Consider the following 54585-nt stretch of genomic DNA (forward strand, 5'->3'; position numbering starts at 1 on the left):
CTGGCTCGGCGCGCCGCTCGGCGCGCGGCTGTGGCGCCGGCACGGTGCGCTGCCCGGCGCGGCGCTGGCGGGCGCGGCCTGCGCGGTTGCCGCGCATGTGCTGGCCTGACGCGATGCTGACTTGACGTAGGCCCTTGCCGCCCCACCGGGGCTGCGCCTAGTTACTCTTCATGACGTCCAGCGCGCGCGCGCTTCTCGCCGTCGTCGTCGTCGCTGGCGGGCTCGGGGCTTTCCTGGCCGGCCAGTTCCTCGGCGATGCGCGCCCCGTGACGGTGACGGCGCTCGCGCCGCCGCCGCCCGCGCCGCCGGTCGCTGCCCCGCCCGCGCAGCCCCCCGCGCCTGTCGCCCAGGCCCCGGCGCCCGAGCCGCCGCGCTTCGACGTGGTGCGCGTCGGCGCGCGCGGCGTCGCCGTCATCGCCGGCCGCGCCGCTCCGGGGGCCGAGGTCGTGCTGATGGAGGACGGCCGCGAACTCGGCCGCGCGCGCGCCGATGCCCGCGGCGAATGGGTCATCCTGCCGTCCGACCCGCTCCGTCCCGGCACGCGCCAGTTCACCCTGCTCGCCCGGCTCGGCGGGCAGGACGTTCCCGGCCCCGACACCGTCGTCGTGGTGGTGCCCGAGGCCGCCATCGCGGATGCCCGCCCCGAGGACAGCCGCGCCGAGGCGATCCGCCGCGCCGAGGCCGATGCCCGCGCCCATGCCGACGTCCTCAGCCGTGCCGAGCAGCAGCGGCGCGATGCCGAGGCGGTGCTGCAGGCCGCCCACGACGAGACCGCCCGCAGGGTCGCCGCGCGCGCCGAGGAACAGGCCCGCGCCACCGAACGCGCCGCCGCCGAGCAGGCCCGCCGCGCCGAGGCCGCCGCCGAGCAGGCGCGCCGCGCCGATGGCCCCGCGCCGCAGCCCCTCGTCGTGCTGCTGCCGCCCGCCCAGGCCGCGGCGCCGCGCCTGCTGCAGGGCCCGGCGCCGGCGTCTCAGCAATCCCTCGCCCTCGGCCTGGTGGACTACGACGAGGGCGGCTTGATCCGCTTCGCCGGCACCGCCGCCCCCGGCAGCACGGTGCGCGTCTACGTCAACAACCAGCATGCCGGCGACGCCGCCGTGGATGCGCAGGGCCGCTGGGCGCTCGCGCCGGGCGAGCGCGTCTCGGTCGGGCGGCACACGCTGCGCCTCGACCAGGTCGCCGCCGCTGGCGCCGTCGCGGCGCGCATCGAGGTGCCCTTCCAGCGCGACGCGGTGGCGGAAGGCGCGGCGGATGGCCGCGTCGTGGTGCAGCCCGGCAACAATCTCTGGCGCCTGGCGCGCGCGAGCTATGGGCGCGGCACGCAGTTCACCGTGATCTATGACGCGAACCGCGAGCAGATACGCAACCCCAACCGGATCTTCCCCGGTCAGGTCTTCTCGGTGCCCGGCGCGCCGCTCGCGGCGTCGCCCGGCGCGCCGCTCGCGGCGTCGGCCGGTGCGACCCCCGCGGATTCCAGCCGGTCGAGATAGGGATCGAGCGCCAGCGCGAAGCCGACCAGGGCCGAGACCAGCGCCACGGCACGGCCGGGTTCGGGCAGGTCGCATTCCGCTTCCAGCCGCAGCGCATGATCCGGCAGCAGCCGCAGCCGCCAGCCCGTGGGCAGGTCGCGGCGCAGGGACCGGATCAGGGCGAAGGCGCCGGGCCGGGCCTCGGGCCGCTCGGCGGTATAGGGCACGGCGCCGGCCGCCGCGGACAGCCGCACCCGCCGCGGCGTCACCACGGCCTCGCAGCCGCGGCCCCGCCAGGCGAAGCGCAGCGCGGGCCGGCCGCGCGGATGCAGCCCGCCATCGGGCTCGACGAGGAAGGCGCCGTGCGGGAAGGGGCCGAGCAGCGCGGGGGCAGCGTCCATGCCGGCCTTGTTGTCCGGGAGAGGTGAAGGGACCATAAGCGCGGCCATGAGCCTCGCCTCCACGATCCGCATGGTCCTGGCCCCCCCGCATCCCGCAGGCCGGCCCTTCATCTGGGGCGGCGCCGCCCTCGCCCTGGTCGGTCTGTTCCTGACGAAGTGGCTGTTCTGGCCGGCGCTGCTCTTCACGCTGTTCTGCCTCTATTTCTTCCGCGACCCCGAGCGGGTGACGCCGACCCGACACCAAGTCGTGGTCTCGCCGGCCGATGGGCGCGTGGTGCTGGTCGGGTCCGCCGTGCCGCCGCCGGAACTCGGCCTGGGCGACCAGCCGCTGCCCCGCATCGCGGTCTTCCTCTCGGTCCTCGACGTGCATGTGAACCGCATCCCGGTGGCGGGGGTGGTGACGAGGATCGCCTATCGCGCGGGCCTGTTCCTGAACGCTGCCCTCGACAAGGCCAGCGAGGATAACGAGCGCAACGCGCTGGTCGTGCGCATGACGGACGGCCGCGACGTCGCGGTGGTGCAGATCGCCGGCCTGATCGCGCGCCGCATCGTCTGCACCGTCAGGGAAGGCGACCGGCTCGAGGCCGGCGAGCGCTTCGGCATCATCCGCTTCGGCAGCCGCACCGATGTCTACCTGCCGCCGGGGACGAAGCTGCTGGCGCTGCCTGGCCAGATCATGACTGGCGGCGAGACCGTCATCGCGGAGCTTCCGGCGTTGGTGACGACATGAGCGAACCCGTCAGGAAACCCCAGCCCCTCCACCGCTTCGGCCGGCGCTTCCGGCCGCGCACCCGGCCGCGCTTCGAGGGGCTAAGCTTCAACCGGCTGATCCCCAACCTGATGACGCTGCTCGGCCTCTGCGGGGGCCTGGTCGCGATCCGCTTCGCGATCGACGGGCGCTGGGCGCCGGCGGCGATCTGCATCGTTGTCGCCGGCGTGATCGACGGGCTGGACGGCCGCCTCGCGCGGCTGCTGAAGGCGACCAGCCGCTTCGGCGCGGAATTCGACAGCCTGGCGGATTTCCTGTCCTTCGGCGTCGCGCCGGCGCTCGTGCTCTACCTCTGGACGCTGCACGAGGTGGGGCCGATCGGCTTCGTGCCCTGCCTGCTTTTCGCGGTCTGCTCCTCGCTTCGGCTGGCGCGGTTCAACGCCTCGCTCGATGTCGGCGTGAGCAAGCCCAAGCCGGCCTATGCCTACAACTTCTTCACCGGCGTCCCGGCCCCGGCCGGGGCGGGCTGCGCGCTGTTCCCGCTGTTCGGCGCGCTCGCCTTCTCGGAATGGGGGTGGGAGGGCTTCGCGCATGCCATCCGCCATCCCGTGCTGGTCGGCATCGTGCTGGTGATCGTGGGTGGGCTGATGGTCAGCACCCTGCCGACCTGGTCCTTCAAGAACTTCAAGGTGCCGCGAGCGGCGATCCTGCCGCTGCTGCTCGGCACCGGCGCCTATGTCGCGCTGCTGGTCGCCGAGCCCTGGGCGGCGCTGGCCGCGGCGGGAATCATCTATCTCGGCATGCTGCCCTTCTCCGTCCGTTCCTACCTCGGCCTGAAGGCCGAGGCCGAGGCGCTGATCGAGACCGTGGCCGACCCTGGCGCGAGGCCGCCGGCCAACCTTCCCTGACCCGCCGGTCCCGATTGCGGCCAGCCCCTGGCCGGCGCAGGATCATTGCGTCGGGACAGAAAGCGCAGGGCCGCTTGCCGGCGCCACGGGTTGGGGAAGGAACGAGATGAGGATCCTGCTGTGCGCGGCGGTCGCCGCGCTGTGCGTGTCGGCGCCTGCCTACGCGCAGGACGCGGCGCTGCTGGAGCGCGGGCGCTACCTGGTGGAGGTCACCGGGGCCTGCGGCAACTGCCACACGCCGATGGGCCCGAACGGCCCGGACATGAGCCGCAACCTCGCCGGTGGCAGCGTCTTCGACGAGCAGCCCTTCCGCGCGGTCTCCGCGAACATCACGCCGGACCCCGAGACCGGCATCGGCCGCTGGACCGACGCGCAGATCATGCGCGCGATCCGCGAGGGCATCCGCCCCGACGGCAGCCTGATCGGCCCGCCCATGCCCTTCGGCATGTATCGCGGCCTGTCCGACGGCGACCTGCAGGCCATGGTCGCTTATCTCCGCACCGTGCCTCCGGTGCGCAACGCCGTGGAGAAGAGCGTCTACCGCATGCCGCTGCCGCCGGCCTACGGCCCGCCCGTCGTCTCGGTCCCGCCGCCGGCGGACAACGCGGTGGCGCGCGGTGCGTATCTCGCCGGGCCGACGGCCCATTGCATGGAATGCCACACGCCGATGCTGCCGACCGGCCAGAACGACATGTCGCGCCTCGGCGCGGGCGGGATGCAGTTCAACGGACCCTGGGGCATCTCCGTCGCCGCGAACCTGACGCCGAACGGGCTGCGCGAATGGTCGGACGCCGAGATCGAGCGCGCGGTCCGCACCGGCGTGTCGCGCAACGGCCGGCAGTTGAATCCGCCGATGGCCTTCTGGGCCTATCGCAGCATGAGCGCGCAGGACATGTCGGACCTGATCGCCTATCTGCGCTCGCTGCCGCCGCACTGATCGCGTGACGCGCATTCGCGGCAGGCTGCCGCTGGTGATCGGGGGCCGCGCGGTGGAGATCACCGGCGGCCCCTTCGATGCCATCCCCGACGGCGCCTTCGGCGTGTGCCTCGAGCCTCACGCCGTGAAGGCGTGGCTGGCCGATGTCACGCTGCCGATGCCCGATTTCGGCCTGCCGGATCCGGTTGCGCTGAAGCAGGCGGTCGGCGCGGTGCTGGCGCAGCTTGCCGCGCATCCGGAGCGCCCCGTGCATGTCGGCTGCCGCGCGGGGATCGGGCGCACCGGGCTGTTCCTGGCCTGCCTGGCGCGCGCCGCCGGCGTGCAGGGCGATGCGCTGGACCATGTCCGCCGGCACTACTGCGCCGAGGCCGCGGAGACGGAGGCCCAGCAGGCGATGGCGCGCCGCTTCACCTGGCCCTGATCCAGCGGGCGATGCGCCCGTCGATCAGCAGCAGCCCGATCCCGATCACCGCCATTCCCGCGACATGCCGCGGCAGCAGCTGCTCGCCGAGCGCAAGCGTGCCGAGGATCAGCGCGGTCACCGGCACCAGCAGCGTCACCAGCATCGCATTCGTCGCGCCGGCGCGGGCCATGATCGCGTAGAACAGCGCATAGGCGACCCCGGTCGAGACCAGCCCGAAGGCCACCAGCGCCGCGACGGCCTGCGCGGGCGGCGCCGGCATCGCCCAGGGCTGGTCGAAGACGAGCACCAGCGGCAGCATCATCAACGTCGAACTGATGCACTGCCCCGCCGCGACCGAAAGCGGCGGCAGCGCCGCGCTCCGCAGCCGCCGCGCCCAGACTGCCGAGATCCCGTAGCTCAGGCAGGCGCCGAGGCAGAGCAGGATGCCGAGAAGCTCGCCAGGCCGCCCGCCCGCGAAGGCCGCTGGCCCTGCCAGGACCGCGACACCCGCCAGCCCCGTCAGCGCGCCCGCCAGCGTGTTCGCGCGCAGCCGGTCGTCCGCCGTTGCGACATGCAGGCAGAGCACCGCGAAGACCGGCGTCGCCGCATTCAGCACGCCCGCGAGCGAGGAGGGGATGAAGGTCTGCCCTGTCACGATCAGCGTGAAGGGCAGGGCGTTGTTGAACATGCCCATCCCCGCCACCGCCATCCATTGCGCGCGGCTGCGCGGCAGGGGCAGCCCGGCGATCGGGCAGGCCACGACCAGCGCGACGGCCGCGATCGCCACGCGGCCGAGCACGATGGTGAAGGGCCGAAAACCCGTCAGCGACACCGCAGCGAAGAAGAAGGACGCCCCCCAGATCACGGAGAGCAGCAGCAGCAGCCCCCAGAGCTTCCGCGTCATCGGCCCGGCCATGCCGCGCTTGTCGCCGGGATCGGGCGTCCGGCGCCATCCGCCCGTTGCGCGCAGCCGCCATGCGCCCTGAAACCCTCTCCCGCCACAGGGGGGAAAGGGAAGGGTGAGGGGAGCGACCCCGTTGCGCGTCCCCGCCCTTCTCGCGCAGCATCGCGCAGACCGGAGATCCCGCATGACCGACACCATCGCCGTGCCCGAGGGCGGCTACCGCTTCATCCCCGGCGTGTACCAGTACAGCGCCGGCGTCGCTGCCGAGCCCGGCTTCACCCTGGAACGCGTGCGCTTCGCCAACCCCGTCCCGCTGACGGAGGGCTTCCGGCGCATCGCCGCTGCGCTGGACGCCGCCCGCCGCCCGAAAACCGCCTTCTGCGCCTGTGAGCTGCGCTCCCCCGCGCCCTTCACCGAGCGGGGCTTCGCCGCCTTCAACCGGATCTATGGCGGCGTTCTGCAGGAATGGGGACTGTTCCGCGACGGCAGGAACCCGGTCGCGCGATCCAATGTCTGCCCCGAGATCGCCCCGCCCGCCGAGCCGTCCTTCCACGCCTTCGTCTACACCGTGCCCGACGCTGCGCCGCCCTCCTTTGCGGTGGCCGGCAGTGGCGAGGCGCCGGAGGGCAGGTCCAACTACCGCGACCACATCATCGCCCGCGGCGACACGACGCCCGAGGGCCTGGTGACCAAGGCGCGCTGGGTGCTGGGCGAGATGGAGCGCCGCATGGGGCTGCTCGGCGCCGCGTGGAAGGACACCACGGCGGTGCAGGTCTACTGCGTGCGCGACATCCATCCCTTCCTGGCGGACGAGCTCGTCGCGCGCGGCGCCGCGCGGCACGGCGTGACCTGGCAGTTCTGCCGCCCGCCGGTGGTCGAGCTGGACTACGAGATGGATTGCCGCGGCCTGTTCCGCGAGCGCGTGCTGGCCTGATCAGGGGGACACCGACAATGCTGAAACGCAGGACGCTTGCCGCCGCGCTGCTCGCGACGCCGACGCTGGCTCGTGCGCAGAACTGGGCACCGACCCAGCCGGTGCGCGTGATCATCCCCTTCCCGCCGGGCGGCACGATGGATCCCGTCGTGCGCATCGTGCAGGAGATCATGACGCGCGAGCTCGGCCAGCCCATCGTCGTGGACCACAAGCCCGGCGGGGCGACGGTGGTCGGCACCACCGAGGCATTTCGGGCGCCCGCCGACGGCCACACCACGATCATGGTCGCCAACAGCTTCGCGGCCAACGTCACCCTGCGACCGACCACGCCGTACAGCGGGCTGCGCGACTTCGCGCCGGTCGTGATGGCGACCGTCGTGCCGCATGTGCTGGCCGTGCATCCTTCCGTCGCGCGCGACTTCAACGGCTTCCTGGAAGCCGGCCGCCGGCCCGGCGCGGGGCTGTCCTTCGGCAGCTACGGGATCGGTACGTCCAACCACCTCGGCGGCGAGCAGCTGCGCGAGACCGCGCGGCTCAATGCGACGCATGTGCCCTATCTCAATCCCGCGCAGGCCCATAACGACCTCATCGGCGGGCGGCTGCAGTTCATGCTGGCCAACCTGCCCGACATGATCCAGCCTGCGCAGATTGGCCAGGTGCGCCCGGTCGCGATCTCCGCCCCGGCGCGGGTGCGCGAGCTGCCGGACACGCCGACCATGGCGGAGCTCGGCTTTCCCGTGGTGCTGTCCGACAGCTGGTTCGGCCTGGTCGCGCGCAGCAACGTCCCCGCGCCGGCGCGCGCGCGGCTCGAGGCCGCCTGGGTCGCCGCGCTGAACCGGCCCGAGGTGAGGGGAAGGCTCGAGGAGATGGGCTTCACCGTCCTGGCCTATGGGTCCGACCGCTTCGGCCAGGAAATCGCCCGCTACACCGAGACCTACGCCGAGGTGATCAGGGCGAACAACATCAGGGTGGAGTAGCGCTACCTCGCCTCCATCAACTGCGCCGTCACCAACCGCCGGACGGGGCCGAGCGCCGCGCCCAGCCGCAGCACCGCCCCGCGCAGCGCTCGCGCCGGCGCGCGGTCATCGGTGTAGAGGCTCGCGATGGTGTTCGTCGCGGCGTAGAGCGGCGCCGTCGCGATCCAATGCGCGCGCTCATAACGGAGCAGCCCGCCGGGATCGGCTATGTCGCGCTTGCGTTCCAGCGCGTGACGGATCTGTGTCGCCAGCCGCTCCGCGCCGGCCAGCCCGAAGTTGAAGCCATGCGCGGTGACGGGATGCATGCCGACCGCCGCATCGCCGATCAGCGCGAAGCGCGTGGCCACGAAGCGCATGGCGTAGGTCGTGACCAGGGGATAGGCGTGCCGCGTGCCGACCAGCCGCATCGCGCCCCAGCGGGACTTCGTGCGCTGCGTGGAATCCGCGCCGAATTCCTCCGGCGTCATCTTCATGAGCTCGTCGATCCTTCGCGCCGACAGCGTCAGCACGATGGAGGAGACGTCGCCATTCAGCGGCAGCATCGCCACGGTCTGGCCGTGGCCGAACCACTCCGTCGCGATGCCGCCATGCGGTTTCTCATGCGCAACCCGCGCGACGAGCATGGATTTCCCGAAGTCGCGCATGCGCGTCGCTATGCCCATCTGGCGCCGCGCCTCCGACATCCGCGTATCGGCGGCGACCACCAGCCGCGCGCGGATCTCCCGCCCGTTGGCCAGGGTAAGCCTGCCGCCCTTCGGCGCCGTCTCCACCGCCGTGACAGCGACGCCCGTCACCAGTTCCGCGCAATCCGCTGACTTCACCGCGTCGTAGAGCGCGCGCCGGATCAGGTGGTTCGGCACCAGCATCCCGAGCGGCGTCTCGCCCGGCGGCGCGAAATCCAGCACGAAGGGCGAGGCGCCGTCCTGCACGCGCGCCTGGCGCAGCGGCGACATCTCATCCCCGGGGATGCGGTCCCAGGCCTCGATGTCCTGCAGGATGTCCTGCGATCGGTGCGTCAGCGCGATCTCCCGCCCGTCGAAGGCCGGGTCGGCGATGGCGGATTCCGGCGCGCGCTCCACCAGCACCAGCTTCAGCCCGCTGCCGGCCAACAGCCGCGCGAAGGACAGGCCCGCCGGGCCGGCGCCGATCACGGCGATGTCGCATTTCATGCGATCCACCTGGATCAGCTCCTGCGCTTGTCAACCACGATGCCGGTCGCGGCGAGTTCCGCGATCTGCTCTTCCGTGAAGCCGTGCTGCGCCAGGATCGCCGCGCCATGCTCGTTGAAGCGCGGCGGCGCGGCCCGCGTGCCGCCCGGCGTGCGGCTCATCTTGATCGGCGTGCCGAGGCCGCGGTACCAGCCGAGCTCCGTCACCATCTGCCGATGCGCGGTATGCGCGGCCTGAATCGTCTCGTCTACGTGCAGGACGGGGCCGGCGGGCACGCCACTGCGCAGCAGCCGGTCCGTCAACTCGTGCCCGTCCTCCTCGGCCAGCCGCGCATCGAGGATCGCGTCCAGCTCCGCGCGGTTCGTCACGCGCAGCGCGTTGGTCAGGAAGCGCGGGTCCCCAGGCAGGTCGTCCAGCCCCAGGAAGGCGCAGAACCGGCGGAAAGTCGGGTCGTTGCCGATGGCGCAGAAGATCTCGCAGGTCTTCGTGCGGTATTTCGAATAGGGGCTGATGTTGGGATGCGGATTCCCCGTTGCCTTGGGTCGCCTGCCATTGAGGAAATGGTTCGCGGCCTGGGGATGCAGCAGCGCCATGCCGCAATCATGCAGCGTCATGTCCAGGAACTGGCCCTTGCCGCTGCGGGTGCGCTCCTGCAGTGCCATCAGGATGCCGATGCAGGAATAGAGGCCCGTCGCGATGTCCACGATCGGCGTGCCCATGCGCAAGGGGCCCGTGCCGTCATTGCCGTTGATGGACATCAGCCCGACCATCGCCTGGATCACGGCGTCGTAGCCCGGCAGCGCGCCAAGCGGCCCGTCCGCGCCGAAGCCCGAGACGCGGCAATGCACCAGGCCGGGGAAGCGCCGCGACAGCGTGTCGTAACCGATGCCCCATTTCTCCATGCTGCCTGGCTTGTAGTTCTCGACCAGCACATCGGCGCCCTCGAGCAGCGTCAGCAGCACCGCGCGGCCCTCGGGCTTCGACAGGTCCAGCGCGAGCGAGCGCTTGTTGCGGTTCACGCCGATGAAGTAGCTGGCGTCGGACTCGTGGAAGGGCGGGCCCCAGTCCCGGACCTCGTCGCCCTGCGGCGGCTCGATCTTGATGACCTCGGCGCCGTGGTCGGACAGGATCATCGTGCAATACGGACCGCCGAGGACACGCGTCAGGTCGATCACCTTCAGTCCCGCCAGCGCGCCCGGCGACAGCGCGAGCCCCTTGCCTTCGGTGGTGGGCACCGCGTCGGTCATGCCGCCTGCTTCCTTCCAAAAACGCGCGCGCAGAATTCCGGGTAGGTTTCCAGCATCTCGTCGCAGACGGGCCCGCGCAGCAGCGCGAGCTCGGCCTCCGTCGGATCGGGCGTGAGCGGGACGGCGTCCGCGACGTCGAAATCGAAGCCGGTTGCGGCGCGGATGCTCTCCACGCTCTCGCCGGGATGCAGGCTCTCCAGCGAGAACCGCGCGCGTGCGGGATCGAAGCGGAAGACGCAGCGCCCGGTCACCAGCGCCTGCGCGGTGCCACGGCGGAACACGCCGGGCGGCGACACGCCGGGGGCGGAGACGTTGTCCACGCGCTTGACCAGCACGCGCGGCGAATGCTCCTCGCGGAAGAGGATGGTGCGCGGCGTCATGAAATACATGAAGGCCGACCCGAACGACCCGGGGAACCGCACGCCCGTCCCCGGCCAGCCGCCGGTGCCGACGAGGTTGATGTTCGCCTCGCCGTCGATCTGGCCGCCGCCCAGGAAGAACAGGTCGATCCGCCCCTGGCCCGTCAGGTCGAAGAGCTCGCGCGACCCCTCGGTGAAGGGATTTCCCGACCGCTTGTGCAGCAGCGACAGCCGCACCGTATGGCCCTGCTTCTTCACCAGCCAGCACGCCGCCGCGGGGATGGGCGAGGCCGCACCGACCGCGATGTGGCGCGCCGGCGGTGCGCGGGGGTCCAGGATCAGCCGCGCCAGCGCCGCGGCAAGCCGCTCCTCCGGCCTGATGCTCATGCCGCGGCCTGTGCGCGCTCGGCGAACACGTAGCGGTCGAGATATTCCCGGAACCCGGCCTCGGTCTTCGCCATCCGCGCATACTCCGCGACATGGGCGGCGTCGAAGCCGTAGAGATCGAGCAGCGCCACCGGCCAGGCCCCGCGCTCGGCCACCGCGATCGCCTCGACATAGGTCGCGCTGATGCATCCCGGCGCGAGCCGCTCATCCTCCAGCATGTTGCCCTCGTGCAGCCTCTCGACCGTCGCGAGCACCCGCTGCGACGCATGCGCCAGCGTCGCCAGTTCGCGCCGCCGCCCGACCCAGATGTTGCCTTCCTCGTCCGCCATCGCGCCATGGATCGCCGCGACGTCGGGCGACCGGGCGGGCAGCAGGACGATGCGGTCCTCCGCCTCGGCGAACGGGTTCTGGATCACCGTCCAGTCCGGCCGGTTCGCCAGGATGTCGCTGCCGATGATCCCGCGCAGCGGCATGAAGGGCACGCCCTTCTCGGCGGCCTGCAGCATGGTGTGGATCGCCGGGCAGGTCGCGTCCCGCACCGTGATCGCGCCGGCCTTCAGCGCGGCCGCGAATCGCGGCGCGAATCCCGCCTCGCCCAGGCTGACGGCCGAGGTCTCGACCTCCGCCACGCAGCCCGCGCCGATCAGCAGGTCGGTCGCGAAGCCCGAGACCGGCACGCCCAGCAGCCGCAGCCCCTTCGCCCCTCGCCGCACCAGCGCGCGCGCCAGCGCCACTGACGGCAGCGAGTTGTCCGGCGGCAGCGCGACCAGGGCGCCATCCGGCACGATCTCGGCCATCGCCTCCAAGGTGATCGGGGTCATGCGGGTGGGGCTCCTCGTGCCGCGAAACTAGTCCCCGCGACCCACGGGGCCAAGCATGGCAGGATGACGCCATGCCCGACCCCGTCACGCTGCGCGGCCCCCGCGTCACGCTGCGCCCCTGGCGCCTGCCCGAGGATCTCGACCCGCTCTTCGCCATCAACGGCGACGCGCAGGCGATGCGTCATTTCCTGAACGTGATGGATCGCGCGGAATCCGACGCCTGGGCCGCCCGCATCGCCGGGCTCTTCGGCGACCACGGGTACGGCTTCTGGCCCGTGGACCTCCCGGGCGAGGGCCTGGTCGGCGTCGTCGGCATCCAGCCCATCATGTTCGAGGCCGCCTTCGCGCCGGGCCACGAGATCGGCTGGCGCATCGCCACCCGCGCCCAGCGCCGGGGCCTGGCCGAGGAAGCCGCCCGCCTCGCGCTGGCCCATGCCTTCGGCCCCGCCGGCCTGCCGCGCATCCACGCCTGGACGCCGCCGGGCAACGAGCCCTCCTGGCGCCTCATGGAGAAGCTCGGCATGCGGCGCGTCGGGATCTTCGATCACCCGCGGATCCCGGAGGGCCATCCGATCCGCCCGCACCTATTGTATGTCATCGAGCGCGAGGATTGGATCGCCGACCGCCTCGGGACTTGAACCGTCTTCGCGCAAGGGCGAGGCTTCCCCGGACGGACAGGGACGGAAACGCCATGCGGAAACTCGCCATCCTGGCCGGCGCGCTCGCGCTCGCGCAGCCCGCCAGGGCCGAACTCCTTCGCTTCGAGCTCACCCAGCCGCCGCGACCCGCGCTGGAGGGCCGCGCCTTCGGCAATGTTGGCCCTTATGTCGAGATCCGCGCCCGCGCCACGATCGCGCTCGACCCCGCTGATCCCCGCAACGCCGTCATCGCCGACCTCGACCGCGCGCCGCGCAACGCGCAGGGCAGGGTGGAGGCGACCGCGGACGTCATTCTCTTCCGCCCCGCCGACCTCTCCCGCGGCAACGGCACGCTGCTGGTCGAACCGCCCAACCGCGGCCGCCGCATCATCACGCAGCTGTTGAACGACACCTCGGCCGGCGCCACCCCGCGCCAGGAACAGGCGGCCGATGCCGGCAACGGCTGGACGTTCCGCCAGGGCTACGCCCTCGCCTGGATCGGCTGGCAGGGCGACTGGACGCCGAGCCCGGGGATGCGCGTGGACGTTCCCCGCGTGTCGGGCATCACGGGCCCCGCGCGCGAGGAGTTCGTCTTCGACAACACCCAGAACCCCGCCGTCGCGCAGCTCACCTATCCCGTTGCCGACCCGGTTTCCGTCGTGCTGACGGTGCGCGCGCGCCAGGAAGACCCGCGCCAGCAGCCGCAGGGAATGTCGTTCCGCCTGCTCGACGGCGACCGCGTGGAGATCACGCGCCCGGCCGGCTTTGACGCCGGCGCGGTCTACGAGATGACCTACACCGCGCGCGATCCGCTGGTGCTGGGGATGGGCTTCGCGGGCTTCCGCGACGTCACCGCGTTCCTCCGCCGCGACGGCAGCGATGCCAACCCGCTGGCGCAGAACGGGCGCAGCACGGTGCAGGTCGCGACCTCGCTCGGCGTCTCGCAATCCGGCCGCTTCCTGCGCGACTTCCTGTATCTCGGCTTCAACGAGGACACGCGCGGCCGCCAGGTCTTCGACGCGCTGGTTCCGCACATCCCCGGCGCGCGTCGCACCTTCATGAACGCCCGCTTCGCGCAGCCCGGCCGCAACCCGTCCGACCACACGGATCGGCTCTATCCCGCCGACCAGTTCCCCTTCGCCTATGCGATGTCGGCGGACCCCCTGACCGGCGCGCGGGACGGGCTGCTCAGGCGCTGCCGTATCTCCGGCACCTGCCCCCGCATCTTCCAGACCGACAGCGAGTTCGAGTTCTGGGGCGCGCGGGGCAGCCTCACCTACACCGACGCGGCCGGCCGGCATCTCGACCTGCCGCCCGAGGTGCGTGGCTTCATGATGACGGGCCATCCGCACTACGCCGCCGCCGAGGCCGTGATGGCGCGCAACCCGATGTGTCAGATGCCGGTCAACCCGCTGCAGGCCGGCGCGCCGATGCGCGCGCTGATGGTCGCGCTCGAGGCCTGGGTGCGCGAGGGCGTTGAGCCGCCTTCGTCGCGCGTTCCGATGCTCTCCCAGGGCACGCTGGTCGCGGCGGCCGCCTATCCCGCCATCCCGGGCCTGTCGCGGCTGACCTCCTGGACGCCGGCGCCGCTGCTCGATCTCTCGAAGAACCCGCCGGAGGTTGTCGGCCGCTACCCCATCCTCTTCCCGCGCGTCGACGCCGACGGCAACGCGGTCGCCGGCATCCGCCTGCCTGTCATCGAGGCTCCGCGCGCGAGCTATACCGGCTGGAACCCCCGCAGCGCCGGGTTCGGGGAGGGCGCGCTCTGCACCAACACAGGAAGCATGATCCCCTTCGCCGCGACGCGCGCCGAGCGGCTGGCCGCCAGCGACCCGCGCCCCTCCATCGAGGAACGCTGGCCCGACCAGGCCACCTATGTGGCCGCGGTCAGGGCCAGCGCCGATCGTCTTGTCGCCGAGCGGCTGCTGCTCGCCGAGGACGCGGCCGCCATGGTCGCCGCGGCAGAGGCCAACACCCTCGCGCGGCTGCCCCGCTGAGGGCGCTTCGGCACGCGCCCTGCCCGCGGCCCGGGCAGGTGCGCAGCGCCACGCCGCCTCACGTGAAGCTTACGCGCGAATCATGCTGGACTTGCGGGCCAGCTTTGCGTCATGAGCGCGCCATGCGACGAGTCCCCCCGGCCCTCGCCGTCCTTGCCGCCGCCCCCTTGCTGGGCGGCGCGGCATCTCCTGGCCAGACCCCGCCCGACATCGCCGCCCAGGGCTGGCGCAAGGTCGATTGGCACGGCATCCGTCCCGCCGATTTCAGCGCCACGCAGTCCGGCGGCGTGCGCATCCGCGGGCAGGGGCAGGGCGCCTTCATCTCCCGCCCCCTGTCCGGCGAGGCGAGCTGCCTCGCCTGGCGCTGGCGCGTGGATGCCGGGCCGCCAGCGACCGACCTCAGCCGCAAGGGCGGCGACGACCGCGCCATCGCGATCACCATCGGCTTCGCCGATTTCGGCCCGCAGGCCGGCTTCGTGCTGCGCACCCAGCACGCCGTCGCGCAGGCCTCGGCCGGTCCGCTCAACCTGCCGCGCAGCGCGCTGAGCTATGTCTATGGCGGCACCGGGCGCGAGGGGCAGGGGCGGCCGCAGGGTTTCTTCCCCAGCCCCTGGACCAGCGGCCTGACGCAGCTGCGCGTCCTGCGCCCCGCGGAAGCGCCGCGCGGGCAATGGGTGGAGGAGAGGGTGGACCTTGGCGCCGACTGGCGTGCCGCCTTCGGCGGTGACCGCGTCCCCGCGCTGCAGGACCTCACGATCTCCGCGGATGTCGAGGACACCGGCGCCCGCCTCGACGCCCAGGTCGAGAACATCCGCCTCGTGCCGTGTAGGTAATTCGCTCTCTCTCCGCCCCTCCGACCCCCTCCCCGCGCGCTACGCCGCTGCCCGCATCCCCGCATTCGCCTCCGCCAGCAGCCGGAAGCTCGCCTGCCGCGCGACCGGGTCGTGGCAGGGCGTCAGCACCGCTACCTCCGCCGCGCCATGCGCCGCCGCGACGTCGCGCAGCTTCGCCACCACCTGCTCCGGCGCGCCGACGATCGCGCGCCGGCGCATGGCCTCGAGCCGCAGTTTCTCCTCCTCGGAGTAGGCGTAGGCCTCGGCCTCCTCCACGCTCGGCAGCGGCGGGAAGATCCCGCGGTCGCGCGACAGCCGCCAGAGCTCGCGCGAGCGGAACAGGCGGAACGCCTCGGCCTCGGTCCCCGCTGTCAGCGCGAAGACCGCGACCGCCCCATGCGGTCCCTGCAGCCGTCCGGGATGCGGTCGGAACCCGTCACGGTACATCGCCATTGCCTCCTCGCTGCCGCGCCCCTCGGTAATGAAATGCGCGAAGCAGTAGGGCAGGCCGAAATACGCCGCGAGCTGCGCGCCGAAATCGGAGCTGCCCAGCACCCAGACCTCCGGCGTCGTCGGCCCCTCAGGCTGCGCCGCGACGCGGGCGAAGGGATGGTTCGCCGGCAGCCCCTCGCCGAGCCAGCCCAGCAGCTCCTGCAGCTGCTGCGGGAAGCGGTCCGCGGCCTCGTTGGCATTGGGATTGAGCGCGAAGGCCGTCCGCCCGTCCGACCCCGGCGCGCGCCCGACGCCGAGGTCGATGCGCCCCGGCGCGATCGCCTCCAGCACCTTGAACTGCTCCGCGACCTTCAGCGCGGAATAGTGCGGCAGCATCACGCCCGCGGACCCCACGCGGATGCGCTGCGTCGTCGCGGCGATCGCCGAGATCAGGATCTCCGGCGCCGTGCCGGCATGCGACGCGCTGTTGTGGTGCTCGGCCAGCCAGTAGCGCCGGTAGCCCCACTGGTCCGCGAGCCTGGCCAGCGCCAGCGTCTCCCGTATCGCCTCGGCCGGCGTGCGGCCCGACGCGACGGTGGACTGGTCCAGGATGGACAGGGCCAGGGTCATGCAGATACCTCCGGACCGGAATGTGGGGCGGTCCGCGCCCCCCGTGAAGCCGGGAAGCAGCGATGCCGAGCCACGACGACTTCATGCGCCAGGCCATCGCGCTGTCGCGCCAGGGCATGGAGGACAACAGGGGCGGCCCCTTCGGCGCCGTCGTCGTGCAGGACGGACGGGTGATCGCCGAGGGCTGGAACCAGGTCACCTCCACCAATGACCCGACCGCGCATGCGGAGATCGTGGCGATCCGCCGCGCCTGCATCGCGGCGGGATCGCGCGAGCTCCGGGGCGCCGTGCTCTACACGAGCTGCGAGCCCTGCCCGATGTGCCTGGCGGCCGCCTACTGGGCGCGGCTGGACGCGGTGTTCTACGCCAATGCGCGCGACGACGCCGCGGCGATCGGCTTCGACGACCAGTGGATCTACGACGAGGTGCCGAAGCCCATCGAGGCGCGCAGCCTGGCGATGCGCCGCCTGCTCGCCGCCGAGGCGCTGGAGGTCTTCCAGGCCTGGACGGCGAAGCAGGACAGGACGCCGTACTGACGCGCCCCGGGCGCGCTATCCCAGCAGCGCGTCGTGGTGGCCGTGCTGCGGCGTGACAGCCGCGGCGTGGTCGTCCAGCGCCGCGACGTCCAGCTTCGCGGCGAGGCCGGGCGGCAGGTCGCCGCCCTGCTCGTAGCGCGCGGCCAGCACGCGGAACAGCCCCGTCGGCGCCGGATCCGGCGCGAAGCCGAGCACCGCGACGGGGTCCTCCGGCATCGGCGCGGCCACGATCGCCGGTTCGACGGCCGCGATCTCCACCGGCCTGTCCAGGGTCGCCGCGGTGGCGACGGGCGACGCGGTAGCGATCGCCGCGCCGCCGGCTGCCGCATCGGTGGCCGCCAGCGAGACGCCGGGCGTCGCATCCGCCTTGTCATGGCCGAGCGCGAGGCCGAGCCCGTTCGACGCGTCATTCGCCTGCGCGACCGCGACCACCGCCGGTCCGGACGGCGTCGCATCCGCCTTGTCATGGCCGAGCGCCAGGCCGAGCACGCCATCCGACTGCGCGACCGTGACCACCGCCGGTCCGGACGGCGTCGCATCCGCCTTGTCATGCCCGAGCGCCAGGCCGAGCCCATGCGACCCGTCATCCGCCTGCGCCGCCGCGGCAACGGCCTGACCCGGCGGCGTCGCCGCCTTGTCATGCCCGAGCGCGAGGCCGAGCCCATGCGACCCGTCATCCGCCTGCGCCGCCGCGGCAACGGCCTGACCCGGCGGCGTCGCCGCCGCCGCCACGGCAACGGCCTGTCCCGGCGGCGTCGCATCCGTCTTGTCATGCCCGGGCGCGAGGCCGGGACCGTGCGACGAATCCTCCGCCTGCTGGCCCGATGCGACAGCGGGCGCGGGCGACGCCTCCGCCCTGGCCTGCCCGTGTGCGGGACCGGTCCCCGCCGAGGCGACGGCGATGGCCGCGGCCTCCTCGGTATGCTGGGCCGCGGCCACGGCGAGGCCAGGCGCATGGCCTTCGGGCGCGGCATCCCCCGCCCGCTGCGCCGGCGCCGAACTGCCGGCCGTCACGTCCATGACCACGTCCATCGGCGCGCTCGCCGCTGCGACGACGACCGGCGTCACCGGCACGGCCGAGGGCGGCGCGCCCGACGCCGCCTCGACGGGCGGTGTCCAATGAAGCGCGACGCTCGCCATGCTCGGCGCGGGCGCGGCCTCGGCGGCAAGGACCGGCGTGACCGGCGGCAACTCCACCACGGCGAGCGCGGGCAAGGCGGCGGCCAGCGTTTCCGGCGTGGCCGCGCCGAGCGGCGCGACTGCCATGTCGGCAGCCGCCGCAATCGGCAGCACGATCGCATGACCGTTGGCGGCGAGGGGCATGATCGGCTCGGCACCGCTCGCCGCTGTCAGGATGGGCAGCGCGCCGGTCACGCCGGCTTCCGCGATCCCGCCATCGCCACGCGTCGCCGCGGCTTCGCGGATCGCGACGTCGTCGGTCAGGCCGGGCTCGAAATCCCAGCCAAAGGGGCGCGAAGCGGACGCCGCGTCGCCCGCCCGCCAGGACGTCTCGACATGGCCGAGGCCGAGCAGCGCCGCGGCGAGCAGGCCGAACCCCGCGAGGTCGCGTGGCGCGGGCCCGATCTGTTCCTGCCGGCGCTTCGCGCTCTCCCACCGCAGGCGGCTCTCGGCCTCTTCATGCGCGGTGAAGACCGGCCCCTTCGGCTGCTCGAAGAAGGGCGCGTCCACTTCCGCCCGACCACGTCCGTCCGCCATGCGCCGTCTCCCGTGCTGGATCGCGCCCACCCAACGCGGCGGCGCGACGAAGGGGAAGCGGTTCGGGACGGTCGTTGCGATGCGTATGGCCACGCCTGCGTGAGGAACTTACCTCGCGCGGCCCTCGTTCGCCGGCAGGCCGGCGCGTCACCGCCAGCGATGCGCCGCGGCGGGATGGCCGTCGGGCAGGCGCGCCGCGCCGAACAGCTTCTCGCGGTAGGTGCCCGGCGCGTAGGCCGTCTTGTAGAGGCCCCGCTCCTGCAGCACCGGCACCACAAGGTCCACGAAGGCGTCCAGGCACTCCGGCATGACGGTGCGGGAGAGGTTGAAGCCGTCCACATCGGCTTCCTCCACCCAGCGCTGCAGCGCATCCGCGACCTGGCGGGGATCGCCGACGATCGGCGGCTGGCGGCTGCCGAGGACGGATTGTTCCAGCAGCTTGCGCTTGGTCCAGGCTGGTCCGGCGACCTTGGCCATCGCCTCGACATTCGACCGGATGGCCTGCGTCGGCCCGGCCTGCACGGGTTCGTCCATGCCATATCGGGAGAAATCGATGCCGAGCGAGGCGGAGGCGTGGGCCAGCGTGCCTTCGGCATCGGCGTGCGAGGCGTAGTCCGCCAGTAGGTCGCGCGCTTCCTTTTCGGTCCGTCCCACCACGACGGTCGCGCCGGCGAAGACCTGCACGGGCCGTGGCGCCGCGCGGGCGCGGATGTCGTCCACGATCCGCCGCACCACCGCCGGCGCGGTGCCGTTAGCGAACACGCATTCCGCATGGGTAGCGGCGAAGCGCCGCCCGCGATCGGACGCGCCGGCCTGGTAGAGCACCGGCGTGCGCTGCGGCGAGGGCTCGCAGAGATGCATCGCCTCGATCCTGTATTGCCGGCCGTGATGCGCAATCCGGCGCACCCGCGCGGGATCGGTGAAGAGGTGGCCCGCGGTGTCGCGCTTCACCGCGTCGTCCGCCCAGCTGCCTTCCCACAGCGCATAGACCGCGTCCATGTACTCGTCCGCCAGGTCATAGCGGTCGTCATGCGCCATCTGCTGGTCGTAGCCGAGCGCGCGCGCCGCGCTGTCGAGGTAGCCCGTGACGATGTTCCAGCCGATCCGCCCGTCGGTCAGGTGATCGAGCGTGCTCATCCGGCGGGCAAAGAGATAGGGCGGCTCGTAGGCCGTGTTCGACGTCACGCCGAAGCCGAGATGCGTCGTCACGCCGGCCATCGCCGGGATGGTCAGCATCGGATCGAGCAGCGGCACCTGCGCCGCTGCGCGCAGCGCCGCATCGGGGCTGCCGCCATAGACGTCGTAGATGCCGAGCACATCGGCCAGGAACAGCCCGTCGAAGAGCCCCCGCTCCAGCCGCTTGGCCAGGTCCGTCCAGTGATCGAGCCGGTTGTAGTGGCGCGCATTGTCGCGGAGATGCGTCCACATCCCCTGCTGGATGTGGCCGGGGGTGGCCATGTCGAAGGCGTTCAGCCGGATCTGTCGGGGCATGCACGCGATGCTGCCAAATCCCCGCCTGCTGCACAAACCGCCGCGGCGCGATTATCCTGCGCGCGCAGGAGAGAACCCATGCCCCGCATCCTCACCATTGCCGCCGCGCAGATGGGCCCGATCCAGCGCAGCCGTTCCCGCCGCGACGTGGTGGAGCGGCTCATCGTCCTGATGCGCGACGCCGCCGCCATGGGCTGCCAGCTCATCGTCTACCCCGAGGCGACGCTGACCGCCTTCTTCCCGCATTGGTGGATCGAGGACGAGGCCGAGCTCGATGCCTGGTTCGAGCAGGAGATGCCGTCCAACGAGACCGCGCCGCTCTTCGCGGAGGCGAAGCGTCTCGGCATCGGCTTCCACCTCGGCTATTGCGAGATCGCGCGCGACGCCGGCCGCAAGCGCCGCTTCAACACCGCTGTTCTGGTCGGCCCCGACGGCGCGATGATCGGCAAGTACCGCAAGATCCACCTGCCCGGCCACGCGGACCACGAGCCCTGGCGCCCCTTCCAGAACCTGGAGAAGCGCTACTTCGAGGTCGGCGACCTCGGCTGGCCGGCCTGGCGCGCCTTCGGCGGCGTCGTCGGGATGATGATCTGCAACGATCGCCGCTGGCCGGAGGCTTGGCGCGTGCTCGGGCTGCAGGGCACGGAGCTGGTGCTGCTGGGCTACAACACGCCGCGCCACGATCCCACGACGCCGCAGCACGACCGGCTGGCGGAGTTCCACAACGCGCTCTCCATGCAGGCCGGCGCCTACCAGAACGGGTGCTGGGTGGTCGGCGTCGCCAAGGCCGGCATCGAGGAAGGCATCGGTCAGATCGGCGGTTCCTGCATCATTGCGCCGACGGGCGAGATCGTGGCCCAGGCCCTCACCGAGGCCGACGAGCTGGTCGTCGCGCGCTGCGACCTCGATGCCGCGACGCCGATTAAGCAGGGCATCTTCAACTTCGCCCGGCACCGCCGGCCGGAGCACTACCGCATGATTGTCGAACGCACCGGCGCGACGCCGCCAGCCTGAGGAGGTTTCGTTGGCAAGGCTGCCCTATCGCGACGCCGCCGATCTGCGGCCCGAGGACCGCGACCTGCTGGTCCGTCCCGTCAACATCTACCGCGCCATGGTCAACGCGCCCGGCATCACGCGCGCCTTCCAGGTCCTAGCCAACCAGATCCGGCACGAGAGCAGGCTGGATCCGCGTCTGCGCGAGGTCGCGATCCTGCAGATCGCCTGGTCCGTGCGCTCGGCCTATGAATGGTCGCACCACGTCAAGATCGGCCGCACCTTCGGCGTCACCGAGTCCGATCTTCGCGCGATTTCCACGAACGACGACACCGCGCTGGACCCCCAGACCCGCGCCATCCGCCGCGCCGCGCAGGCAATCGCGGAAGTCGGCGACGTCGCCGACGCCGCGCTGTCGGGGCTGCGCGCTTTCCTCGACGAGGAACGCCTGACCGAACTGCTGCTGACCTGCGGCATCTATGTCGGCCTGGCGCGCTTCCTCCACGTCACGCGGGTGGAGGTGGAGGAGGAGTACGCGAAGGAACTGAAGGAATACCCCCTCCCGCAAAGCTGAATCCCTCTCCCGCTTGCGGGTGAGGGATGGGCCCCGCGCCACGCAGCGGCGCGGGAGGGTGGGGGTGAGCGCCGCCTAAACCACCACGTCGATCCCCACTCCCATCCGCCCCACGATATCCTTCTTATCCAGATCCGGCCCCCGCGCCTCGTTCCCCACCTTCATCGTTAGATCCCGCGCCGTATCTCGCCTGATCAGGATGCAGACATTCGCGACATCCCCCACCGCGAAGGGAAACTCGTGCCAGGTGCCGAGATGCAGCATCAGCCCGGCGCTGCCGTCGAACAGGAACGCCCGCGCCGCCTCCAGATCCGGCAACTCGCCTTCGCCAGGCGGCGCCAGCACCATCGCGAAGGGCGTCCCCAGCGGAAAGAAGCTCTGCGTGTGCAGGAAGTGCCTCTCCATCCACGACACGCGCATCGCCCGCCGCTCGATGGTCGCGACCGAGATCTCCAGCGTGTCGTCGCCGACAAAGCGCCCTGGCTTCCTGATCGCGACCGTGTCTCCGTAGAACGGGCTCCGGATCACCGGCGCCTCCGCCTCCGGCGACAGCAGCGTCCCGAAGGGCGCGATAGTTGCGACTGTCGCCGGTTCCGCCTTCAGCCTCAGCGTCCTCACGCCGGCCTCCAGAACGGCGCGCGTTTCCGCTGAGTCTCCAGCAGGCTTTCGTCGAAGGGCGGCAACTCATAACCCAGCGGCTGCGGCGGCCGCGCCTCGTAGCCCGTCACGCTTTCCAGCACCGCGCGCACGGCGGGGTGCGTGTAGTAGGCTAGGTAGACGGCGGACACCAACCGCTCGAACGCCGCGGGCTGCGCTGCTTCCACCGCCCGCAGCGTCTCTTCGTCACCAGCGACGAAGCCCGCCGGCAGCGCGGCAATCACCGGCGCCGCCTCTGTCGCCAGGTCGATCCCGTCCAGCGATCCCGCCGACGGCCAGTCCGTGTCCCCCGGCAGCAGCGTGTCGAGCAGTGCCGTCAGCATCACGCCTCTCCCTTCAGCCTGGCCGCGAGCCGCGTCGCAGCCCGCAGCGCGATCGCCTGGATCGTGGGCGTCGGGTTCACCGCGCCGGCCGTCGCGAAGACGCTGCCATCCACCACCACGATGTCCTTCGCGCCGTGCATCCGGCACTCCGCGTCCACGATGCTCGTAGCGGCATCACGGCCCATCCGCGCCGTGCCGAGGAAATGGAATCCCGCCGCCGCGACCAGCGGGTTCACCACGATCTCCGTTGCCCCGGCCTCGCGCAGAACCTCGCTCGCGCGGTCCACGCCATGCGCCAGCATCGCGCGCGCATTGTCGTCCAGCCGGTAATGCAGCCGCGGTGCCGGCAGCCCGTCCGAATCCGTCACGCGATCGTCCAGCGTCACGCGGTTCTCCGGGTCCGGCAGATCCTCGGCGGTGATGGTGACGCTGACGGAATGCCCGAAGGTCGCGACGAAGCGCGCGTGATGCCCGCGCCCCCAGGGCACGCGCGCCATGTAGCCGCCGAGCGCGGTCTGGACGGGGCCCCCGCCGCGAAGCGCCTGCATCTGGTAGCCCCGACGGAATCCGCGCGCGGGATCGTCCTCGATGAATTCCTGGCTGAAGAGCGCGCAGGCGAAGGGCCCCTTGTGGCCGTCGAGCCGATCCGCGAATAGCCCCGTCACGATCGCCGTGGGGTGGTGCATGAGGTGCCGCCCCGTCGCCCATCCCCCGAGCCCGGAGGCCAGCAGAAGCCGCGGCGTGCCGAGCCCGCTCGCGGCCATCACCACCGCGCGCGCGGGCTGCACGCGCTTCTCGCCGTCGCGCACATAGACCACGCGCCCCGGCTCCACCCGCAACACCCGCGCCTGCGCGCGCAAATCAGTGCCAGCGGCCAGCGCGCGCGGCCACCACGTCACATCGGCCGAGGCCCGCGCATGCCGCGGACACCCGACGCCGCAAGGGCCGCAGAGATTGCAGGCCTTGCGTCCCTCGCGCGCTTCCGTCAGCACCGCGGAATCCGACGGCCACCAGTGCCAGCCCAGCCGATCGAACGCCGCTGCCAGGCGCGCCGGTCCCGGCCCCAGCGGCAACGGCGCCTGCCGAGGCGCGCGCCGCGGTGGATTGGCGGGATCGCCCTGCAGCCCCGCGACGCCCGTCACCTCGTCCACCGCGTCGAAATACGGATCGAGATCGTCGTAGGCGATCGGCCATTCCCGGAAATCGCTCGGCCGCATCCGCGGGAAATGCGCGCCCCAGCGCAGCGTGGACCCGCCGACGCCCGTGTAGAGCGCCGGCTTGATCGGCGTGTCGTCCTCGACGACGGGATAGTCCGACGCCAGGCGCCGCACATTCGGATTGATGTGGAAGGTCGTCTGCAGCGCCTCCTCCCAGCGTGGTCCCAATGACGGCGACGCGCGCTGATCGAGCCACCCGCCCTGCTCCAGGCACACCACGCGCAGTCCCGCTTCCGCCAGCACCATCGCCGCCGCTGCGCCGGAAGCCCCGGCGCCGACGATCGCGACGTCGCAGGGCTCGTCCCGGATCAGTCTTCCGCGTCCTTCTGCGGGACCCAGCCCTTGCCTTCGCGCATCTCCTGCATTGCGCGACAAAAACCCTCGAAGGCCGGCATGCCCGCGGGCAGGCCCGCCAGGAACGCGGCCTCCACCACTTCCTCGAAACTCGCGCCGTACTGCATCGCGCGCTTCGACGCCCATTCGATGCCCTCGCGATCGCCCTTCACCGCGGTGGTGATGCCGACCATGACGAGGAAGCGTGTCTTGAGATCGAGCGCGCGCCCTTCTGGCGGCCCGAAGATCACATGGCTCGCCAGCTCGCCATAGCGCCGCAGGAATTCCGGATTGCACTCCGCCAGCATCTCATGCAGCGGCAGCGTATAGCCGCGCACGTCGCGGATCTTCTTCAGCTCGGCTTCGCCTTCGGGCGTCATCGGCATTCGCGTGTTCTCCTGTCTCAGATCGCCCGCGCCGCGATCTCGCCTTCGCGGATCGCGGCATCGGCCCGGCGCGGCGCGAGCGCATCGCCGATCAGCTTAACCTCCATCGTGCCGTTCAGCGCGTGGAACAGCGCATCCTGCGCCTCCGCCCCCAGCACCAGCACGACGTTGTCGATGCCCTCGCGCAGCTCCTCCTCCTTCGTGTAGAGGTCGCGCAACGTGACGGTCCCGCCCTCGATCGCGACCAGTTCCAGGTCCGTCGAGAAGCGCACGCCCATCCGCCGCAGCATGCCGAAGGTCTTGCCCCGGTCGCGGCTGCCCGCGAGGTCCGGCGCCGCCTGGCCGAGCCAGGTCGCGAACTCCACCTTCGCGCCGTTCGCCGCGAGATACTCCGCCGTTACCATGCCCTGCCGCCCGCCCAGCCCGTCATAGACCAGCACGCGCCCGCCCAGCGGCGTGGCCTCGAGCAGCGCCTCGAGGTAGGAATAGACATTCGCCTGGTCCGTCCCCGGCACCACCGCACTGCCGTCCCACTTCTCCGGCCGCAGCGGCGTCCAGCCATGCCGCAGCCCGCGCGCGCCGGTCGCGACGATCACGACGTCATGCCCCGCTGCGCGCAGCATCTCCTCCGTCGCCACGGTCTGCAGCTTCACCGTCACGCCAGCCTTCGCAACCTGCGCCTGCAGCCAGTCCACGATGCCGAGAAGCTCCACGCGGCTTGGCGCCCTCGACCACAGCCGCACCTGCCCGCCGAGTTCCGCCTGGCGTTCGTAGAGCGTCACGCGATGCCCGCGCTTCGCCGCCGTCAGCGCCGCGCGCATTCCCGCGGGCCCGCCGCCCACCACCGCGATGTCCTTCGGCTTCGTGGTCGCCAGCAGCGTCGTCTCCGACAGCTCCGTCTCGTTCCCCGCGGCGGGGTTGTGGATGCAGGCGATCGGGGCCTGGGCGAAGATCGAGGTCATGCACCAGTTGGCTCCCACGCAGGGCCGGATATCCTGCGCTTCCTCGCGTTCCGCCTTCGCCACCCATTGCGGATCGGCGATCAGCGCGCGCGCCATCGCCACCATGTCGCAGTCCCCGGCGGCGAGGTGCCGCTCCGCCTCCTCCGGCGTCACGATGCGGCCGACGCCGACGACCGGAACGCCGCCTACGGCAGCGCGCACCTGGCGCGTCGCCTCCATCTGGAAGCCGTGCCGCTCCGGCGAGGTCGGGTAGATCAGCATCCGGTTGAGATAGGTGCCGTGGCTGCAGGAGACGTAGTCGATCAGCCCGGACGCTGTCATGCGCCCCGCGATCTCCGCCCAATCCGCGGGCCGCAGCCCGCCCTCATGCCCGTCGTCGCTGTTGATGCGCACGCCGACGATCATGTCGCGGCCGCATTCCTCGCGCGTGGCCTGGATGATCTCCATCACCAGGCGCAGCCGGTTCTCCGGGCTGCCGCCGAAGGCGTCGTTGCGGTGGTTCGTGGCGGGGCTCAGGAACTGATTCAGCAGGTAGCCATGCGCCATCGAATGCACCTCGACGCCGTCGAGCCCGCCTTCGCGCGCGTAGCGTGCCGACAGCCGGTAGCCCTCCCGGATCGCGTCGATGTCGGCGGTGGTCATGACATGCGGCATCTCGCGATAGACCGCGCAGGGCACCGCCGACGGCGCCCAGACGGGATGGCCCGAAGCCACGCTGTTCGTCTCCCGCCCGCGATGCCACGGCTGCGCCAGAAGCAGCGTGCCATGCGCCTGCACCGCCGCGGCGATCTTGCGATATTCCGGCACCATCCGCGGGTCGAAGGACAGCGCCTTGCCACGGTAGGGCAGGGATGTCTCGTGCACCGCCATCGCTTCCATCGTGATGACGGCGACGCCGTGCCGCGCGCGTTCCGCGTAATAGGCGACATGCGCGTCGGTGAAGACATGGCCCTTTACCAGCAGCGTGGCATGCGCGCTCATCCAGCTTCGGTTGCGCGCGACCTTCGGGCCGATGCGCAGCGGGCTGAACAGCGTCGGGTATTTCGCGTGCATGCCGTCGTTCCCTCGACCGGAGCCGAGGCTTGCCAGCCACGCCCGCCGCGTCAAGATCGCGGCGAGGAGAAAGGGCGCCCTGCGTGGAGATCGAAACGGACCTTGTGGTCGCTGGCAGCGGCGCCGCGGGCTGCGGCGCGGCGCTGGCGGGCGTGCTGCGCGGCCTCCGCGTGGTCATGGTGGAGAAGTCGCGGAAGCTGGGCGGCGCCACGGCGGCATCGCTCGGCGGGCTCTGGGTGCCTGGCAACCACCTGATGGCGGAGGCCGGCCTGACCGACAGCCTGGACGCCGCGCGGACCTACGCGACCTTCCTCGGTGGCGGCTACGCGCTGCCCGCGATGGTGGACGCCTTCCTGCAGAACTCGCATGTCGCGCTGCGCGACTTCGCGACGCGCGTGCCCTTCCGCCTGTTGCGCGGCCTGCCCGACCACTACTACCCGCAGGCCGAGGGCAGCTCCGCCGATGGCCGCATGGTGGAGGCCATGCCGATCGCGCGCGACGCCATCGCACCTTGGGGCGACCGACTGGAGGAGGGCGTGCACAACGAGGCCGGCGTCAGCTGGGGCGACGCGATCGCCTGGGGCGGGTTGGGCGCGCGACAGCACTGGCCGGAGGAAGAGATCGCCGGCCGCCGCGAGCGCCGCCTGCTCGCCGCCGGCCCCGCGCTGGTAGGGCAGTTCCTGCGCGCGCTGATTGACGCGCAGGTCCCGATCCTCGCGGGCTTTCGGGCCGACGAACTGCTCACCACGGACGGCCGCGTCACCGGGATCCGCGGCACGCAGGACGGCAAGCCCGTGCGGATCGTCGCGCGCCGCGGCGTGGTGCTGGCGACCGGCGGCTATGAGGGCAATCCCGACCTCGTGAACCGCTTCGAGGGCCTGCCGGACTGGATGAACATCTTCCCCCGCTCCGTCGAGGGCGACGGCATGACGATGGGCACCGAGATCGGCGCCGCGACCTGGCGCGTGCCGAACAACCTCGCGATGCTCGTGGGCTACGGCATTCCGTCCCCTGATGACCCGAACGAGCGCGTCTTCTTCAGCGCTGGGCTGCGCGGCCTCTCCTACCCCCACAGCATCGTCGTCAACGACCAGGCGCAGCGCTTCTGCGACGAAAGCCAGTTCCAGCGCGTCGTCGCGGCGCTGACGCGCTTCGACCTCGCGACGCACCGCCACCCCAACCTGCCGGCCTGGATGATCTTCGACGGGCAGTATTGCCGCCGCTACAGCTTCGCCCGCCGCCCGCCCGGCGCGCTGCTGCCGGACTGGGTGACGCGCGCCGACAGCCTGGACGCGCTGGCCGCGGGGATCGGCCTGGATCCCGCGACGCTGGCAGCTTCCGTCGCGCGTTTCAACGATGGCGCGGCGCGCGGCGAGGATCCCGACCACGGCCGCGGCTCCTCCGCCTTCGCGCGCTCCACCGCCGGCGATCCGCACGCCGCGCACCCCAACCTCGGCACCATCGCGGAGCCGCCCTTCTGCGCCGTGCGCCTCAAGCTCGGCGCCATTTCCTCCGCCGGGCTTCTCACCGACACCGACGCCCGCGTGCAGCATGTGCGCGGCCGCCCCATCCCCGGCCTCTATGCCTGCGGCAACACCGCGGCGCCGACCGAATCCGGCGCGGGCTACCAGGCCGGCATGTCGCTGATGCGCGGGCTCACTTTCGGCTGGCTCGCCGCGCGGCACGCTGCCTCGTGAAGCGCCGCTTCGCCGACCTCGACACGGGTCAGGTGCATTACCGCGAGGGCGGCGCGGGCGGGACGCCGCTCGTCATGCTGCATGGCGGCGCGGCCAATGGCGCGTCGCTGCTGCCCATCGCACGCGTGCTGGCAGCAACGCGCGCCATCATCGTGCCAGACATGCCGGGCTGCGGCGACAGCGACGCGCTGCCGATCGCCCGCCCCGAGGTCGAGGACATCGCGGATTGGCTTATCGCCTTCCTCCACGCCCTCGGTATCGAGACCTGCGACCTCCACGGCGCACACTTGGGTGCCCGCGTCGCGATCGAGGCCGCGCTGCGCCATCCCGCGCGCCTGCGCCGTATCATCCTCGACGGCATTGGCTTCTACGACGAGGAAGCGCGCCAGCGCATGCTGGGCAACGTCGCGCCGGAGATCATCCCCGATCCCGACGGCGCGTATCTGGCGGCGGCGCATGCCATGTGCCGCGACTACCACCGCTACTTCCCCTGGTTCGCGCGCGATCCTGCGCACCGCCGCGACGGCCCCGAACCCTCGCCTGCCACCGTCCACGCCAAGCTGGTCGAGGTCATCCGCAACGGCACGACCTATCCGCTGCCCTACCGTGCCGCGCTGCGCCACCCGACGGAGCAGCGCCTGCCCCTGCTGACGCATCCCGTGCTGCTGGCCTTTGCACGCACCGACAACGTATTTCCGCAGCGCGCCCGGGCCGCCGCCCTGCTGCCCGCCGCGACCACGGCGGAGACACCGGGCGCCGCCGACCCCGCCGGCAGCGCCGCCATCTTCGCCGCCTTCCTGGACGCCGAACCCGCCCGCACCTAGTCTCGCCGCAAAGCCCGAGGAGGCACCGATGACCCTCGCCCGCCGCACGCTGCTTGCCGGCGCCGCGCTGCTGCCGCTGCCGGCGCTCTCGCAGACCTGGCCCGCGCGGCCGATCCGCATGATCGTGCCCTTCGCGCCGGGCGGCACCACCGACATCGTCGCGCGCATCCTGTCGCAATCCATGTCCGAACGCCTCGGCCAGGCGGTGGTGGTGGAGAACCGGCCCGGCGCCGGCGCGACGCTCGCGGCGCAGCAGGTCGCGCAGGCCGCGCCGGACGGCTACACGCTGATCATCTCCAACAGCGCCTCGCACGGCATCTCGCCGAGCCTGTTCAAGAACGTCCGCTACGACGCGATGACGGATTTCAGCCACATCGCGCTGGCTGCCACGACCTCCACCGCCGTGCTCGTGAACCCGCGCTATGAGGCGCAGACCATCCAGGCGCTCATCGCGCTCGGCCGGTCGCGCCCGAACGGGCTGGACTACGCGATCTCCGGCCACGGCACCTCGACGCACCTGGCCGGCATCCGCATGGGCATGGTCGGCGGCTTCCGCATGAACCCGATCCCCTATCGCGGCTCCGGCCCCGCGCTGACGGACGTCATCGCCGGCAATGTCGGGCTGATGGTGGATGGGCTGCCGTCCTGCATCGGCTATATCCGCGACGGCTTGCTGAAGGCGCTGGCGGTGGCGGATGCGCAGCGCAACCGCTTCCTGCCGCAACTGCCCACCCTGATCGAGGCCGGGCTGCCCGGCGTCACGTCGTATTCCTGGTTCGGTGTCTCCGGCCCCAAGGACCTGCCCGCGCCGATCGTCTCGACGCTGAACACCGAGATCCGGGCGATCCTGCAGCTTCCCGCCATCCGCCAGCGCTACACCGAACTCACCGCCGACGCGCCCGACCTGACGCCCGCGCAATACGCCGCCTTCATCGAGGAAGAGCTGCGCGTCTGGGGCGAGGTCGTGCGCGCCTCCGGCGCGACGGCGGAGTAGCGACCGGATCCCTCTCCCGCAACGCGGGGGAGGGATGGGCCCCGAGCCGCGCAGCGGCGTGGGAGGGTGGGGGTGAGCGCAACGCCGCAAGCGCCGCGCTACCCGTCGATTCGATTCCCCCCATCCCGCACGCGGATGCACGCCGCGTGATGCCCTGCGGCGACCTCATCCAGCGGCGGCTGCGCGTCCCGGCACGCGGGCAGCGCCACCGGACAGCGGCTCGCGAACCCACACCCCGGCGGCAGGTTGATCGGGCTCGGGATCTCGCCCTTCAGCACGTGCCGCGCCAGCTTCACCGACGGATCCGCCGGCAGATGCGCCGACATCAGCGCCTGGGTATAGGGATGCGCCGGCCGGTCGAAGACCTCCGCCGCCGCGGCCTGCTCCACCACGCGGCCGAGATACATGACCATCACGCGGTCGGCCATCAGCTTCAGCGTGCCGAGGTCATGCGTGATGAACAGCATCGCGGCACCCGTCTCCTCCTTCAGCTCCGCCAGCAGGTCGAGGATCCCCGCGCGCACGGACAGATCGAGCGAGGAGGTCGGCTCGTCCAGCACGATCAGCGCGGGCTTCGTCGCGATGGCGCGCGCGATGCAGACGCGCTGCTGCTGCCCGCCCGAGAGCTCGCTGGGATAGCGGTCGAGCATCGCCGCGGGCAGCCGCACCCGCAGGCCGAGCCGCGTCGCCTCGTCCCGCCGCTCCGCGCGTGACAGCCTGGTGTGGAGCATCAACGGCTCCTCGATCAGGTCGCGCGCGGTCATGCGGGGATTCAGCGCGCTCCACGGATCCTGGAAGACCATCTGCATGTGCTTGCGCATCGCGCGCATGCGCGATTCCGGCGCCGTCGAGATGTCCTGTCCCATGAAGACGACGCGGCCTTCCGTCGGCGCGATCAGCCGCAGCGCGCAGCGCCCGAGCGTGGACTTGCCCGATCCGGATTCCCCGACCAGGCCCAGCGTCTCGCCCGCCGCCAGCGTGAAGGACACGTCGTTCACCGCGCCGATCACGCCGCCGCCCGGTGCGGCGAAGCGCTTCGACAGTCGCTCGACCTCCAGCACCGCCGTCATGCCGCGTCCCGTGCGAAATGGCAGCGCGCGACATGCCCGTCCGCCAGCACGACATCCGGCGGCTCGACCAGGCAGGCGGGCTGCGCCACGGGGCAGCGGTCGCGATAGAGGCACCCCGTCGGCAGCGCATAGAGGTTCGGCGGCGATCCCTGCGGCCGCACCGCGCGCAACTCCAGCCGCTCCGGTGTCGAGGCGATCAGCGCCTGGGTATAGGGATGTGCCGGCCGTGCGAACAACGGCGCGACCGGCCCGGATTCCACGACCTGGCCCGCGAACATCACCGCGGCCTCGTCGCAGTAATGCGCCACCACGCCGAGGTCATGCGTGATGATGACGGCGCCGATCCCGCGCGACAGCGCCAGCGCCCGGAGCAGGTCCAGGATCTGCGCCTGCACCGTGACGTCGAGCCCGGTTGTCGGCTCGTCCGCGATCAGCAGGGACGGCTCGTTCACCAGCGCCATCGCGATCAGCACGCGCTGCGCCATCCCGCCCGAGAGCTCATGCGGCCAGGCGCGCAGGCGCCGCTTCGGGTCGGGGATGCCGACGGAGACGAGCGCTTCGACCGCGCGCGTTTCGGCTTCTGCTTCGGACAGTTGTCGGTGCGCGCGCTGCAGCCGGACCAGCTGCTGGCCGATGCGCGCCAACGGATCGAGCGAGGACTTGGGCGACTGCACCACCAGTCCGATCCGCGCGCCGCGCAGCGCGTTGAGTTCCTCGGCCGGCAGCGCCAGCAGGTCGCGGCCTTCGAACAGCGCCTGGCCTGCGACGACGCGGGCAGGCGGCTTAAGCAGGCCGAGCAGCGACAGCGCCGTCAGCGACTTCCCGGCCCCGGTCTCGCCCACCAGGCCGAGGATGCGGCCGGGCTGCAGGCTGAACGACACGCCATTCAGCGCCCGCGCCGTCCGCAGGTTGTTGTCGAGATCGTAGGCGATGAAGTGCGTGTGGAGGTCACGGACCTCCAGCAGGGCCGTCAACGGGTCGCCGCCTTGCGTCGCGGGTCCAGCAGGTCCGCCAGGCCGTCGCCCAGCATGTTCAGCCCCAGCACCAGCAGGATCAGCGCACAGCCCGGGAAGACCGCGACCCACCATTCGCCCGTTACCATGTATTCCGCGCCCTGGCGGATCATCGCGCCCCATTCCGGTGTCGGCGGCTGGATGCCGACGCCGAGGAACGCCAGCGTCGCGCTGATCCGCACCGCCCAGGCCGCCCGCACCGCGGTCTGCGCCATCGCGCCGCGCAACGCGTTCGGCAGGATGTGGCGGAACAGGATGCGCCGGGTCGGATTGCCCACCGCGACCGCGGCTTCGACGAAGGTGCCGCCGCGCAAGGACAGCACCTCGGCCCGCACCACGCGCGCATAGACCGGCGCGTCCAGCACGCCGAGCACCAGCACCACGTTCAGCAACGACGGCCCCGCCGCAGCGACGACGGCAAGGGCGAGGATGATGGAGGGGAACACGCGCAGCGCGTCGAAGCCGCGCATCACGATCTCGTCGCCCCAGCCGCCGGCCCAGCCCGTCCAGAGCCCGACCGGCACGCCCAAAACCAGCCCCACGATCACCACGGGGACCGCGATGCCGAAGGCGTAAAGCGAGCCGTGGATCACGCGGCTCAGCACGTCCATGCCGTTGCCGTCCGTGCCGAACCAGTTCGCCTCGCTCGGGCCCTGCAGCACGCGCGCGGGGTTCGACGCGATCGGGCTTTCGGGCGCGATCCAGCCCGCGAAGACCGCGAGGACCACGAAGAACAGGATGATCGCGACGCCGACCGCGAGCGTCGGCGACCGCCGCGTCAGCCCCTTCGCCCGCGCGCCGATGCGCGACAGGATCGACGGCGCGCGCGGCGCTTCCAGCGCGAGGCTCATGCCCGCGCCCCCGCCCGCGGTTCCAGCAGCATTACCAGCAGGTCCACCACCAGGAACACCATCACCGAGAACAGCGCGAGCACCAGCACATAGCCCTGCACCACGGCGAAGTCGCCCTGGATGATCGCGTTCAGCCCGAACTGGCCGAGCCCGCCCCAGGCGAAGACGTATTCGATCAGCGCCGTCGTGCCCACCAGCCCCGCGAGCTCCGTCCCCACGAAGGTCACCACCGGCACCATCGCGTTGCGCAGCACCAGCCGCCTGATGTCGCGCGCCGGCAGCCCCTGCGCGCGGGCATAGCGGACATAGTCGCTCGCCAGCACCTCGAGCGCGATGGCTCGCGTCTGCTTCACGATGGGTGCCGCGGAGATCACCGCGACGCAGAGCACGGGCAGCACGAGCTGCGACGCGGCCGAGGCGAAGGCCTCCTGGTTCCCCGTCAGCAGCGCGTCCCACATGTAGCTGCCGGTGATGCGCGGCGGCGGGTCCACCATGAGGTTGATCCGACCCATGCCCGGCGGCGCCCAGCCCAGCAGGTAGAAGAAGACGAACAGCGCCATCAGCCCCAGCCAGTAGGTCGGCGTGGAGAAACCGAGCAGCGAGAGGAACCGGCTGGTCTGGTCGAACATCCCGTCCGCCTTCTGCGCAGCCTTGAGCCCGACGGGAATGCCGACCAGCGCGCCGATCGCGACGCCGTAGATCAGCAGCTCGAAGGTCGCGGGCGCGCGATCCAGCAGCTCCGTCAGCACCGGCCGGTTGCTCACCCAGGACCGTCCGAGATCGCCCTGCGCGACCTTGCCGAGCCAGGTCAGGAACTGCGCCCAGAGCGGCTGGTCCAGCGCGAGGGTGCGGCGGATCGTCTCGATCTCGGCCGCCGTCGCGGTCGGACCCGCGAGCATCGCCACGGGGTCCTGCCCACCCAGCCGCACCAGCATGAAGCAGAGGAAGGAGACCGCGATCAGCAGCGGCACCAGCAGCAGCGCGCGCCGCGCCAGGAAGCTGCCGATCGCGAGCATCAACCCACCTTCAGGTCGACCCAGCGCTCATGCTCGTCGGGGTGCGGCACCCAGCCCGAGATGTTGGGCGCCATCGCCTCGAAGGTCTGGGGATAGAGCGTCAGCACCCAGGGCGCGTCCTCCATCCAGACCTTCTGCGCGTCCTTCACCGCGGCCGCCTGCACGGCGCGGTCGGGGTTGGTGCGCGCACGGTCGATCAGCGCATCCAGCGCGGGGCTGTTGTACTTCGCGCGATTGGACACGCCGTCCGACCGCGCCAGGAGCTGCAGCGTGTAGACGGGATCGAGCACGATCGGCCCGTCCTCGAAGGTGAACAGCGCCATGTCCTGCCGCGCGGGGGCGCCGCGCGCGCGGAGATCCGACCCCGTGATGCGCTGCGCCTTGCAGTTGATGCCGACGGCCTTGAGCTGGTCGGACAACTGAACCGCCATCGCTTCCTCCCACCACCAGATGTTGGAGAAGAGCAGGTCCACCTCGAAGCCGTTGGAGAGGCCGGCCTCGGCCAGCAGGGCGCGGGCGCGGGCGGGGTCGAAGTCGTAGTTGAAGAAGCCGGGGTCGTAGCCGCCGACGATCGGTGGGATGATGGATCTCGCGATGTCGCCGGTGCCGAGGAAGACGCCCTGCTTCAGCGCTTCCTTGTTGGTGGCGTAGTTCATGGCGCGGCGGACGCGCACGTCGTCGAAGGGGCGCATCGCGCAGTTCATGCGCACGCTGGCCATGGCGCGGCCCGCGACGTCCTGCACCTTCACGCGGCGGTCGCGCTGCATGTCCAGCACCTGCTGCACGGTGGGCCGGTCGATCCACTGCACCTGGCCGGACCGCAGCAGCGTGGTGCGCGATGCGCCGGACGGCACGGCGCGGTAGATCACGCGGTCGAAATGCGGCCGCGGGCCGAAGTAGTTGGGGTTTGCCACGAACTCGGCCTGCTCGCCCGCGCGGAGGCTGCGCAGGTGATAGGCGCCGAAGCCCGCGGTGTTGGTCTCCATCCAGCGCAGCGCCCAGGGGTCGTCCGGTGTCGCGTGCTTCTTCACTTCCGCGCTGTCGTAGATGCCCGGGACGTACAGCGTCAGCGCCGATAGGAAGATGGAGGACGGCGCGTTCAGCGTAAACTCGACCTCGCGCTGCGACAGCGCCTTCACCGCGACGACGTTGGACACGCTGGCGATGAAGGCGCCAGTGCGCTTCTGGTCCAGCGACTTGTTCCAGGACCACTCGACATCGGCGGCCGTCAGCTCGTTGCCGAAGGCGCTGCGCACGCCCTGCCGCAGGGTGAAGACATACTTCAGCCCGTCGTCGGACACCCGCCAGCGTTCCGCCAGATGCCCCTCGATCACCGAGGGGTTGAGATAGGTGCGGCCGTCGCGCTCGACGCGGCCGTAGCGGGTCAGGCCCTCATAGGTCTGCACCACGACCTCTTGCGTACCGGGGCGCAGCGCGTCGCCGTCGAACCCCTCGGGCGTGCCGGGCGCGGCGAGCAGCAGCGTACGGCCCTGGCCCTGCGCCAGCGCGCCCTCGCTGGTCAGCGGCAGATAGGCGGGCAGCGCGAAGGCCCCGGCGCCCGCCAGCAGAACGTCCCTGCGCTTCATCACGACCCGTCTCCCGCGGGCAGCCTGGTCGCCGCCTTGTTGTCCGGACATCCACGGTTGCCTTCGCGCGCCCCCGCGTCAAGACTGCGGAGGGAGAGTGATCATGCCCGACGGGACGGCCCGCCATCCCTCAAACTATCCCCATGTCTTCCGCCCGCTGCGGATCGCCGGCGTGGATCTCCGCAACCGCATCCTCGTCCCCGCCCACACCACCAATTTCGGCGAGGACAACCTGCCGTCGGACCGGCACCTCGCCTATCACCGCGAACGCGCGCGCGGCGGCGCCGCGCTGATCGTCTTCGAGGGGATCCGCGTCCACCGCTCCTCCCTCGGCCGGCGCCAGGGCGTGAACGGCTATGATCGCGCGGCCATCCCGCGCTTCGCCGCCATCGCAAGGGCCGTTCAGGCCGAAGGCACGAAACTGTTCGGCCAGGTGATCCATCTCGGACGCCACATAGACGGCAATTTCGCGCGCATGCCGTCCTGGTCGGCCTCCGCCGTGCCCTGGACCGCGACCGCGCCGCCGCCGCACCCCATGACCGAGGACGAGATCGGCCAGGTGATCGAGGCGCATGCCGAGGTCGCGGCCAACCTGGTCGAAGCCGGCCTCGACGGCGTCGAGCTGACCATGGCGCATGGCCATCTGCTGCAGCAGTTCCTCTCCCCCGCGGTGAACCGCCGCAGCGATGCCTGGGGCGGGTCGGAGGAGAGGCGCATGCGCCTGGCGCTGGAATGCCTGCGCGCGGTCCGCGCCCGCGTCGGCGAGGGCGTCGCCGTCGGCCTGCGCGTCTCCGCCGACGAGTTCCTCGAGGGCGGGCTGACGCTGGCCGACATGCGGCGCATCGTCCCCGCGCTCTGCGCCGCGGCGCGGGTGGATTTCGTGAACGTCAGCCACAGCGCCTATCACGGCAGCCGCACCATCTCGACGCAGATGGCGGACATGCATTTCGCCGCCGACGAATTCCACCACCTCCCGCGCGGCATCGCGGCGTCGCTGAGGGATGCGCGGCAGGACATCCCGGTCTTCGCGGTCTGCCGCTTCCGCACCATCGCGGAGGCCGATGCAATGCTCGGCACGGGCGACGTCGCGATGGTCGCGATGGCGCGCGCCCATATCGCGGAACCCGCCCTGGTCCGCCACGCCGCGGAGGGCCGCGAGGCGGAGAGCCGCCCCTGCGTCTCCTGCAACCAGGGCTGCACCGGCTTCCTCGCGCAGTCGCTCGCGATCACCTGCCTGTCGAACCCGCGCGCGGGGCGCGAGTCCGAATGGCCGGAGCCGCCTCCGCCCGCCGCGAAGCCGCAACGCGTCCTGGTCATCGGTGGCGGTCCCGCGGGGATGGAGGCCGCGACCATCGCCGCGCGCCGCGGCCATGACGTCGAGCTCTGGGAGGCGTCGGGCGCGCTCGGCGGCGCGCTCGCCTGGAACGAGCGGCACGCCGTGCGCGCCGACATGGCGCTGCTGCTGCGCTTCCAGCGGGATGCGCTGGCCCGCGCGGGCGTGCGGATCGCGCTGGACCGCCGCGCCGCCGCCGCCGCGATCCTCGCGCATGGTGCCGATGCCGTGATCGTCGCGACCGGCGCCGAGCCCGCCGGCGCGGCCTTTCCCGGCGGCGGCTTGGGCATGACGATGGAGCAGGCGCTCGCGAACGCCGCCACGCTGCCTGGCCGCGTCGCGGTGCAGGACATGCTCGGCAGCTTCGCCGTCGCGGGCTTCGTGGAATGGCTGGCCGGCACGGGCCGACGCGTGACGCTGGTCGCGCCCACCGGCACGCCGGGCTGGCAGGTGAACATCTATTCCTCCTTCGCCTGGCGGCAGCGGCTGCGCGACGCCGGTGTGCGCATCCTCGCGCTGCAGGCGATCCACGCCTTCACGCCGGGCGAGGCCGTGCTGGCCGACCTCTCCACCGGGGAGACGCGCCTGGAGGCTTTCGACGCCGTCATCGCCCCCGCGCATGGCACGCCGCGCGACGCGATCGCGGCCGACCTCCGCGCGCTGGCGGCGACGCGCAGCGACGCACCCGCGATCCACCTGATCGGCGACGCGGCGTCGCCGCGATCGGCGCTGGAAGCGGTGTTCGAGGGACACGAGCTGGGCCGGGCGCTGTGAGGACGGAGGTCCTCGTCATCGGCGCCGGCGCGGGCGGCGCGGCGCTGTCGTGGCGGCTCGCGACGCAGGGCATGCGCGTCACCTGCCTCGAGCAGGGGCCGTGGATGGCGCCGGAGTCAGGCCCTGCGGACCAGGCGGATTGGGAACGCCGCCGGATGCGCGACTGGCATCCCGACCCGAACCGCCGCGCCGCGCCGGCGGACTACCCCGTGGACGACAGCGATTGCCCGATCCGTCCGCTGATGGTCGGCGCCGTCGGCGGCTCCACCGTCTTGTGGTCGGGCCATCTGCCGCGCTTCCATCCCTCCGACTTCCGCATGCGGAGCCTCGACGGCGTCGGCGACGACTGGCCCATCGCCTATGACGATCTCGCGCCCTACTACGCGCTGAACGAGCGGATGTCGGGCTGCGCCGGCGTCGCGGGCAATCCCGCCTATCCAGCCGACCAGGGCGAGCGCCTGCCGCCCGCGCCCCTGCTGCCCTTCGAACGGCGCATCGTCGCGGGATTCGAGACACTCGGCTGGCACTGGTGGCCCGCCGACATCGCGCTGCTGACGCAGCCGCGCGCGGGGCGCGAGGCCTGCAACCATTGCGGCCCCTGCGAGATCGGCTGCCACCGCCGCGCCAAGGCCTCGGCCGACGTGACCTACTGGCCCGGCGCGCTCGCCGCCGGCGCGCGCCTGGTCCCCGGCGCGCGTGTCGAGCGCATCACGCTGGACGCCGACGGATCGCGCGCGACCGGCGCGATCTGGCTCGACGCGACCGGCGCGCGCCATCGCATCGAGGCCGATGCCGTCGTCATCGCCGCCAACGGCATCGGCACGCCGCGCCTGCTGCTGATGTCGCGCAGCCCGCGCTTCCCCGATGGCCTGCTGAACGACAGCGGCCTGGTCGGGAAGCGCCTGATGCTGCATCCCCTCGCGCGCCTGGCCGGCCGCTTCGGCGAGGAGGTCGGCGGCCATCGCGGCATCGCCGCCGGTGCCATCGTCTCGCGCCAGTTCTACGAGACCGATCCCGCGCGCGGCTTCGTGCGGGGCTTCAAGCTTCAGATCCTGCGTGGCACAGGCCCCGCCGGCATCGCGCTGACCGGTGGCGGCTTCGGCCGGCTGCCCTGGGGCGAAGCGCACCGCGCCGCCTTCCGCGACACCTTCGGCCATACGCTCGCCGTCAGCATCTGCGCCGACGACCTGCCGGAGGAAGCGAACCGCGTCGAACTCGCGCCCGATCGCGCCGACGGCCACGGCCTGCCCGGCGCCCGCATGGTCTACCGCGTCGGCGCCAACAGCCGCGCGATCCTCGACCACGGCCTGGATCGCGCACGCGACCTGCTCGATGCCTGCGGCGCCACCGCCACCCATGCCACGCCGCTCGTCGCCGAGGCCGGCTTCCATCTCATGGGCACGGCGCGGATGGGCGAGGATCCCGCGAGCTCGGTCGTGGACCGCTACGGCCGCGCTCATGCCGTGCCGAACCTCTTCATCGCCGATGGCAGCGTTTTCGTTACCGCGGCGGCGGTGAACCCCGCGCACACCATCCAGGCGCTCGCGCTGCGCAGCGCCGACCACATGGTCGCGACGCGCGCCGGCTGAACCCCGCTACTTCCAGCCGAGCATCTGCGGCATGCGGCCGATCGCCTCGGTCGCGCCGGCGCTGATCATCGCGCCCGAGGCCAGCAGCGCGCCGGCCGTGCCGAAGGCCAGCAGCAGCCCCAACACGATCCCGGGCAGCCTTGCCGCCCCGTCGCCGGGCCGCGAGGCTGCGGCGACCTGCCCCATCAGCAGCAGCCCGCCGACCAGCAGGGCGAGCAGCCCCAGGCCGGCGGCGATCATCTCCAGCAGCGCCTGCGGCGCGGGTAACCGAAGCTCCATCCTGGCGCACTCCTCGGGCTGTCTTGGCCTGGGGCGGCAGCCTGCGCAGCAATCCGTTCAGGAACGGTTACGAACCCGCGGCCCGACGCCGGCCCCCTTTTGCCAGCGGCGCGCGGTCGCGCTACGCCTGTCCGGCGACACGGTTCGGAGATGCGCATGCCGCTGAAGATGGACGACCTGGTGCAGGGCGAGGGCACGATGGCGCTCTCCGGCAAGCAGGTCACCGTGCACTACACGGGGTGGTTGTTCGACGCCTCGGCGCCGGAGACCAAGGGCCGCAAGTTCGACAGCTCCCGCGACCGCGGCGATCCCTTTGCCTTCCCGCTCGGCGCGGGCCGCGTGATCCAGGGCTGGGACCGCGGCGTGGCGGGCATGCGCATCGGCGGCCAGCGCCGCCTGACCATCCCGCCGGAGATGGGCTATGGCGCGCGCGGTGCCGGCGGGGTCATCCCGCCCAATGCGACGCTGGTCTTCGACGTGGAGCTGCTCGGCGTCGACTGAGGATCAGTCCTCGTCGAAGCCCGCGCCCCGATGCTGGTCCAGCGTCGGGGCGCCGGCGCGCGGGATTGGCCGCGCATCGTCGAAGCTGATCGGCGTGGCGACGACGCGATAGTCCTCGCCGGGCGGCGTCACCAGCATGCCCATCGCCTGGACCTGGGGCTCTTCCACCAGCTCCTCGATCGTGTTGATCGGCGCGCAGGGCACGCCCGCCGCGACCAGCGCCTGCAGCCAGTGCGCGCGCGGCTTCGCAAGCAGGGCGGCGCGCAGCGGCGCCAGCAGCGCGTCCTTGTTGCCCAGCCGCGCGCGGTTGGTGGCGAAGCGCGGATCGGCGATCCACTCGGCGTGCCCGACCTCGCGCGCGAGCTTCGCGAAGAGCCGGTCGTTCCCGCAGCAGATCAGGAAGGGCCCGTCGGCCGCGTCGAAGGCCTCATAGGGCACGAAGTCTGGATGGCCGGAGGCATGCCGGACCGGCTTCTGCCCCTGGTTGATCCAGGCCGCGATCTTCTGGTTGCCCCAGGCCACCGCGGTTTCCAGCAATGACGTGTTCACCACGCCGCCGCGTCCCGTGACCTCGCGCCGGCGCAGCGCGGCGAGCGCGCCGATCACCGTCCACATCCCCGTGCCCTGGTCCACCACACTCGACCCCATGCGCACGGGCGGCCCGTCCGGCGCGCCGGTGATCGAGCTGAGCCCGCCATAGGCCTGCAGCAGCGGCTCGTAGCCCGGGCGATCCTTCATCGGGCCGCGATGGCCGAAGGCGCCCATCGCGCAGTAGACCAGCTGGGGATGCCGCGCCGTCGTCTCCGCCGGCCCGAGGCCGAGCGCCTCCGGCACGCCGGGCCGCATGTTGTGCACCAGGATGTCGGCGTGCTGCAGCAGCGCGTGCAGCGCATCCACGCCTTCCCTGGACTTCAGGTCCAGCGCGACGGATTTCTTGCCGCGGTTGAACTCCACGAAATTCAGCGCATCGCCGCGCCGGAAGGCCTTGCCCATCTGGCGCGCATCGTCGCCGCCGTCGGGCTTCTCGATCTTGATGACCTCGGCGCCGAGGTCGGCCAGGATCGCGCCGGCATAGGGCCCGGCGAAGACCTGGCCGATCTCCACGACCTTGATGCCGGCGAGTGGGAGCATGGGCGTCAATCCGGCCTGATGTTGGCGCGCTCGATCAGCCCGCGCCATTTCGCGATCTCCTGCGGCAGGCGCGTGGCCAGCGGGCCCGGCCCGTCGAGGCGGATGATGCCGGCGGCCTGCGCCATGCGCTCCTTCAGCGCCGGATCGTCCTTCAGCGCCGCGAGTTCCGCGACAAGCCGGTCGCGCAATGCAGGCGGAAAGCCCCTCGGCGCGTACATCGAGAAGAAGTTCGGCGCGGCATAGCCCGGCACGACCTCGCCGATCGCGGGCACCTCGGGCATCACGGCGATGCGCTCCTCCGTCGTCACGCCGAGCAGCCGCGCGCGGCCCTGGCTCACATGCGGCAGCACCTCGATGGAGCTTCCGAAGACCAGGTCGATCTCGTTGGCGTAGATCGCGTTCACGGCCTGGCTGACCCCGCGATAGGGCACATGCGTCAGCTCGATCCCCGCCATGGAGGCAAACAGCGCCGTCGTCAGGTGGTTCGCCGAGCCCACGCCGCCCGTGCCATAGGTCAGCCGTCCCGGCTCCGCCCGTGCCGCCGCGATCAGCTCCTGCAGAGTGGCAAAGCGGCTGTCCGCGCGCACCATCAGCCCCGCCGGCAGGTCCACCACCGTCGTGAGGGGATCGAGGTCGCGCACGGGATCGAAGTTCAGGCTGGGCTGCAGCGTCGGCAGGATCGAGATCGAGGCCGAGATGAAGAGCAGCGTCGCCCCGTCCGGCGCGCTGCGCGCCACCGCCTGCGCACCGAGGCCCCCGCCCGCGCCGGGCCGGTTCTCCACCACGAAGGCGGCGCCGAGGCGCTGCGACAGCCGGTCCGCGATGATGCGCGCCGGCACGTCCTGCGGCCCGCCGGCGGCGAAGGGGATGACGATCCTCACCTGGCGCACCGGCCAGGCCTCCTGCGCGTCGGCCGTGACCGCGATCCCGGCCAGCGCCGCGCCGATCACGACATCGCGCCGTCGCATGCCTCGCCCCTCTGTCTCGTGGCAACTGCGCGCACCGAAAGGACGAGCTAACGCGGAAACGCCGGGCGCGGGAAGAGGCGGGGAGGATGCCGGGATGGGCTCCGCCGGCCCCGGCCCGTTCAGAACCGCCCGATCAGCGACATCTGGATGCGCTGCTCGATGCCGTAGCCGCCGATCGTGCCGCCAGACGGCGCATTCGCCGCGATCGCGCCGCCCTGCATGTCGCGGCGGTAGTACTGGTACTCGATCCCGACATCGATGCTGCCGGTGGTGATCCGCCCGTTGCGCTCCGTCGCGAAGGGACTCCAGATCAGGTTGGCGACGATCATCTGCATGTTCGCGTTGACGGTCTGCGTGGTCGATCCGCCGGGCGTGAAGCCGCCGACGAAGGCCGGCACGTCCACCACCGCCCAGGCCGCGCCGACATTGCTGCGGAGCTGCGTGGACCAATAGTGGCGATAGCTGCCCGCGACGCCCCAGCTCGGCGTCGGCGTCAACGAGACGTTGACCACCCCGGGCAGGCCGAGGTCGCTGAACGCGGATTGCCCGCTCGTCGTGCTGTCGAAATACCGCCCGATCCCCTGGCCGTAATAGGCGAGCAGCGTCACGTCGTCCGCCCCGAAGGCGCTGGCGAGCGTGCTCATGTTCAGCGTCGTGCTGAGCCGCGCGCCATAGCCCAGCCCGGTCGCGACCCCCTTCGGCGTGGCGTCGGTGCCGTTGGTGTCGATGCGCAGCTCGCGCAGCATGCCGGTCAGCGCGACGTTCCCCCATTCCCCGGCATAGGTCAGCTTACCCAGCAGGTCCGGCCAGTTGCTCGTCGCTGGCGACGCGCCGCCGTTGAGGTTGCTGTCGGGATAGAGCACGGCGGCGTTCTGCGTGTAGTCGGTGTAGGGTGCCTCGATCGAGACAGCGCCGGTCAGCCCCGGCGCCAGGCGCCCGGTCGCGCGCAACTGCGCCTGGCGGACGCTCGATCCGTTCAGGAAGGTCGCGTCGGTCAGCGTCTCCACGGGCGCCAGGTTCCACAGGCTGTCGGCTTGGCCGACGAGCACGCTGAAGACGTCGCCGCCAAGCCTGACATAGGCCTGGCGCAGGCGCGGGTTCCAGCCCTGGTTGGTCGCGGTGGCCGAGGCGCTGGGCGTGTTGCCCGCGAAATCCATCTCGAGCCGCGCGGCGAAGGTGCCCCAGTCGCCGGCGGGGGTGGAGCTCTCGATGCCGATGCGGGTACGGCGCGCGCTGAACTGCAGGTCGCCGCTCTGCTGGTCGGCCGCGCTGCCCGCGAGCGGCGTCGCTTGCACCGAGGGCGCGTCGCTGCGATTGACCATGTTGAGGTCGCCGAACAGGTTCGCCTTCACGAAGCCATAGACGCGCACCGAGGTCTCCGTCCCCGGGATGCGGATCGAATTCGGGAGGTCGCCGCGCAGCGCGTCGATCGCGGCGGCGCGCGTCTCGGCGCGGCGTTCCTCCGGCGTCTGTGCGGGCGGCATGATCGGCGCGGCCTGCGCGGCCTGGACCGGCGCGCGGGGCGCGGCGGCCACTGCGGGCGGCGCCGTGGCGGCGGGCGGGGCCGGGCGTCGCGCGGGGGCTGCGACAGCCGGCGCCGGCGCGGCACCGCGCTGCGCGCGTTCCAGCTGCTCCACCCGGCGCTGCAGCTGGTCGATGATGCGCAGCAGCTCCTCGTTGGTCTGCGCCAGGGCCGGCGAGGCCGTCAGCATCGCGGCGGGGATCAGGAAGCGCGCGCTGCGCAGGGGCAGGGACATGCTGCGTCTCCGAATCGGCGGCCCCAGCCTGCCACAACCCTGCTGCGCCCGTCAGCGCGCCGCCGTATCCGATTCAGCTGTCTTTCCGTCAGAAGCTCATGCCGAGCCCGACCGACCAGCCGCTGACATTCTCGCCGAAGATCACGTTGCCGGTCAGCCGCACGCGGTTGAGGTTCACGCCGAAGGCGCCGAGCTCCCACCGCCCGGTGTCGAACTCGATCCCGCCGCCGACCCGCGTGAGCCGGTCGGCACCCAGCACGTAGCGCTGCGCCGCGGTCAGGAATTCCGAGTGGTACATCTCCGCGACCCAACGCACCGGACGTCCCCAGGCCTCCAGCCCCGGGATCGGCTCGCGGTAGCGCAGCCAGAGGGAGGCGGTGGAGGCGTCAGTGTTGACGCTGATGTTGTTCGAGTAGACCGGCAGTGTCTGCAGCTGCATGCGCGTGAAGCGCAGCTCCGCCTCAAACTCGAAGCTCTCGCGGTAATCGTACCAGGCGAAGACGAGGGACCCGCCATAGCCGCCCGTCGCCGCCTGGCCCTTGCGCAGGAACTGCAGGTCAACGCCGGTGAGGTAGTTCAGCAGCGCCGAGCCGAGCGTCAGGTCGTTCGCGACATAGCCCAGGCTGGCATTGAGGATCGGGCGGATCTGGAAGCGGTCGGTGATGGCGAAGGACCAGCCGACGCCGACGGTGACGCTGGCCGTGTTCCACGCCACCGACAGCCGCCGGCTTTCCTCGCCACGGGTGACCACGAAGCGCGGATCGTAGCGCGCATAGCCGAGGAAGCCCTCGAGGTAGATCGGCAGGTCCTCGGACCAGGTGAAGCCGGCGCCGAGCTGCCCGAGGCCGAGCGCCGTCTTCTCCGTGCTCCCCTGTCCCTGGGAGATCTCGACGCTGCTCGCCGTTCCGTCCGGCACGATCGTCAGGGTCTGCACGCCCAGCGCGACCTTGGCCTGCTGGTCGAGCGTGAGGCGAAGGTCGCCGAGCCGCGTTACCGACCGGTCGGGCTGCTGCTGCGCGAGCGCCGGCGCGGCAAGGACCAGCGCGGCCGCCACGCCCGGCCCGATCCGCGTCCTCACGCCGCCTCGGCCCGCGTCAGCCTGCGCACCAGCTCGCCGAGCTCGTGCTGCCGGTAGGGCTTGTTCAACCGCGGCAGCCAGGGGCTCGCCCCCGTCGCCTCGGCATAGCCGGTCGCCAGCACCACCGGCAGGTCGGGCCGGTCGCGCCGCAGCCGCTCCGCCATCTCGAGCCCGCTGATCCCCGGCATGACATGGTCGGTGATCACCAGGTCCGGCGGGTCGCGCGCGATCACGTCCAGCGCCTCCTCGGCCGAGGTCACGACCTCGGTCCGGTGGCCGAGGTCCTCCAGCATCATCGCCGTCCCCGCCGCGACCAGCGCGTCGTCGTCCACCACCAGCACGCGCCGCGCCGGCGTCGCGACGGCGTCGACCACGCGGGCCGGGGACTCCGCGTCGGGCGTCGTCATCGCGGCCGCACGCGGCAGCCAGATCGTCGCGGTGGTGCCGCGGCCGGGCTCGCTCCGCAGCGTCAGGCCGCCGCCGGATTGCTGCGCCAATCCCTGCACCATGGACAGCCCGAGACCCGATCCGCGCCCGACGCCCTTGGTCGTGAAGAAGGGCTCCGTCGCGCGCGCCAGCGTCGCCGTGTCCATGCCCGTGCCGGTATCCCCGATGGACAGCGCGAGGTAGGGCCCGGGCAGCAGGCCGGGCGGGGCGCCGGCGTCAGGTGCTTCCGCCTCGGTCGCGGTGATGGTGATGGTGCCGCCGTCGGGCATCGCGTCGCGTGCATTGACCACCAGGTTCAACAGCGCGAGCTCGACCTGGTTCGCATCCGCCAACGCCGGCGGCAGCCCCGGCCCGAGCCGCAGCTCGATGCGCGCCTTCGGCCCCGCCGAGCGTTCCAGCAGCGGCCGCAGGCCCGCCACCAGCGGCCCGAGCTGCACCGGCGCCGGCCGCAATTCCTGCCGCCGCGCGAAGGCGAGCATGCGGTTGGTCAGCGCGGCGCCCCGCTCCGCCCCCTGCTGCGCGCCGTCCAGAAGACGCAGAAGCCGCGGGTCGGACGGCAGGCGCTTGCGCAGGAGGCCAAGATTGCCGAGCACGACCATCAGCAGGTTGTTGAAGTCGTGCGCCACGCCGCCCGTCAGCTGGCCCAGCGCCTCCATCTTCTGCGCCTCGCGCAGCCGCGCCTCGGTCGCCTTCAGCTCCGTCACGTCATGGCCCTCGGCGACCAGGAAGGCGACCTCGCCCTCCTCGTCGCGCACCGGCCTCAGCGCCACGGTGAGCGGCGAGAGCCGCCCGTCGCCGCCGCGGGCGGTGATCTCGGCCCGCACCACCTCGCCGGCCGCGGCGCGTGCGAGCCCCGACGCCAGCCCCGCCCGCGTCGCCGCATCCGGCCAGCAGGGCAGGGAGGAGAGGCGCCGTCCCAGCACCTCCATCCGCCCCTGGCCGAGGAAGGCCAGCGCGGTCTCGTTCACCTCCAGCACCACACCCTTCGCATCGGTCAGCGACATCAGCTGGAAGGTGCTGTCGAACAGCACGCGGAAGCGCGCCTCGCTCGCCGCGAGGTCGCGGGTGCGGCCGGCGACGTTCTCCTCGAGCCCCGCCGCGGCGGCGCGCAGCGCGTCGTTCGCGGCCGCCAGTTCGCGCCGGATCCGCGCCTCCCGGTCGGACAGCCGCACGGCCTGGGCGGCCAGCAGCAGCAGCGCCGCGCCGAGCAGCCCGACGAGCTCCACCGACCAGCGCACCGACCGCCGCCAGGGCCCCAGCACCTCCTCCATCGGGACCGAGGCCGCGACGAAGACCGGCCAGTCCGTCACGCGGCGGAAGGCGGTGATGCCGTCGGTGCCGCCGAAGAAGCCCTGGCCCTCCAGGATGCCCTGGCTGCGGGCGGCGGCCTCGGCGGCCAGCGCGGTGGCGCGCTCGCCCTGCCGCACCGTCGCGGCGTCCAGCCCGGTCATGGCCAGCACGCGCCCCTCCGCGTCGAACAGGCCGAGCCGCGTGCCCGGGCGGAACTCCGCGGAAAGGCCGGGCTGGTCGAAGAAGCCGGCCAGGATGGCGACCTGCACGACGCCGTCGAAGCGCCCGTCGGGGCGGCGCAGGGCGCGGCTGAAGGTGAACAGGATCTCCTCGGTCACGCGGCCGATCAGGGCCTCGCCGAGATGGGTCTCGGCGCCGGCCAGATGCGCTTGGAAGAAGCGCCGGTCCGCCAGCGCCACCGCCGGCGCGGGGAACATGAAGGAGGTCGCGACCGGCCGGCCCTCCGCGTCGAGGACCATGAGGTAGTCCCCGCTGCCGCGCTCCACGAGGTTGCGCAGCCAGCGATGCGCCTCCTCCCGGTCGCGCAGCGTGTCGAGGCCGCCCTCCGCCTGCGCGAGCCGGGCGGCGACCTGGTCGGCGAGCAGGCCCGAGGTCTCGAAGACGCGCTGCGCATACTGCTCCGCCACGCCCGTGAGGTTGAGCATGGAGGTCTCGGCGCGGGCCAGCGCGTCCGCCCGTTCGGTCCTGAGGCTGTCCACGCGGAGCCCGACCAGGGCCGCCAGGAACAGCAGCACCATCGCCAGGATGGCGACGCTCACGCGGTGCTGGGGCAAGCTCTCTCCGTCCTGCGCGCCCCGGGCCCGGCCGGCCCGGCGCTCGCGATCCCTTGAAGTCTAGCCGGTTTCGGCACGGAGTCGCGAGAGGGAAGGCCGGCTCAGGCCGCGTCCAGACGTTCCGACAGGGTCAGCCACTCCTCTTCCAGCGCCGCGACCTCCCGGGCGATGGCGGCGCGGCGGGTGGTGGCCCAGGCGATGTCCTGGGCATTGCGCCTGGCATAGGTCTCGGGGTCGGCGAGGCGCTTCTCGATCAGCTTCGCCTCCAGGCCGAGCTTTTCCAGCGTCTTCTCGACCTCCTTCAGGCGCTGGCGCAGCGGCGCCATCTGGGCCCGCGTCTCCGCGCGTTCCCGCCGCTCCGCCGCCTTCACCCCGCCCGAGGGCGCGCCCTCCTCCCGGTTCGCCGCCCGCGCGCGCTCCGCCAGCAGCGCGCGGTACTCCTCGAGGTCGCCGTCGAAGTCGCGCACCGTCCCGTCGGCGACCAGCCAGAGCCGGTCGGCCACCAGCTCCACCAGGTGCGGGTCGTGGGTGATGAGCAGCACGGCGCCCTCGAAATCCGCCAGCGCCTTCACCAGCGCCTCGCGCGCATCGATGTCGAGGTGATTGGTCGGCTCGTCCAGGATCAGCAGGTTCGGGGCGTCGCGCGTGCAGAGCGCGAGCAGCAGCCTGGCCTTCTCCCCGCCCGAGCATTGGGCGACCGGCGTCTCCGCCTTCTCCCCCTGCAGGCCGAAGCGGGCGAGCTGGGCCCGGACCTGGGTGTCGGTCGCGCGCGGCAGGGCGGCCTGCATGTGGGACAGCGGCGTGCCGCGGGGGTCGAGCTCCTCCGACTGGTGCTGGGCGAAGAAGCCGACCTTGAGGCGGTTGGCGCGCCTGACCTCGCCGCGGGTCGGCGCCAGCCGCCCGGCCAGCAGCTTCGCCAGCGTGGACTTGCCGTTGCCGTTGGCGCCGAGGAGGGCGATGCGGTCGTCCTGGTCCAGGCGGAGGTCGAGGTTGCGCAGGACCGGCGGCCCGCCATAGCCGGTCTCCGCCCGCTCGATCGCCAGGATCGGCGGCGAGAGCTGCTCGGGCGGCGGGAACGCGAAGCGGGTCGGCGTGTCCTCGATGACGGCTTCCAAGGGGGGAAGCTTCGCGAGCGCCTTCAGCCTGGACTGCGCCTGGCGCGCCTTCGACGCCTTGTAGCGGAAGCGGTCCACGAAGGCCTGCATGTGGGCGCGGCTCGCCGCGATCTTCGCGGCCTCCGCGGCCTGCTGCGCTGCGCGTTCCGTCTTCTGGCGGACGAAATCCTCGAAATTGCCTTGGTAGGTCGTGATCCTGGTGCGGTCGAGATGCGCGATGATATCAACGCAGCGGTCGAGCAGCCCGCGGTCGTGGCTGACCACGATGGCGGCGCCGGGGAAGCGCTGCAGCCAGCCCTCCAGCCACATCGTCGCTTCCAGGTCGAGGTGGTTGGTCGGCTCGTCCAGCAGCAGCAGGTCGGGCTCGAGGAACAGCGCGCGGGCCAGCGCCACGCGCATCCGCCAGCCGCCGGAATAGGATGACAGCGGCCTGGCCTGCGCCTCCGCGTCGAAGCCGAGCCCCGCCAGGATCGCCGCCGCGCGCGCCGGCGCGGCGTCGGCGCGGATGGCGATCAGGCGCTCATGGATTTCCGCCATGCGGTGCGGGTCGGGATGGCCCTCGACCTCGGCCAGCAGCGCCGCGCGCTCGGTGTCGGCAGCGAGCACCGCATCCAGCAGAGACCCATCCCCGCCCGGCGCCTCCTGCGCGACATGGCCCAGGCGCGCGCGGGCGGCCAGCCGCACCTCGCCCCCGTCGGGCTGGATCTCGCCGGTGATGGCCTTGAGCAGCGTGGACTTCCCCGCCCCGTTCCGCCCGACCAGCCCGAGCCGCCGCCCGGTGTCGAGCGTCATCTCCGCACCTTCCAGCAGTGCGCGGCCGCCGACGCGCAGCGTCAGGTTGCGGATGGAAAGGACGGTCATGACCGGGGCTTGTAGCGCCGGATCGCGAAGGCGGAAACGCCGCGGCGGCGGATCGGCCGCGCCGCTGCTTCGCCCGGTTTTCGGATGTAATTCGTTTGCTTCCAGCCGCGGCACAGCCGACTGTTCCGGCAGGGGCGGGCCGGACGCCCCGGTCCGGCGCGGTGCCGGAGACCGGAGGTCGCCATGACCGCTCTGTCCTGCCTGGCCGCCATCGTCCTGCTCATGGATGTCTCGGGCTCGGTCCCCGACCGGCTCTATGTCGCCCAGCGCGACGGCGCGGCCGGCGCCTTTGCGGACCGCCGCCTCCTCCAGGCCATCGAGGCCCAGGGCGTCGCCGTGCTGGTCGCGGAGTTCGACACCACGGTGACGACGCGCCTCGGCTGGCAGCTGCTGCGCGACGCCGACCAGGCGCGCGACTTCGCCGAGGCGCTGCGGGCGCTGCGGCGTTCCTCGCGCGACCGCCCGACCTCGATCGGCCGCGCCATCGCCCATGCCGCCGCGGCGCTGCGGGATGCGCCCTGCGTCGCGTTCCGCCGCGTGATCGACGTCGCGACCGACGGCTTCGAGACCGATCGCTCGCTGCCCGCCAGCATCGCCCGCGACGACGCCGCGGCCGAGGGCATCGTCATCAACGCCATCGCCTTCTTCGGCCCCGACGACGCCATGATCGAGCAGCTCTCCACCGAGGCCGGCCTGGCGGAAGCCGAGGCCTGGCTGCGGGAGAACGTCGCGACCGGCTTCGTCCATGCCGCCGACGGCCTGCCCGACTTCGACACCGCCTTCCGCCGCAAGGTGGTGCTGGAGATCACAGAGTCGCTTCCCGCCCGCTGAACCGTCCCGACCCGCGACCCGCCCCGGAGGTGCCCTGCCATGCTCCCCGCCTGCCTCGTCGCCCTCGTGCTGATGATGGATGCCTCGGGCTCGGTGCCGGACAGCATGTTCCGCGCGCAGCGCGACGGCGCGGCCGCCGCCTTCGAGGATCCCGCCCTGCAGCGCGGGATCGAGCGTTCGGGCGGGATCGCGGTGCTGGCCGGCATCTTCGATGGCCGCCCGGACACGCGGGTCCCCTGGCAGCTGATCCGCGACGCCGGGGAGGCGCGGCGCTTCGCCCGCGACCTGCGCCGCGTGGAGAGGGCCGCGGCGGGCGGCACCACGGCGATCGGGGCGGCCATCGCGCATGCCCATCGCGCCATCGCCGAGGCGCCCTGCGCACCGGAGCGGGCGCTGATCGACATCTCGACCGACGGCTTCGAGACGGACACCCGCATCCCCGCCCGGGCTGCGCGCGACGCCGCGCTGGACGGCGGCATCGTGGTCAACGCCATCGCCTTCCAGCCGCAGGACGATTTCGGCGGCGGCGAGGCCTGGGTCGGCATGGTGCTGGAGGAGGCCGAGGCCTGGTTGCGCGACAACGTCGCCACCGGCTTCGTGCGCGTCGCGCGCGACCCCTCGGGCTTCGGCGACGCCATGCGGAGCAAGGTCATCCTCGAGATCACGCTGTACGCCCCGCCCTGAACGCGGTGTCGCTTTCCGGTGTCGCCTTGGGCGCGTCCCGGCCTATCCTTCCCGGACAGGGGGAGGCCCGAGATGACGCTGCCGGCCTGCCTCGTCGCGATCGTGCTGCTGATCGACGCATCGGGCTCCGTCCCCGATCCGCTCTACGCCGCGCAGCGCGACGGGCCCGCCTCTGCCTTCGAGGATCCGCGCCTGATCCGCACGCTGGAACGCTCCGACGGCATCGCTGTCCTGCTCGCGGATTTCGACGCCCAGGCCCGCACCCGCGTGCCCTGGACGCTGATCCGCACCCGCGACGACGCCGCCGCCTTCGCCACCGCGGTGCGGGCCATCCGCCGCACCGGCCGCAGCGGCGTCACCGCCGTCGGCCGCGCCCTTGCGCATGCCAATGCCGTGCTGGCGGAGGCGCCCTGCACGCCCGCGAACCGCATGGTCGACATCTCCACCGACGGGATCGAGACGGACAGCCGCCTGCCCGCCCCCTTCATGCGCGACGCCGCCGCCGATGCGGGCACCGTGATCAACGCCATCGCCTTCCTCGATCCCGCGCTGGCCGCCTCGCCCGAATTCGGCGCCGACGAGATCCTGGCGGAATCCGAGGCCTGGCTGCGCGACCACGTGGCCACGGGCTTCGTCCGCATCGCCCGCGGCGCCCAGGGCTTCGAGGAGAGCTTCCGGGCCAAGGTGATCGTCGAGGTCACCTCCCTGGAGCCGCCCATACCGGACAGGCCCTCTCCCCCCACCGGGGGGAGAGGGTTGGATGAGGGGGGCGCCGCCCCGTGAACGTCGTCAGGCACCGGAAGCAAGCGATGACCCCCACCCGCCGCGCCCTCCTCGCCAGCGTCCTCGCGACGCCCGCCGTGCCGGCGGCCGCGCTTGCGACGATCGCCGTTCCGGCCACGCTTGCGACGATCGCCGTTCCGGCGATCGCGCAGGACTGGCCGACGCGCCCGATCCGCGTCGTCGTGCCCAACGCCGCCGGCGGCGCGGCCGATACCTCGATCCGGCTGATCTCCGATCGCCTCACCCAGCTCCTCGGCCAGCCCGTGGTGGTGGACAACCGCGGCGGCGGCGGCGGGACCATCGCCGGCGCGGCCGTCGCCCAGTCCGCACCGGACGGCACGACCTTCCTGGTCGACAACTTCGCCAATGTCGTGAATCCGCTGGTCCTGACGGGCCTGAGTTTCGACTACCGCACGAGCTTCGTGCCGGTGACCCAGATCATGTCCATGCCGATGGGCGTCGTCGTCCGCGCCGACCTGCCCTGGCGAACGCTCGCCGAGCTCATCGCCGTGGCGAAGGCGCGGCCGGGCACGATCTCCATGGGCCAGCCCGGCAACGGCACCGCGGCGCATCTGACGCTCGTGCTGCTGCAGCAGCGCGCCGGGATCGAGTTCAACCAGGTGCCCTATCGCAGCGGCGGCGAGGTCACGCGCGATCTGCTCTCCGGCACGCTGGAGACGGCCTCGGCCGCGCTCTCCTCCGCGCTGCCGCTGGTGCGCGACGGGAAGATCCGCATGCTGGCCGTGACGTCGCGCGCGCGCTCCTCGGTGCTGCCCGACGCTCCGACGCTGGAGGAATCCGGGCTGCGCGACGCGGTGATCGAGGAATGGTTCGGCCTTTCGGCACCGCGCGGCACGCCGCCCGCGATCGTGGCGCGCATGGCCCAGGCCGTCGCCGCCGCGCTGCAGGCGCCCGAGATCCGCGCCCGCTACGCCCAGCTCGGCGCCGAGCCTGTCGGCAGCACGCCCGAGGCCTATGCCGCGACGGTGGAGGCGACCCGCGCCGGCATCGAGCGCATCGTGCGCGAGGGGAACGTCCAGTTGAATTGAGACCGGGACGCCCGCGCCAGGGCTTGCGCCCCCGGGCGTGAACGCCTATCCGGCCCGCGCCTTCGCAGACGCAACAAGGAACGCCCCATGGCCATCGAGCGCACCTTCTCCATCATCAAGCCCGACGCCACCCGGCGGAACCTGACCGGCGCGATCAACGCCATTTTCGAGAAGAACGGCCTGCGCATCGTCGCGCAGAAGCGCATCTGGATGTCGCGGGCACATGCCAAGAAGTTCTACGAGGTGCACGCCGCGCGTCCCTTCTACAACGACCTCGTGGACTTCATGGTCTCCGGCCCCGTCGTGGTCCAGGTGCTGGAGGGCGAGAACGCGGTGGCGAAGAACCGCGAGCTGATGGGCGCGACCAACCCCGCCAACGCCGCCGAGGGCACGATCCGCAAGCTGTTTGCCGAGAGCATCGAGGCGAATTCCGTGCACGGCTCCGACAGCCCGGAGAACGCGGCGATCGAGATCGCCTATTTCTTCGCGGGCTACGAGATCGTCGACTGAGCCGCCCGGCGCCGGGCGGGGCGGGTCGGAAGACCCGCTTCGGGGCTAACCTCCCCTCAATATTCCCAGGCTAACCCTGCCCTCCGGCAAGTGACCGGAGTGCTCCCCATGGGCGGTTTCCTCGCCTCGATCGGCGTCCGCCTGGCGGCGGGGCTGCTGCTGCTGGGCGCCGTCGCGCTCGGCGGCGCCGCGGTGACCTGGGCCGGCGCCCAGGCCCAGGCCGACCGCACCGCCGCCCTGATGCGCCTGGCCGGCGCGGAGCCGCTGGCGGAGAGGCTGCGCGCCGGCGTCTATGCCGTGGTGATGGAAAGCCGCGGCCTCTACATCGCCCGCGACCGCGCCCAGGCCGAGCGCTTCGCCGCCGAGCTCGACCGCCACCTGGCCGCGCTGCAGCGGGACTGGGCCGCGCTGAAGCAGGTCCTGCCCGCGTCGGAGCAGGGCAGGGCCGCGACGCTCGAGACCGCGCTCGGCGCCTTCGTCGCGATGCGCGCCGAGCTCGCCCGCGTCGGCGTGGAGCAGGGCGCGCAGGCCGCCGACCGGCTCGGCAACAATGACGCCAACCGCGCGACGCGCACCGCCTTCAGCAACGCGCTCGACGCGCTCTCCGCCGCGGTCTCCGCAGACATCGCCCGCCTGCAGGACGAGACCCTGGCCGCCGGCCGCCAGCTCGCCCTGACGCTTCTGCTCGCCAGCTCGCTCGCCGTCGTCGCGGTCACCGCGACGATCCTCCTTCTCGCCCAGCGCGGCGTGGCGCGGCCGCTGCGCGACCTCGTCGCGGCGCTGCGCGCCATGGCCGACGGACGGCTCGACGAGGTGCGCCTGCCGCCTGCCGGGATCGGCGAGGTCGGCGCCATCGCCGGCGCGGCGCATGTCTTCCTCGGCACGCTGCGCGACAACCACCGCCTCGCCGCCGAGGCCGCGGAGGCGCATGCCGCGCGCGACCGCCGCCAGGCCGCGATGGACCGCCACACCCTGGAATTCGGCGGCTCCGTCGCGGGTGTGATGAACCTGCTGGCGGAGAACGCCGCCGGCATGGAACGCGCCGCACAGTCCCTGTCGGAGATCGCCGCCTGCACGCGGGAAAGCGCCGCCGGCACGACGGAAGGCGCGCGCGGCAGCCAGCGCAACCTCCACGCCGTCGCCGCCGCGACCGAGGAGATGACCGCGAGCGTCGCCGAGATCGCGCGCCAGGCCGCCGAGGCCGCCGCCGCCGCGCAGGACGCCGTCGCGCGGGTGCGCGCGACCGGCGAGACCGTCCAGGGCCTCGCCGCCGCCGCCGGCCAGGTCGGCGAGGTCGTGCGCCTGATCGCCGACATCGCCGCCCAGACCAACCTCCTCGCGCTCAATGCCACGATCGAGGCGGC

51 protein-coding genes (1 of these 51 only partly in view) are annotated in these 54585 nt (G+C 72.3%); 25 read left to right on the forward strand and 26 right to left on the reverse strand.

Annotated features, from left to right (window positions below):
• The first annotated feature begins 170 nt into the window (after window positions 1–170).
• Window positions 171–1490, forward strand: coding sequence for a LysM peptidoglycan-binding domain-containing protein (locus ACLF3M_RS30180; RefSeq protein ID WP_430660724.1), 1320 nt, complete (start codon window positions 171–173; stop codon window positions 1488–1490).
• Here the strand turns inward: ACLF3M_RS30180 and ACLF3M_RS30185 are convergent.
• Window positions 1388–1870, reverse strand: a complete 483-nt coding sequence (locus tag ACLF3M_RS30185) for a hypothetical protein (protein ID WP_430660725.1) — start codon at window positions 1868–1870, stop codon at window positions 1388–1390. The genes ACLF3M_RS30180 and ACLF3M_RS30185 overlap by 103 nt on opposite strands.
• A 46-nt stretch (window positions 1871–1916) precedes the next feature.
• On the opposite strand from ACLF3M_RS30185, the gene ACLF3M_RS30190 reads away from it, so the two are divergent.
• From ACLF3M_RS30190 to ACLF3M_RS30205, 4 genes are all read left to right on the forward strand, one after another.
• Window positions 1917–2600, forward strand: coding sequence for a phosphatidylserine decarboxylase (locus ACLF3M_RS30190; RefSeq protein WP_430660726.1), 684 nt, complete (start codon window positions 1917–1919; stop codon window positions 2598–2600).
• Entirely contained in the window at window positions 2597–3487 is an 891-nt protein-coding gene (locus ACLF3M_RS30195) for a CDP-alcohol phosphatidyltransferase family protein (RefSeq protein ID WP_430660727.1), read from the forward strand. The genes ACLF3M_RS30190 and ACLF3M_RS30195 overlap by 4 nt, the downstream gene beginning before the upstream one ends.
• Before the next feature lie 106 nt (window positions 3488–3593).
• On the forward strand, window positions 3594–4424 hold the full coding sequence (locus ACLF3M_RS30200) for a c-type cytochrome (protein WP_430660728.1): 831 nt from the start codon (window positions 3594–3596) through the stop codon (window positions 4422–4424).
• A gap of 4 nt (window positions 4425–4428) precedes the next feature.
• Window positions 4429–4845, forward strand: coding sequence for a protein-tyrosine phosphatase family protein (locus ACLF3M_RS30205; RefSeq protein ID WP_430660729.1), 417 nt, complete (start codon window positions 4429–4431; stop codon window positions 4843–4845).
• Here the strand turns inward: ACLF3M_RS30205 and ACLF3M_RS30210 are convergent.
• The gene (locus ACLF3M_RS30210; RefSeq protein WP_430660730.1) at window positions 4832–5731 is read right to left on the reverse strand and encodes a DMT family transporter; all 900 of its coding nucleotides are present in this window, start codon (window positions 5729–5731) and stop codon (window positions 4832–4834) included. The two genes, ACLF3M_RS30205 and ACLF3M_RS30210, sit on opposite strands and share 14 nt — an antisense overlap.
• A 184-nt stretch (window positions 5732–5915) precedes the next feature.
• Between ACLF3M_RS30210 and cnbZ the strand changes: the two genes are divergently transcribed.
• On the forward strand, window positions 5916–6665 hold the full coding sequence (cnbZ, locus tag ACLF3M_RS30215) for a 2-amino-5-chloromuconate deaminase CnbZ (protein WP_430660731.1): 750 nt from the start codon (window positions 5916–5918) through the stop codon (window positions 6663–6665).
• Window positions 6666–6682: 17 nt separating this feature from the next.
• Window positions 6683–7642, forward strand: coding sequence for a Bug family tripartite tricarboxylate transporter substrate binding protein (locus ACLF3M_RS30220; protein WP_430660732.1), 960 nt, complete (start codon window positions 6683–6685; stop codon window positions 7640–7642).
• 2 nt (window positions 7643–7644) lie between these two features.
• Here the strand turns inward: ACLF3M_RS30220 and ubiM are convergent, their stop codons facing one another.
• Genes ubiM through ACLF3M_RS30240 form a run of 4 tightly spaced genes read right to left on the reverse strand, consistent with a single transcriptional unit; the run spans window position 7645 to window position 11625 of the window.
• A complete protein-coding gene (gene ubiM / locus ACLF3M_RS30225) occupies window positions 7645–8811 on the reverse strand; it encodes a 5-demethoxyubiquinol-8 5-hydroxylase UbiM (RefSeq protein WP_430660791.1) in 1167 nt (388 codons plus the stop codon).
• Window positions 8812–8825: 14 nt separating this feature from the next.
• On the reverse strand, window positions 8826–10058 hold the full coding sequence (locus ACLF3M_RS30230) for a CaiB/BaiF CoA transferase family protein (RefSeq protein ID WP_430660733.1): 1233 nt from the start codon (window positions 10056–10058) through the stop codon (window positions 8826–8828).
• On the reverse strand, window positions 10055–10804 hold the full coding sequence (locus tag ACLF3M_RS30235) for a CoA-transferase (protein ID WP_430660734.1): 750 nt from the start codon (window positions 10802–10804) through the stop codon (window positions 10055–10057). The genes ACLF3M_RS30230 and ACLF3M_RS30235 overlap by 4 nt, the downstream gene beginning before the upstream one ends.
• Window positions 10801–11625 carry a CoA transferase subunit A gene (locus ACLF3M_RS30240; RefSeq protein WP_430660735.1) on the reverse strand — a complete coding sequence of 275 codons (825 nt, stop codon included), beginning with the start codon at window positions 11623–11625 and terminating at the stop codon, window positions 10801–10803. Before ACLF3M_RS30240 ends, ACLF3M_RS30235 begins: the two co-directional genes overlap by 4 nt.
• Before the next feature lie 71 nt (window positions 11626–11696).
• On the opposite strand from ACLF3M_RS30240, the gene ACLF3M_RS30245 reads away from it, so the two are divergent.
• The 3 genes from ACLF3M_RS30245 to ACLF3M_RS30255 all read left to right on the forward strand — a co-directional run bounded on the left by ACLF3M_RS30245 (window position 11697) and on the right by ACLF3M_RS30255 (window position 15093).
• The gene (locus ACLF3M_RS30245; protein WP_430660736.1) at window positions 11697–12263 is read left to right on the forward strand and encodes a GNAT family N-acetyltransferase; all 567 of its coding nucleotides are present in this window, start codon (window positions 11697–11699) and stop codon (window positions 12261–12263) included.
• A gap of 53 nt (window positions 12264–12316) precedes the next feature.
• The gene (locus ACLF3M_RS30250) at window positions 12317–14260 is read left to right on the forward strand and encodes an alpha/beta hydrolase domain-containing protein (RefSeq protein WP_430660737.1); all 1944 of its coding nucleotides are present in this window, start codon (window positions 12317–12319) and stop codon (window positions 14258–14260) included.
• 122 nt (window positions 14261–14382) lie between these two features.
• On the forward strand, window positions 14383–15093 hold the full coding sequence (locus ACLF3M_RS30255) for a DUF3047 domain-containing protein (RefSeq protein WP_430660738.1): 711 nt from the start codon (window positions 14383–14385) through the stop codon (window positions 15091–15093).
• Between the two features lie 39 nt (window positions 15094–15132).
• Here the strand turns inward: ACLF3M_RS30255 and ACLF3M_RS30260 are convergent, their stop codons facing one another.
• Window positions 15133–16155: an LLM class flavin-dependent oxidoreductase gene (locus tag ACLF3M_RS30260; protein ID WP_430660739.1), complete on the reverse strand. Its 1023-nt coding sequence runs from the start codon at window positions 16153–16155 to the stop codon at window positions 15133–15135.
• Window positions 16156–16217: 62 nt separating this feature from the next.
• Between ACLF3M_RS30260 and ACLF3M_RS30265 the strand changes: the two genes are divergently transcribed.
• A complete protein-coding gene (locus ACLF3M_RS30265; protein ID WP_430660740.1) occupies window positions 16218–16691 on the forward strand; it encodes a nucleoside deaminase in 474 nt (157 codons plus the stop codon).
• A gap of 15 nt (window positions 16692–16706) precedes the next feature.
• On the opposite strand, the gene ACLF3M_RS30270 is transcribed toward ACLF3M_RS30265, so the two are convergent.
• A complete protein-coding gene (locus ACLF3M_RS30270) occupies window positions 16707–18407 on the reverse strand; it encodes a hypothetical protein (RefSeq protein ID WP_430660741.1) in 1701 nt (566 codons plus the stop codon).
• 147 nt (window positions 18408–18554) lie between these two features.
• Complete coding sequence (locus tag ACLF3M_RS30275) at window positions 18555–19898, reverse strand: LLM class flavin-dependent oxidoreductase (RefSeq protein WP_430660743.1); 1344 nt, start codon at window positions 19896–19898, stop codon at window positions 18555–18557.
• Window positions 19899–19976: 78 nt separating this feature from the next.
• On the opposite strand from ACLF3M_RS30275, the gene ACLF3M_RS30280 reads away from it, so the two are divergent.
• Both ACLF3M_RS30280 and ACLF3M_RS30285 read left to right on the forward strand, forming a co-directional pair.
• Window positions 19977–20912, forward strand: a complete 936-nt coding sequence (locus ACLF3M_RS30280; RefSeq protein WP_430660744.1) for an N-carbamoyl-D-amino-acid hydrolase — start codon at window positions 19977–19979, stop codon at window positions 20910–20912.
• Window positions 20913–20922: 10 nt separating this feature from the next.
• Window positions 20923–21465 carry a carboxymuconolactone decarboxylase family protein gene (locus ACLF3M_RS30285; protein WP_430660745.1) on the forward strand — a complete coding sequence of 181 codons (543 nt, stop codon included), beginning with the start codon at window positions 20923–20925 and terminating at the stop codon, window positions 21463–21465.
• 75 nt (window positions 21466–21540) lie between these two features.
• Here the strand turns inward: ACLF3M_RS30285 and ACLF3M_RS30290 are convergent, their stop codons facing one another.
• Genes ACLF3M_RS30290 through ACLF3M_RS30310 form a run of 5 tightly spaced genes read right to left on the reverse strand, consistent with a single transcriptional unit; the run spans window position 21541 to window position 26396 of the window.
• Entirely contained in the window at window positions 21541–22083 is a 543-nt protein-coding gene (locus ACLF3M_RS30290) for an ureidoglycolate lyase (protein WP_430660746.1), read from the reverse strand.
• Window positions 22080–22445 (reverse strand): hypothetical protein, encoded by a 366-nt coding sequence (locus tag ACLF3M_RS30295; RefSeq protein WP_430660747.1) that lies wholly within the window; start codon window positions 22443–22445, stop codon window positions 22080–22082. Before ACLF3M_RS30295 ends, ACLF3M_RS30290 begins: the two co-directional genes overlap by 4 nt.
• Entirely contained in the window at window positions 22445–24037 is a 1593-nt protein-coding gene (locus ACLF3M_RS30300; protein ID WP_430660748.1) for a GMC oxidoreductase, read from the reverse strand. Before ACLF3M_RS30300 ends, ACLF3M_RS30295 begins: the two co-directional genes overlap by 1 nt.
• Window positions 23971–24381 (reverse strand): carboxymuconolactone decarboxylase family protein, encoded by a 411-nt coding sequence (locus ACLF3M_RS30305; protein ID WP_430660749.1) that lies wholly within the window; start codon window positions 24379–24381, stop codon window positions 23971–23973. Before ACLF3M_RS30305 ends, ACLF3M_RS30300 begins: the two co-directional genes overlap by 67 nt.
• A 17-nt stretch (window positions 24382–24398) precedes the next feature.
• Entirely contained in the window at window positions 24399–26396 is a 1998-nt protein-coding gene (locus ACLF3M_RS30310; RefSeq protein WP_430660750.1) for an FAD-dependent oxidoreductase, read from the reverse strand.
• An 83-nt stretch (window positions 26397–26479) separates the two neighbouring features.
• Here ACLF3M_RS30310 and ACLF3M_RS30315 point away from each other — a divergent pair, with 83 nt between their 5' ends.
• Genes ACLF3M_RS30315 through ACLF3M_RS30325 form a run of 3 tightly spaced genes read left to right on the forward strand, consistent with a single transcriptional unit; the run spans window position 26480 to window position 29911 of the window.
• Complete coding sequence (locus ACLF3M_RS30315) at window positions 26480–28093, forward strand: FAD-dependent oxidoreductase (protein WP_430660751.1); 1614 nt, start codon at window positions 26480–26482, stop codon at window positions 28091–28093.
• Entirely contained in the window at window positions 28090–28917 is an 828-nt protein-coding gene (locus tag ACLF3M_RS30320; RefSeq protein WP_430660752.1) for an alpha/beta hydrolase, read from the forward strand. The genes ACLF3M_RS30315 and ACLF3M_RS30320 overlap by 4 nt, the downstream gene beginning before the upstream one ends.
• Window positions 28918–28945: 28 nt before the next feature.
• Window positions 28946–29911 carry a Bug family tripartite tricarboxylate transporter substrate binding protein gene (locus ACLF3M_RS30325; RefSeq protein WP_430660753.1) on the forward strand — a complete coding sequence of 322 codons (966 nt, stop codon included), beginning with the start codon at window positions 28946–28948 and terminating at the stop codon, window positions 29909–29911.
• 98 nt (window positions 29912–30009) lie between these two features.
• On the opposite strand, the gene ACLF3M_RS30330 is transcribed toward ACLF3M_RS30325, so the two are convergent.
• From ACLF3M_RS30330 to ACLF3M_RS30350, 5 genes are read right to left on the reverse strand one after another with little or no spacing between them, the layout of a single operon-like run.
• Window positions 30010–30981, reverse strand: coding sequence for an ABC transporter ATP-binding protein (locus ACLF3M_RS30330; protein WP_430660754.1), 972 nt, complete (start codon window positions 30979–30981; stop codon window positions 30010–30012).
• A complete protein-coding gene (locus ACLF3M_RS30335) occupies window positions 30978–31955 on the reverse strand; it encodes an ABC transporter ATP-binding protein (protein ID WP_430660755.1) in 978 nt (325 codons plus the stop codon). Before ACLF3M_RS30335 ends, ACLF3M_RS30330 begins: the two co-directional genes overlap by 4 nt.
• Entirely contained in the window at window positions 31952–32845 is an 894-nt protein-coding gene (locus ACLF3M_RS30340) for an ABC transporter permease (RefSeq protein ID WP_430660756.1), read from the reverse strand. The genes ACLF3M_RS30335 and ACLF3M_RS30340 overlap by 4 nt, the downstream gene beginning before the upstream one ends.
• Complete coding sequence (locus ACLF3M_RS30345; protein ID WP_430660757.1) at window positions 32842–33861, reverse strand: ABC transporter permease; 1020 nt, start codon at window positions 33859–33861, stop codon at window positions 32842–32844. Before ACLF3M_RS30345 ends, ACLF3M_RS30340 begins: the two co-directional genes overlap by 4 nt.
• A complete protein-coding gene (locus tag ACLF3M_RS30350; RefSeq protein ID WP_430660758.1) occupies window positions 33861–35447 on the reverse strand; it encodes an ABC transporter substrate-binding protein in 1587 nt (528 codons plus the stop codon). The genes ACLF3M_RS30345 and ACLF3M_RS30350 overlap by 1 nt, the downstream gene beginning before the upstream one ends.
• A 103-nt stretch (window positions 35448–35550) precedes the next feature.
• Here ACLF3M_RS30350 and ACLF3M_RS30355 point away from each other — a divergent pair, with 103 nt between their 5' ends.
• Together ACLF3M_RS30355 and ACLF3M_RS30360 are read left to right on the forward strand one after the other, a co-directional pair.
• Window positions 35551–37554 carry an FAD-dependent oxidoreductase gene (locus ACLF3M_RS30355; RefSeq protein WP_430660759.1) on the forward strand — a complete coding sequence of 668 codons (2004 nt, stop codon included), beginning with the start codon at window positions 35551–35553 and terminating at the stop codon, window positions 37552–37554.
• Window positions 37551–39143, forward strand: a complete 1593-nt coding sequence (locus tag ACLF3M_RS30360) for a GMC family oxidoreductase (RefSeq protein ID WP_430660760.1) — start codon at window positions 37551–37553, stop codon at window positions 39141–39143. The genes ACLF3M_RS30355 and ACLF3M_RS30360 overlap by 4 nt, the downstream gene beginning before the upstream one ends.
• Before the next feature lie 6 nt (window positions 39144–39149).
• On the opposite strand, the gene ACLF3M_RS30365 is transcribed toward ACLF3M_RS30360, so the two are convergent.
• Window positions 39150–39422 carry a hypothetical protein gene (locus ACLF3M_RS30365; protein ID WP_430660761.1) on the reverse strand — a complete coding sequence of 91 codons (273 nt, stop codon included), beginning with the start codon at window positions 39420–39422 and terminating at the stop codon, window positions 39150–39152.
• A gap of 156 nt (window positions 39423–39578) precedes the next feature.
• Between ACLF3M_RS30365 and ACLF3M_RS30370 the strand changes: the two genes are divergently transcribed.
• Complete coding sequence (locus tag ACLF3M_RS30370) at window positions 39579–39923, forward strand: FKBP-type peptidyl-prolyl cis-trans isomerase (RefSeq protein ID WP_430660762.1); 345 nt, start codon at window positions 39579–39581, stop codon at window positions 39921–39923.
• 3 nt (window positions 39924–39926) lie between these two features.
• Here the strand turns inward: ACLF3M_RS30370 and ACLF3M_RS30375 are convergent, their stop codons facing one another.
• The 6 genes from ACLF3M_RS30375 to ACLF3M_RS30400 form a co-directional block, all read right to left on the reverse strand.
• Complete coding sequence (locus tag ACLF3M_RS30375) at window positions 39927–41054, reverse strand: CaiB/BaiF CoA transferase family protein (protein ID WP_430660763.1); 1128 nt, start codon at window positions 41052–41054, stop codon at window positions 39927–39929.
• Window positions 41055–41059: 5 nt separating this feature from the next.
• Complete coding sequence (locus ACLF3M_RS30380) at window positions 41060–42022, reverse strand: Bug family tripartite tricarboxylate transporter substrate binding protein (RefSeq protein WP_430660764.1); 963 nt, start codon at window positions 42020–42022, stop codon at window positions 41060–41062.
• 119 nt (window positions 42023–42141) lie between these two features.
• The gene (locus ACLF3M_RS30385; protein WP_430660765.1) at window positions 42142–43779 is read right to left on the reverse strand and encodes a porin; all 1638 of its coding nucleotides are present in this window, start codon (window positions 43777–43779) and stop codon (window positions 42142–42144) included.
• Window positions 43780–43867: 88 nt separating this feature from the next.
• On the reverse strand, window positions 43868–44857 hold the full coding sequence (locus tag ACLF3M_RS30390; RefSeq protein ID WP_430660766.1) for a hypothetical protein: 990 nt from the start codon (window positions 44855–44857) through the stop codon (window positions 43868–43870).
• Complete coding sequence (locus tag ACLF3M_RS30395; protein ID WP_430660767.1) at window positions 44854–47373, reverse strand: ATP-binding protein; 2520 nt, start codon at window positions 47371–47373, stop codon at window positions 44854–44856. Before ACLF3M_RS30395 ends, ACLF3M_RS30390 begins: the two co-directional genes overlap by 4 nt.
• Window positions 47374–47489: 116 nt before the next feature.
• Window positions 47490–49364 carry an ABC-F family ATP-binding cassette domain-containing protein gene (locus tag ACLF3M_RS30400; RefSeq protein ID WP_430660768.1) on the reverse strand — a complete coding sequence of 625 codons (1875 nt, stop codon included), beginning with the start codon at window positions 49362–49364 and terminating at the stop codon, window positions 47490–47492.
• A gap of 183 nt (window positions 49365–49547) precedes the next feature.
• Between ACLF3M_RS30400 and ACLF3M_RS30405 the strand changes: the two genes are divergently transcribed.
• From ACLF3M_RS30405 to ACLF3M_RS30430, 6 genes are all read left to right on the forward strand, one after another.
• A complete protein-coding gene (locus tag ACLF3M_RS30405; protein WP_430660769.1) occupies window positions 49548–50195 on the forward strand; it encodes a DUF1194 domain-containing protein in 648 nt (215 codons plus the stop codon).
• A 39-nt stretch (window positions 50196–50234) separates the two neighbouring features.
• Window positions 50235–50879, forward strand: coding sequence for a DUF1194 domain-containing protein (locus tag ACLF3M_RS30410; RefSeq protein WP_430660770.1), 645 nt, complete (start codon window positions 50235–50237; stop codon window positions 50877–50879).
• Window positions 50880–50951: 72 nt separating this feature from the next.
• Window positions 50952–51662: a DUF1194 domain-containing protein gene (locus ACLF3M_RS30415; protein WP_430660771.1), complete on the forward strand. Its 711-nt coding sequence runs from the start codon at window positions 50952–50954 to the stop codon at window positions 51660–51662.
• A 26-nt stretch (window positions 51663–51688) separates the two neighbouring features.
• Window positions 51689–52711: a Bug family tripartite tricarboxylate transporter substrate binding protein gene (locus tag ACLF3M_RS30420; RefSeq protein WP_430660772.1), complete on the forward strand. Its 1023-nt coding sequence runs from the start codon at window positions 51689–51691 to the stop codon at window positions 52709–52711.
• 87 nt (window positions 52712–52798) lie between these two features.
• Window positions 52799–53221 (forward strand): nucleoside-diphosphate kinase, encoded by a 423-nt coding sequence (gene ndk, locus ACLF3M_RS30425; RefSeq protein WP_430660773.1) that lies wholly within the window; start codon window positions 52799–52801, stop codon window positions 53219–53221.
• Window positions 53222–53329: 108 nt separating this feature from the next.
• Window positions 53330–54585 carry the 5' portion of a methyl-accepting chemotaxis protein gene (locus tag ACLF3M_RS30430; RefSeq protein ID WP_430660774.1) on the forward strand. The gene runs 742 nt beyond the window's last position, so 1256 of the gene's 1998 nt are visible here — the first part of the coding sequence; the start codon lies at window positions 53330–53332; the stop codon falls past the right edge of the window.

This window comes from Falsiroseomonas sp. HW251 (assembly GCF_050563545.1).
Classification (GTDB): domain Bacteria; phylum Pseudomonadota; class Alphaproteobacteria; order Acetobacterales; family Acetobacteraceae; genus Falsiroseomonas.

What these genes read in the sequence shown, in the direction of transcription:
- ACLF3M_RS30275 (WP_430660743.1), bottom strand. Translation starts at nt 19,898, where the DNA reads ATGCCCCGACAGATCCGGCTGAACGCCTTCGACATGGCCACCCCCGGC.
- ACLF3M_RS30270 (WP_430660741.1), bottom strand. Translation starts at nt 18,407, where the DNA reads ATGGCGGACGGACGTGGTCGGGCGGAAGTGGACGCGCCCTTCTTCGAG.
- ACLF3M_RS30310 (WP_430660750.1), bottom strand. Translation starts at nt 26,396, where the DNA reads ATGCACGCGAAATACCCGACGCTGTTCAGCCCGCTGCGCATCGGCCCG.
- cnbZ (WP_430660731.1), top strand. Translation starts at nt 5,916, where the DNA reads ATGACCGACACCATCGCCGTGCCCGAGGGCGGCTACCGCTTCATCCCC.
- ACLF3M_RS30210 (WP_430660730.1), bottom strand. Translation starts at nt 5,731, where the DNA reads ATGACGCGGAAGCTCTGGGGGCTGCTGCTGCTGCTCTCCGTGATCTGG.
- ACLF3M_RS30195 (WP_430660727.1), top strand. Translation starts at nt 2,597, where the DNA reads ATGAGCGAACCCGTCAGGAAACCCCAGCCCCTCCACCGCTTCGGCCGG.
- ACLF3M_RS30265 (WP_430660740.1), top strand. Translation starts at nt 16,218, where the DNA reads ATGCCGAGCCACGACGACTTCATGCGCCAGGCCATCGCGCTGTCGCGC.
- ACLF3M_RS30245 (WP_430660736.1), top strand. Translation starts at nt 11,697, where the DNA reads ATGCCCGACCCCGTCACGCTGCGCGGCCCCCGCGTCACGCTGCGCCCC.
- ACLF3M_RS30250 (WP_430660737.1), top strand. Translation starts at nt 12,317, where the DNA reads ATGCGGAAACTCGCCATCCTGGCCGGCGCGCTCGCGCTCGCGCAGCCC.
- ACLF3M_RS30240 (WP_430660735.1), bottom strand. Translation starts at nt 11,625, where the DNA reads ATGACCCCGATCACCTTGGAGGCGATGGCCGAGATCGTGCCGGATGGC.
- ACLF3M_RS30230 (WP_430660733.1), bottom strand. Translation starts at nt 10,058, where the DNA reads ATGACCGACGCGGTGCCCACCACCGAAGGCAAGGGGCTCGCGCTGTCG.
- ACLF3M_RS30260 (WP_430660739.1), bottom strand. Translation starts at nt 16,155, where the DNA reads ATGACCCTGGCCCTGTCCATCCTGGACCAGTCCACCGTCGCGTCGGGC.
- ACLF3M_RS30370 (WP_430660762.1), top strand. Translation starts at nt 39,579, where the DNA reads ATGCCGCTGAAGATGGACGACCTGGTGCAGGGCGAGGGCACGATGGCG.
- ACLF3M_RS30380 (WP_430660764.1), bottom strand. Translation starts at nt 42,022, where the DNA reads ATGCGACGGCGCGATGTCGTGATCGGCGCGGCGCTGGCCGGGATCGCG.
- ACLF3M_RS30185 (WP_430660725.1), bottom strand. Translation starts at nt 1,870, where the DNA reads ATGGACGCTGCCCCCGCGCTGCTCGGCCCCTTCCCGCACGGCGCCTTC.
- ACLF3M_RS30280 (WP_430660744.1), top strand. Translation starts at nt 19,977, where the DNA reads ATGCCCCGCATCCTCACCATTGCCGCCGCGCAGATGGGCCCGATCCAG.
- ACLF3M_RS30355 (WP_430660759.1), top strand. Translation starts at nt 35,551, where the DNA reads ATGCCCGACGGGACGGCCCGCCATCCCTCAAACTATCCCCATGTCTTC.
- ACLF3M_RS30420 (WP_430660772.1), top strand. Translation starts at nt 51,689, where the DNA reads ATGACCCCCACCCGCCGCGCCCTCCTCGCCAGCGTCCTCGCGACGCCC.
- ACLF3M_RS30180 (WP_430660724.1), top strand. Translation starts at nt 171, where the DNA reads ATGACGTCCAGCGCGCGCGCGCTTCTCGCCGTCGTCGTCGTCGCTGGC.
- ACLF3M_RS30385 (WP_430660765.1), bottom strand. Translation starts at nt 43,779, where the DNA reads ATGTCCCTGCCCCTGCGCAGCGCGCGCTTCCTGATCCCCGCCGCGATG.
- ACLF3M_RS30325 (WP_430660753.1), top strand. Translation starts at nt 28,946, where the DNA reads ATGACCCTCGCCCGCCGCACGCTGCTTGCCGGCGCCGCGCTGCTGCCG.
- ndk (WP_430660773.1), top strand. Translation starts at nt 52,799, where the DNA reads ATGGCCATCGAGCGCACCTTCTCCATCATCAAGCCCGACGCCACCCGG.
- ACLF3M_RS30365 (WP_430660761.1), bottom strand. Translation starts at nt 39,422, where the DNA reads ATGGAGCTTCGGTTACCCGCGCCGCAGGCGCTGCTGGAGATGATCGCC.
- ACLF3M_RS30345 (WP_430660757.1), bottom strand. Translation starts at nt 33,861, where the DNA reads ATGCTCGCGATCGGCAGCTTCCTGGCGCGGCGCGCGCTGCTGCTGGTG.
- ACLF3M_RS30190 (WP_430660726.1), top strand. Translation starts at nt 1,917, where the DNA reads ATGAGCCTCGCCTCCACGATCCGCATGGTCCTGGCCCCCCCGCATCCC.
- ACLF3M_RS30305 (WP_430660749.1), bottom strand. Translation starts at nt 24,381, where the DNA reads ATGCCGATGACGCCCGAAGGCGAAGCCGAGCTGAAGAAGATCCGCGAC.
- ACLF3M_RS30375 (WP_430660763.1), bottom strand. Translation starts at nt 41,054, where the DNA reads ATGCTCCCACTCGCCGGCATCAAGGTCGTGGAGATCGGCCAGGTCTTC.
- ACLF3M_RS30410 (WP_430660770.1), top strand. Translation starts at nt 50,235, where the DNA reads ATGCTCCCCGCCTGCCTCGTCGCCCTCGTGCTGATGATGGATGCCTCG.
- ACLF3M_RS30340 (WP_430660756.1), bottom strand. Translation starts at nt 32,845, where the DNA reads ATGAGCCTCGCGCTGGAAGCGCCGCGCGCGCCGTCGATCCTGTCGCGC.
- ACLF3M_RS30200 (WP_430660728.1), top strand. Translation starts at nt 3,594, where the DNA reads ATGAGGATCCTGCTGTGCGCGGCGGTCGCCGCGCTGTGCGTGTCGGCG.
- ACLF3M_RS30415 (WP_430660771.1), top strand. Translation starts at nt 50,952, where the DNA reads ATGACGCTGCCGGCCTGCCTCGTCGCGATCGTGCTGCTGATCGACGCA.
- ACLF3M_RS30400 (WP_430660768.1), bottom strand. Translation starts at nt 49,364, where the DNA reads ATGACCGTCCTTTCCATCCGCAACCTGACGCTGCGCGTCGGCGGCCGC.
- ACLF3M_RS30220 (WP_430660732.1), top strand. Translation starts at nt 6,683, where the DNA reads ATGCTGAAACGCAGGACGCTTGCCGCCGCGCTGCTCGCGACGCCGACG.
- ACLF3M_RS30235 (WP_430660734.1), bottom strand. Translation starts at nt 10,804, where the DNA reads ATGAGCATCAGGCCGGAGGAGCGGCTTGCCGCGGCGCTGGCGCGGCTG.
- ACLF3M_RS30350 (WP_430660758.1), bottom strand. Translation starts at nt 35,447, where the DNA reads ATGAAGCGCAGGGACGTTCTGCTGGCGGGCGCCGGGGCCTTCGCGCTG.
- ACLF3M_RS30330 (WP_430660754.1), bottom strand. Translation starts at nt 30,981, where the DNA reads ATGACGGCGGTGCTGGAGGTCGAGCGACTGTCGAAGCGCTTCGCCGCA.
- ACLF3M_RS30405 (WP_430660769.1), top strand. Translation starts at nt 49,548, where the DNA reads ATGACCGCTCTGTCCTGCCTGGCCGCCATCGTCCTGCTCATGGATGTC.
- ubiM (WP_430660791.1), bottom strand. Translation starts at nt 8,811, where the DNA reads ATGAAATGCGACATCGCCGTGATCGGCGCCGGCCCGGCGGGCCTGTCC.
- ACLF3M_RS30295 (WP_430660747.1), bottom strand. Translation starts at nt 22,445, where the DNA reads ATGCTGACGGCACTGCTCGACACGCTGCTGCCGGGGGACACGGACTGG.
- ACLF3M_RS30255 (WP_430660738.1), top strand. Translation starts at nt 14,383, where the DNA reads ATGCGACGAGTCCCCCCGGCCCTCGCCGTCCTTGCCGCCGCCCCCTTG.